Source organism: Streptomyces sp. NPDC020917, from assembly GCF_044333795.1.
Classification (GTDB): Bacteria; Actinomycetota; Actinomycetes; order Streptomycetales; family Streptomycetaceae; genus Actinacidiphila.
In genome coordinates this window covers 215,947-259,174 of record NZ_JBIRRR010000013.1, presented here as the reverse complement: position 1 = coordinate 259,174, position 43,228 = coordinate 215,947, and the positions used below count along the sequence as shown (strand labels likewise).

33 protein-coding genes are annotated in these 43,228 nt (G+C 73.3%); 13 read left to right on the top strand and 20 right to left on the bottom strand.

Going from position 1 to position 43,228, the window contains the following annotated elements; all coding sequences use genetic code 11:
* A partial coding sequence (locus tag ACH4TG_RS26325) for a type I polyketide synthase (protein WP_398244975.1) occupies positions 1-1,727 on the bottom strand: 1,727 nt, incomplete at its 3' end.
* Positions 1,728-2,082: 355 nt separating this feature from the next.
* On the opposite strand from ACH4TG_RS26325, the gene ACH4TG_RS26320 reads away from it, so the two are divergent.
* The 4 genes from ACH4TG_RS26320 (at position 2,083) to ACH4TG_RS26305 (ending at position 7,126) form a co-directional block, all read left to right on the top strand.
* The gene (locus ACH4TG_RS26320; RefSeq protein WP_398244974.1) at positions 2,083-3,501 is read left to right on the top strand and encodes an NAD(P)/FAD-dependent oxidoreductase; all 1,419 of its coding nucleotides are present in this window, start codon (positions 2,083-2,085) and stop codon (positions 3,499-3,501) included.
* 16 nt (positions 3,502-3,517) lie between these two features.
* Complete coding sequence (locus tag ACH4TG_RS26315; RefSeq protein WP_398244973.1) at positions 3,518-4,603, top strand: ketoacyl-ACP synthase III family protein; 1,086 nt, start codon at positions 3,518-3,520, stop codon at positions 4,601-4,603.
* Complete coding sequence (locus tag ACH4TG_RS26310) at positions 4,600-5,832, top strand: nucleotide disphospho-sugar-binding domain-containing protein (protein ID WP_398244972.1); 1,233 nt, start codon at positions 4,600-4,602, stop codon at positions 5,830-5,832. The genes ACH4TG_RS26315 and ACH4TG_RS26310 overlap by 4 nt, the downstream gene beginning before the upstream one ends.
* Positions 5,833-5,905: 73 nt before the next feature.
* Positions 5,906-7,126, top strand: coding sequence for a nucleotide disphospho-sugar-binding domain-containing protein (locus ACH4TG_RS26305; RefSeq protein ID WP_398244971.1), 1,221 nt, complete (start codon positions 5,906-5,908; stop codon positions 7,124-7,126).
* 86 nt (positions 7,127-7,212) lie between these two features.
* Here ACH4TG_RS26305 and ACH4TG_RS26300 read toward each other — a convergent pair whose 3' ends face one another.
* The 5 genes from ACH4TG_RS26300 to ACH4TG_RS26280 are packed head-to-tail and all read right to left on the bottom strand — an operon-like array spanning position 7,213 to position 12,314.
* Positions 7,213-8,307 (bottom strand): alpha/beta hydrolase, encoded by a 1,095-nt coding sequence (locus ACH4TG_RS26300; RefSeq protein WP_398244970.1) that lies wholly within the window; start codon positions 8,305-8,307, stop codon positions 7,213-7,215.
* The gene (locus ACH4TG_RS26295; RefSeq protein WP_398244969.1) at positions 8,304-9,170 is read right to left on the bottom strand and encodes a 2-oxo acid dehydrogenase subunit E2; all 867 of its coding nucleotides are present in this window, start codon (positions 9,168-9,170) and stop codon (positions 8,304-8,306) included. The genes ACH4TG_RS26300 and ACH4TG_RS26295 overlap by 4 nt, the downstream gene beginning before the upstream one ends.
* Entirely contained in the window at positions 9,167-9,394 is a 228-nt protein-coding gene (locus tag ACH4TG_RS26290) for a phosphopantetheine-binding protein (RefSeq protein ID WP_398244968.1), read from the bottom strand. Before ACH4TG_RS26290 ends, ACH4TG_RS26295 begins: the two co-directional genes overlap by 4 nt.
* A complete protein-coding gene (locus ACH4TG_RS26285; RefSeq protein ID WP_398244984.1) occupies positions 9,391-11,244 on the bottom strand; it encodes an HAD-IIIC family phosphatase in 1,854 nt (617 codons plus the stop codon). The genes ACH4TG_RS26290 and ACH4TG_RS26285 overlap by 4 nt, the downstream gene beginning before the upstream one ends.
* Positions 11,245-11,282: 38 nt before the next feature.
* Positions 11,283-12,314, bottom strand: coding sequence for a 3-oxoacyl-ACP synthase III family protein (locus tag ACH4TG_RS26280; protein ID WP_398244967.1), 1,032 nt, complete (start codon positions 12,312-12,314; stop codon positions 11,283-11,285).
* 313 nt (positions 12,315-12,627) lie between these two features.
* Between ACH4TG_RS26280 and ACH4TG_RS26275 the strand changes: the two genes are divergently transcribed.
* Positions 12,628-13,221: a hypothetical protein gene (locus tag ACH4TG_RS26275; RefSeq protein ID WP_398244966.1), complete on the top strand. Its 594-nt coding sequence runs from the start codon at positions 12,628-12,630 to the stop codon at positions 13,219-13,221.
* A gap of 117 nt (positions 13,222-13,338) precedes the next feature.
* Here the strand turns inward: ACH4TG_RS26275 and ACH4TG_RS26270 are convergent, their stop codons facing one another.
* Positions 13,339-14,634: a cation:proton antiporter gene (locus ACH4TG_RS26270; RefSeq protein ID WP_398244965.1), complete on the bottom strand. Its 1,296-nt coding sequence runs from the start codon at positions 14,632-14,634 to the stop codon at positions 13,339-13,341.
* A gap of 373 nt (positions 14,635-15,007) precedes the next feature.
* On the opposite strand from ACH4TG_RS26270, the gene ACH4TG_RS26265 reads away from it, so the two are divergent.
* The 3 genes from ACH4TG_RS26265 (at position 15,008) to ACH4TG_RS26255 (ending at position 18,405) form a co-directional block, all read left to right on the top strand.
* Entirely contained in the window at positions 15,008-15,811 is an 804-nt protein-coding gene (locus ACH4TG_RS26265) for a thioesterase II family protein (RefSeq protein ID WP_398244964.1), read from the top strand.
* Positions 15,808-16,581, top strand: coding sequence for a BTAD domain-containing putative transcriptional regulator (locus tag ACH4TG_RS26260; protein WP_398244963.1), 774 nt, complete (start codon positions 15,808-15,810; stop codon positions 16,579-16,581). Before ACH4TG_RS26265 ends, ACH4TG_RS26260 begins: the two co-directional genes overlap by 4 nt.
* A 123-nt stretch (positions 16,582-16,704) precedes the next feature.
* On the top strand, positions 16,705-18,405 hold the full coding sequence (locus ACH4TG_RS26255) for an MFS transporter (protein WP_398244962.1): 1,701 nt from the start codon (positions 16,705-16,707) through the stop codon (positions 18,403-18,405).
* Between the two features lie 343 nt (positions 18,406-18,748).
* Here ACH4TG_RS26255 and rffA read toward each other — a convergent pair whose 3' ends face one another.
* The 5 genes from rffA to rfbA all read right to left on the bottom strand — a co-directional run bounded on the left by rffA (position 18,749) and on the right by rfbA (position 24,588).
* Positions 18,749-19,903: a dTDP-4-amino-4,6-dideoxygalactose transaminase gene (rffA, locus tag ACH4TG_RS26250; RefSeq protein ID WP_398244961.1), complete on the bottom strand. Its 1,155-nt coding sequence runs from the start codon at positions 19,901-19,903 to the stop codon at positions 18,749-18,751.
* Positions 19,904-19,955: 52 nt separating this feature from the next.
* Complete coding sequence (locus ACH4TG_RS26245; RefSeq protein ID WP_398244960.1) at positions 19,956-21,167, bottom strand: nucleotide disphospho-sugar-binding domain-containing protein; 1,212 nt, start codon at positions 21,165-21,167, stop codon at positions 19,956-19,958.
* Between the two features lie 145 nt (positions 21,168-21,312).
* The gene (locus ACH4TG_RS26240) at positions 21,313-22,689 is read right to left on the bottom strand and encodes an NDP-hexose 2,3-dehydratase family protein (RefSeq protein ID WP_398244959.1); all 1,377 of its coding nucleotides are present in this window, start codon (positions 22,687-22,689) and stop codon (positions 21,313-21,315) included.
* Entirely contained in the window at positions 22,683-23,696 is a 1,014-nt protein-coding gene (gene rfbB, locus ACH4TG_RS26235) for a dTDP-glucose 4,6-dehydratase (protein ID WP_398244958.1), read from the bottom strand. Before rfbB ends, ACH4TG_RS26240 begins: the two co-directional genes overlap by 7 nt.
* A gap of 19 nt (positions 23,697-23,715) precedes the next feature.
* The gene (gene rfbA, locus ACH4TG_RS26230) at positions 23,716-24,588 is read right to left on the bottom strand and encodes a glucose-1-phosphate thymidylyltransferase RfbA (protein WP_398244957.1); all 873 of its coding nucleotides are present in this window, start codon (positions 24,586-24,588) and stop codon (positions 23,716-23,718) included.
* Positions 24,589-24,778: 190 nt separating this feature from the next.
* Here rfbA and ACH4TG_RS26225 point away from each other — a divergent pair, with 190 nt between their 5' ends.
* Genes ACH4TG_RS26225 through rfbH form a run of 3 tightly spaced genes read left to right on the top strand, consistent with a single transcriptional unit; the run spans position 24,779 to position 28,160 of the window.
* Positions 24,779-25,831, top strand: a complete 1,053-nt coding sequence (locus ACH4TG_RS26225) for a Gfo/Idh/MocA family protein (protein ID WP_398244955.1) — start codon at positions 24,779-24,781, stop codon at positions 25,829-25,831.
* Positions 25,828-26,853 (top strand): NAD-dependent epimerase/dehydratase family protein, encoded by a 1,026-nt coding sequence (locus ACH4TG_RS26220; RefSeq protein WP_398244954.1) that lies wholly within the window; start codon positions 25,828-25,830, stop codon positions 26,851-26,853. Before ACH4TG_RS26225 ends, ACH4TG_RS26220 begins: the two co-directional genes overlap by 4 nt.
* A 2-nt stretch (positions 26,854-26,855) precedes the next feature.
* On the top strand, positions 26,856-28,160 hold the full coding sequence (rfbH, locus tag ACH4TG_RS26215; RefSeq protein WP_398244953.1) for a lipopolysaccharide biosynthesis protein RfbH: 1,305 nt from the start codon (positions 26,856-26,858) through the stop codon (positions 28,158-28,160).
* A gap of 133 nt (positions 28,161-28,293) precedes the next feature.
* On the opposite strand, the gene ACH4TG_RS26210 is transcribed toward rfbH, so the two are convergent.
* The 6 genes from ACH4TG_RS26210 to ACH4TG_RS26185 all read right to left on the bottom strand — a co-directional run bounded on the left by ACH4TG_RS26210 (position 28,294) and on the right by ACH4TG_RS26185 (position 35,274).
* A complete protein-coding gene (locus tag ACH4TG_RS26210) occupies positions 28,294-28,653 on the bottom strand; it encodes a DUF6059 family protein (protein ID WP_398244952.1) in 360 nt (119 codons plus the stop codon).
* Positions 28,650-29,792, bottom strand: coding sequence for an acyl-CoA dehydrogenase family protein (locus ACH4TG_RS26205; RefSeq protein ID WP_398244951.1), 1,143 nt, complete (start codon positions 29,790-29,792; stop codon positions 28,650-28,652). The genes ACH4TG_RS26210 and ACH4TG_RS26205 overlap by 4 nt, the downstream gene beginning before the upstream one ends.
* Before the next feature lie 84 nt (positions 29,793-29,876).
* Complete coding sequence (locus ACH4TG_RS26200) at positions 29,877-30,191, bottom strand: acyl carrier protein (protein ID WP_398244950.1); 315 nt, start codon at positions 30,189-30,191, stop codon at positions 29,877-29,879.
* Positions 30,192-30,205: 14 nt separating this feature from the next.
* Complete coding sequence (locus ACH4TG_RS26195; protein WP_398244983.1) at positions 30,206-31,837, bottom strand: amino acid adenylation domain-containing protein; 1,632 nt, start codon at positions 31,835-31,837, stop codon at positions 30,206-30,208.
* Between the two features lie 519 nt (positions 31,838-32,356).
* Entirely contained in the window at positions 32,357-34,246 is a 1,890-nt protein-coding gene (locus ACH4TG_RS26190) for a 3-hydroxyacyl-CoA dehydrogenase family protein (RefSeq protein ID WP_398244949.1), read from the bottom strand.
* Positions 34,243-35,274, bottom strand: a complete 1,032-nt coding sequence (locus ACH4TG_RS26185) for a 3-oxoacyl-ACP synthase III family protein (RefSeq protein WP_398244982.1) — start codon at positions 35,272-35,274, stop codon at positions 34,243-34,245. The genes ACH4TG_RS26190 and ACH4TG_RS26185 overlap by 4 nt, the downstream gene beginning before the upstream one ends.
* Before the next feature lie 353 nt (positions 35,275-35,627).
* On the opposite strand from ACH4TG_RS26185, the gene ACH4TG_RS26180 reads away from it, so the two are divergent.
* Together ACH4TG_RS26180 and ACH4TG_RS26175 are read left to right on the top strand one after the other, a co-directional pair.
* Positions 35,628-38,729, top strand: a complete 3,102-nt coding sequence (locus tag ACH4TG_RS26180) for an AAA family ATPase (protein ID WP_398244948.1) — start codon at positions 35,628-35,630, stop codon at positions 38,727-38,729.
* A 290-nt stretch (positions 38,730-39,019) separates the two neighbouring features.
* Positions 39,020-40,069, top strand: coding sequence for a 3-oxoacyl-[acyl-carrier-protein] synthase III C-terminal domain-containing protein (locus ACH4TG_RS26175; RefSeq protein ID WP_398244947.1), 1,050 nt, complete (start codon positions 39,020-39,022; stop codon positions 40,067-40,069).
* On the opposite strand, the gene ACH4TG_RS26170 is transcribed toward ACH4TG_RS26175, so the two are convergent.
* Together ACH4TG_RS26170 and ccrA are read right to left on the bottom strand one after the other, a co-directional pair.
* The gene (locus tag ACH4TG_RS26170; RefSeq protein WP_398244946.1) at positions 40,066-40,920 is read right to left on the bottom strand and encodes a LuxR C-terminal-related transcriptional regulator; all 855 of its coding nucleotides are present in this window, start codon (positions 40,918-40,920) and stop codon (positions 40,066-40,068) included. The two genes, ACH4TG_RS26175 and ACH4TG_RS26170, sit on opposite strands and share 4 nt — an antisense overlap.
* 666 nt (positions 40,921-41,586) lie before the next feature.
* Positions 41,587-42,948: a crotonyl-CoA carboxylase/reductase gene (gene ccrA / locus ACH4TG_RS26165; protein WP_398244945.1), complete on the bottom strand. Its 1,362-nt coding sequence runs from the start codon at positions 42,946-42,948 to the stop codon at positions 41,587-41,589.
* Positions 42,949-43,228 lie beyond the last annotated feature (280 nt).

Here is a 43,228-nt window from a genome sequence, read left to right as displayed (position 1 = left end):
CAGGCTTGGTCGAAGGCTGCTGCGAACACGGGTGAGGTGGTGTACAACTCGTGTCCCATGCCGGGGTATTGCGAGCCTTGCCCGGTGTAGCAGAACGCGACTTTTCCGCTGGTGGCGGCTCGTGTGCGGACCAGGTCCGGGTGGGCTTCCCCGGTGGCGAGTGCGGTCAGTGCTTGGAGTCGTGAGGCGGGTTCACCGCCGGTGATGGCGGCGCGGTGCTCGAAGTGCGTGCGGGTCGTGGCCAGGGCTCGTGCGACAGCGGCGACGTCCAGTTCGGGGTGAGCCTCCAGGTGGTCTCGCAGGCGAGCGGCCTGCCCGCGCAGGGCCTCGGGCGTCCGCCCGGACAGCACCCACGGCACCAACCCGCCACCGTCGGGGGCGGCAGCAGCGACCGCCGGCCCGGCATCCCCGCCGCTGAGTTCCTCCCCGGCGTCCTCCGCCGCCGGCCACTCCTCCAGGACGACATGCACGTTCGTGCCGCCCATGCCGAAGGCGCTGACGCCGGCGAGCAGCGGCCGCTGCGGGTCCGGCCAGTCGCCGTGCGCCGTGCGCACCCGCAGGTTGAGGCCGTCGAGGTCGATGCGGGGGTTGGGGGTCACGAAGTTGCGGCTGGGCGGCAACTGGCGGTGGCGCAGGCTGAGCGCGGTCTTGAGCAGGCCGGCGACGCCCGCGGCGCCCTCCAGATGGCCGATGTTGGTCTTCACCGAGCCGACCAGCAGCGGGGTGCCGGCAGGCCGGGCAGCCCCGTAGAAGCCGCCGAGCGCCGTCGCCTCGATCGGGTCGCCGACCGCGGTGCCGGTGCCGTGCAGTTCGACGTACTGGACGTCGCCGGGCCGCACGCCCGCCTGGGCGCAGGCGCGTTCGAGGACGTCGGACTGGGCCTCGGTGCTGGGGACGGTGAGTCCGGGCGTGGCACCGTCGTTGTTGACGGCGCTGCCACGGATCACGCAGTAGACGGAGTCGCCGTCGGCGACCGCGGCGGCGAGCGGCTTGAGGACGAGGACGGCGGCGCCCTCGCCGGGCACGTAGCCGTTGGCACGGGTGTCGAAGGTGTAGCACTCGCCGTCCGGGGACAGGCCGCCGAACGCGGCGGCCTCGGCGGACCGGTCGGCGGAGAAGTTGAGGTTCACGCCGCCGACCAGCGCGAGCGTCGACTCGCCCGCCCGCATGCTCTGGCACGCCAGGTGCACGGCGAGCAGCGACGACGACTGGGCCGCGTCGACCGTCAGGCTCGGCCCGTGCAGGCCCAGGGCGTACGAGACGCGGTTGGCGATGACGCCGCGGTTGGTGCCCGGCAGGGTGTGGTGGCCGGCCGAGCCGGGGCCGCGGGCGTGCAGCAGGTTCGCGTAGTCGCTCCAGATGGAGCCGACGAACACGCCGGTGCGGCTGCCGTGCAGCTCGGCCGGCACGATTGCGGCGTCCTCCAGCGCGGCCCAACTCAGCTCCAGCATGAGCCGCTGCTGGGGGTCCATCTCGACCGCCTCGCGCGGCGAGATGCCGAAGAAGGCCGGGTCGAACCCGGCCACGTCGTCGAGGAAGCCGGCCCGCCGGACACCGTCGCCGGCCCGGTCGGGCCGCTCGGTGACCCCGCTCGCACCCTGCGCGAGCAGCTGCCAGAAGGCTTCCGGACCGTCCGCCGCGGGAAGCCGGCAGGCCACGCCGACCACCGCGAACGACGCAGGGGAAACTTGGGTGTCGGAGACCGCGGAGTCGAACTCGCTCGGCATTTTCTTCGTGACCCTTCCTGTCCCGTACTGTCCCGTTCTGTCCCGCTCCCGTGTGCCGCGATGTGCCGGACTGCCCGGGAGCGCACCGTTCCGGGCGGGCGCAGACCTCGCCTGATGCCGCTCAGACTCACCCCGGTCACTAACCGCAGCCTTGGAGCCGTCTAAAGCCCCCCGGTTGCGGCCGGAACCCCTGCGACCAGCGGCGTTACGCACGCTGTAGGGCGCCTTAAGAGGCCGCCGTGACAGTGGGCGACGCACGGCGGAGGGCCGTGCAAAGGAACCTGACCGCGGCCAGGGAGCAGCGCGCGCCAGCGCGGACTTGGTAGTCGGTACGAGCCCAGCGAAGGGGCCCCTCATGAACCCTGATTACGACGTCGTGGTCATCGGCGGCGGTCCCGCCGGATCGACCGTGGCCACCTATCTCGCCAAGGCCGGCATGTCGGTCGCGGTGTGCGAGAGCGAGCTCTTCCCGCGCGAGCACGTCGGCGAGTCGATGGTCCCGGCCGTCACTCCGGTGCTGGTGGAGATGGGCGTGATGGACGCGGTCGACGCCGCGGGCTTCCCGAAGAAGTACGGCGCCGCCTGGACCTCCGCGGAGTCGCGGAACGTGCCGCACAACGGCTTCACCGGTCTCGACCACGACTTCCGCGCCGCGGAGGTGATGTTCGTCGAGCGCGACCAGCCGGGCGTGGACCGGGACTACACGTACCACGTGGACCGGGCGAAGTTCGACCTGATCCTGCTCAAGCACGCGCAGGCGCAGGGCGCCTCGTTGTTCAGCGGGGTGCGGGTGCTCGGCGTCGACTTCGACTCCGACCCGGACATGGTCACCGTCAACTGCCGTATGGGACCGAAGCAGTTCGGGCTGACCGCGCGGATGGTCGTGGACGCCTCCGGGCGGCAGACCACGCTCGGCCGGCAGATGCGGCTGAAGGTCCCGGACCCGGTCTTCAACCAGTACGCGGTGCACACCTGGTTCGAGCACCTGGACCGTTCGAAGATCGCCGTCGAGCCGGACAAGACCGACTACATCTACGTGCACTTCCTGCCCGTCGAGGACAGCTGGGTGTGGCAGATCCCGATCAGCGACACCATCACCAGCATCGGCGTGGTCACCCAGAAGCGCCGCTTCCAGGAGGCCGGTTCGGACCGCGAGACGTTCTTCTGGGACATGGTCGGCAGCCGCGAGGACGTGGAGGCGGCGCTGCGCGCGTCCACCCAGCTCCGGCCGTTCAAGACCGAGGGCGACTACAGCTACACGATGTCGGAGATCTGCGGTGACCGCTTCGTGCTGATCGGCGACGCCGCCCGCTTCGTCGACCCGATCTTCTCCAGCGGCACCAGCGTGGCCCTCAACAGCGCGCGCCTGGCCGCCAAGGACATCATCGCCGCCCACGAGGCCGGCGACTTCTCCAAGAAGCGCTTCGAGACCTTCGAGGGCAAGATCCGCACCGCGATGAAGAACTGGTACGAGTTCATCTCCATCTACTACCGGCTGAACATCCTGTTCACCGCGTTCGTCCAGGACCCGCGCTACCGGCTGCACGTGCTGAAGATGCTGCAGGGCGACTTCTACGACGGCGACGCCGCGCCGACCCTGGACGCCATGCGCGAGATGGTCACGACGGTGGAGAACGACCCCGAGCACCTCTGGCACCCCTACCTCGGCAGCCTGCGGGCCACCCCGGACCGGGTCGCGGCCCCCGCGAAGGACGACGGCCCCGCCGCGGACGACGCCCCGGCCGAGCCGGTCGGCGCCGCCGAGACCCACTGATCGGCGGGAGGCCGACATGAAGACGCAGAACCTGTACATCCGCTCCCTCGGCGTCTCCCTGCCGTCCGAACGGGTCACCCTCGCCGAGGCGTTCGAGGCCGGCTACTGCCGTCCCGTGGAGTTCCCCGGCAGCGACCTGGTGGGCGTGCCGGTCGCCCCCGGCACCCCCGGCGTGGCGATGGCCGCCGAAGCCGGGCGCCAGGCGCTGGACCTGGCCGGGATCGCGCCCGAGCGGCTCGACCTGGTCATCCACGCCACGATGTTCCGCGAAGGACCGGAGGAGTGGGCGCCGGTCGGCTACGTCCAGCGCGAGCTGGGCTGCACCCACATCCCCGGCTTCGAGGTCAACCAGGGCTGCAACGGCACCATGGCCGGCATGGAACTCGCCGCCGGCTGGCTGGCGTTGGACCCCGAGCACGCGCACGCCCTGGTGACCACCGGCCTGCAGGCCGACTCGCCGCGGCTGGACCGGTGGCACAGCCCCGGCTTCGGCATGGCGCTCGGCGACGGCGGCTCCGCGGTGCTGCTCGGCAAGGACGAGGGCATCGTCCGCGTCGACTCGATGAACTCCATGACCTACCCGGACCTGGAAGGCATGCACCGCGGCAACCTGCCGCTCGCCGACCAGAGCGTCCCGTCCCTGCGCAAGGTCGACGTGCCGGCCCTGGCACGGGACTTCGCGATCGCCCGGCGCTACAACCAGTTCGACTTCCACCGCATCTTCACGATGATGTACACCGAGATCACCGCGCGTTCGCTGAAGGACGCCGGCGCCACCATCGAGGATGTCGAGCGGGTGATCTTCACCAACGCCGGCGCCGAGATCATCCAGGCCGACCTGCTGCAGCCGCTCGACCTGCCGCTGTCCAAGGCCACCTGGGACTTCGGCCGGACCATCGGCCACGTCGGCGCGAGCGACCAGGTCCTCTCCCTGGACCACCTGCTGCGCAGCGGGCAGCTCGCCGCCGGCGACCGGGTCATGCTGGTCGGCGGCACCCAGGGCTACAACGTGTCGTGCGCCGTGCTGACGGTGACCGAGGCGGGCGCGGCCCTGCGCGACGGCACGCCCGCCGCGGGCCCCGCGGAGGGGAGCGCCTCGTGAAGGTCCTCCTCGTCCCCTGGTCCCAGCCCACGTTCTACTACCAGATGGTGCCGCTGGCCTGGGCGTTCCGGGCGGCCGGCGCCGACATCCGGGTCGCCGGGCAGCCGCAGGTCGCGGCCGCCGTCAAGAACTCCGGCCTGACCGTCACGCAGGTCGGCGACGGCTACGACTACCTGCCCGCCTTCCAGCGGATCGCCGACGACATCGCCCGCCACAACCGCGCGCACCCCGACCGCAGGACCAGCCTGGAGCAGAAGGCGGCGCCCAGCCCGGAGATGCGGCGCAAGGTGCTGGAGCAGAAGTTCGAGCCGTTCGTGGAGACCGCGGTGGCCATGGCCGGAGAGCTCGTCGAGCTGGCCGCGTCCTGGGGCCCGGACCTGGTGGTCACCAACCCGTTCGTGCTGGCCGCGCCGCTGGCCGCGCACGCCGCGGGCGCCCGCCTGGTCCACCACCTCACCGGGCCCGCGGTGGAACGGCAGATGGGCTTCTTCCCCGGCAGCGGCGCGGCGCCCGAGCTGTGGACGAGCAAGCTGGTGGAGCTGTACGGGCGGCACGGTGTGCCGGTCCGCCCGGAGTACGCGGCGGCCACCGTCGACCCCTGCCCGGAGAGCCTGCAGTACCCCGGGACGCCGGACCGGCTGCCGATCCGCTTCGTGCCGTACAACGGCCCCGGCGACGCTCCGCTGTGGCTGTCCCGGCCGCCCGCGCGGCGCCGGGTGTGCGTGACGTGGGGGACCACCACCACGCAACTCGGCGGCGAAGGCACCTTCCTCGTGCCGGACATCCTCACCGCGCTCGCCGATCTCGACGTCGAGGTGGTGCTGGCGATCAAGGGCTCGGACCGGGCCCTGCTCGGCGACATCCCGGCGAACGTCCGCGTCGTGGAGGAGCTGCCGCTGCACCTGCTGCTGCCCAGCTGCGACGCCGTCGTCCACCAGGGCGGCACCGGCACCATGCTGACCGCCGCGTCGTACGGCGTCCCGCAGGTCCTCATCGCCGGCATGCTCGACCAGGTCGCGACCGCCACCCGGCTGTCCGCGCACGGCGCCGGGCTCTCTGTCGACCCCGAGGGATTCAGCGGAACGGCGCTCGCCGAGGCGGTCACCCGGGCCCTGGAGGACCCCGCCGTGCGCGGCTCGGCCCGCGCCCTGCGGCGGGAGATCCAGGAGCAGCCGTCGCCCGCCGAGGTCGCGGAACGGCTCGGCGCCCCGGCGCCGGTGCCCGCCTGACCGGTCGCCGTCGAGGAGTCCGAGAGATCCGAGAGATCCAAGAAGTCCGAGGAGTCCCAGGAGGAGGAAGAACGTGCGCGTCCTGATCACCCCGATGGCCTGGCCCACGCACTACTACCAGATGGTGGGCCTGGCCTGGGCGCTGCGCGCCGCCGGACACGACGTCCGGGTGGCCGGGCAGCCGCCGCTGGCCGACGCCGTCACCGGCACCGGCATCATCGCGGTGACGGCGGGCGGCGGCTACGACATCATCGCCGGCATCGCCGACGCCGTGCGGGTACGCGACGAGCTGGCCCGGGACCTGAACGTCACGGGGCCGGGCCAGTTCCCGCCGGAGGTACTGCGGCGGCTGCTCGACCTGCGGATGGTGCCGCACGTGCGGACCGCCCAGGACATGGCGGAGGACCTGGTGTCCTTCGCCGTGGCCTGGCGGCCCGACCTCGTGGTCACCGACCCGCTGGTGTACGCCGCCCCGCTTGCCGCGGCCGCGGTCGGCGCCCCCGTGGTCCGCCACCTGTGGGGCCCCGACATGTCCCGCAAGGTGGGACTGCCCGGCAACGGCGTCAGCGTCGAGCAGGACCACCGGGCGGCCTGGCCGCAGGAGATGGCCGAGCTCTACGCCCGCTACGGCGTCGAGCCGCCCGCCGACCTCGCCGTCCGCACCCTGGACACGTGTCCGGAGTCCCTGCAACTGCCGGGCGTCCCGAACCGCGTGGCGATGCGCTACACCTCGTACAACGGCGCGGCGGTGGCGCCGGCATGGCTGCTGGAACCGGCCGAGCGGCCACGGATCTGCGTCACCTGGGGCTCGCTGACCACCACCATGAAGGGCGAGGAGGCGTTCCTCGTGCCGCAGATCGTCCGGGCGCTGGCCGGTCTCGACGTCGAGTTGATCCTCGCGCTGCGGGCCGCCGACCGGGCACGGCTGGGCGAACTGCCGTCGCACATGCGGGCGTTGGAGGGTATGCCGCTGGACCTGATCCTGCCGACCTGCTCGGCGATCATGCACCAGTCCGGTGCGGGCAGCACCCTGACCGCGGCCCTGCACGGCGTCCCGCAGATCACCGTCCCGCAGATCGCCGACCAGGGCCTGGTCAGCGAGCGGCTCTCCGGCACCGGCGCCGGCATCGCGCTGGACGGCGACCGGCTGGAGGAAGAGACCGTACGGCGTGCGGTGACCGAGGTGCTGGACACCCCCGGTCCCGCGGAGGCGGCCCGCCGGCTGCGCGCGGAGATGCTGGACCAGCCCGCGCCGTCGGCGATCGTCGCTGATCTGGAGGCGCTCGCCGGCTGACCCCCGCCGGCAGCGCCTCCGCGACAGCTGTGGCCCCGACTCCCAGGAGTCGGGGCCACAGCCGTCGTGCGGGGCGGTGGGCGCGGTCAGCGGCGGGCACCGGCCAGCCGCCGGCGCAGGCCCAGGCCGCGCAGCGCGAGGCCCAGCAGCGCCGGCTGGGCGCCGCGCACCCCGCGCGAGCGCAGCAGCGCCCGCGTCGTCCACAACTGCACCTCGGCCACGTGGTGCGGGGCGCCGTGCACGTCGTCGAACTCGGCCACCTCCAGCCGGCGTACGCCCTCGCGCAGCAGCCGCAGGTCCGCGGACGGGATGATCTCGTCCCGCGAACTCGCCACGTACGAGACCGGGATGTCCAGCGAGGCGAGCTGGTCGCGGGTCAGCGCCCAGCCCTCCAGCGCGCCGTCAGCGATCGCGTCCGGGGTCGTGCCGGTCATGTGCGCGAGGGTGTCCGCGGTGACCCGCGGTATCGCGCGCCGCCAGTCCGGGTCGGTGAAGAACTCCCCGATCGGGGCGCCGACGGTGACGACCCCGCGGATCCGCGGGTCGTCCACCGCGCACCGCAGCGCCAGGTGGCCGCTGAAGCTCAGCGCGGTCGCGTGGGTGCGGCTGACGTCCGCCCGGTCGGCGACCGCGTCCAGCAGCCCGGACACCATCCGCCAGCTCTCCGCGTCGTACCGCAGCCCGTTCTCGCCCGCGCCGGGCAACTCGGCGATCAGGCCCGCCATACCGAGCCGGCGCAGGTGCGCGAGCATCGGCGCCCACTGCTCCTTGACCGAGACGATGCCGCCCATCACCAGCAGCAGCGGCTTGGGGTCGGTCGACGACAGGCCGCCGGCCCAGCAGCGGACCCGGCCCTCCTTCAACTCGACCTCCAGCGGCTCGATGTCCAGGCCCTGGTCGGTGCGCCAGCGGTCCATCGCCGCCACGCAGCGCTCCAGCGCCTCGGCGCGGGCCGGACCGTCGACGTAGGGGAATCGGGCCATCGCGTAGTGCTTGACGGCCGCGAGGTCGTCGCCCTGCCGCTCCAGAGCGCGCGCGGCACCGCTCCACTCGCCGACCCACGAACCGGGCCCGCTGCCCTCGTCGTGGCTGATCCGGTCCAGCAACTGCGAGTAGTCCGCGATGCGTTGCCCGCGGGCGTGCACCGCCACGTACTCCTTCAGCTCCGTCAGGTCGTTCATGCCGCATCTCCCGTCGTGAAGCTCTCCAGCGCGTCCTTGATCTCCGCCAGCACGTCGGCGGCCTCCGCACCGTCGATGACCCGGTGGTCGAAGGTCAGGCTCAGCCGCATCACCGGTGCCACGGCGAGAGCGCCGTCCCTGACCACCGGGCGGTCCGCGGTCCTGCCGAGGCCCAGCGTGATCGTGGTGCCGCCGACGGAGAAGAAGCCGTCGACGGGGCGGTGGCCGAGCGAGGTCACCGCGAAGGTGCCGACCGTCACATGGCGCCGGGCCAGCGGCCGTACGCCCAGCCGGAACGCCAACTGGCCGAGCGGCCACGGCAGTCGCTGCAGCATCCGGGCGGGGGCGAACTCCGGCATGGTCTCCGGGTCGCCGGTCCTGAAGCGGTCCACCCCGGCCTGGACGGCGTCCAGGCCGGCCTGCTGGAGGTCCGGCAGCACCGCGGAGCGCACCACGCGCCGGCCGCCCACCGTCATGTCGAAGGTGATCTTGCCGTTCGCCGACGGGTAGCGGGCCACCACCGGCCGGATGCGGCCGCGGATCGCCGCGTTGGCCTCCGGGTGCGCGGCGAGGACCCGGGCGGCGGCGTGCAGGACGTAGGAGATCGTCGAGTAGCGCGTGCCGTGCGCGCGGGCCTCGGCGCGGTGCTCCCGCACCGGCGTCATGTCCACCTCGGTGTCGAGGAAGACCGGCGCGATCGTGCGGATCTCCTCCAGGAAGCGCAGGGTGGGCCGGCGCTCCGGTGCGACGGGCGTGACGCCGGCGGCACCGGCCGGCCGGCCGGAGCTGGCGCTGTGCGGGCCCGACGCCCCCGTGGCGGTGCCGTCGGTGCCGGCCGCGGCGTGCTGCGTCTCGGTGCTCATGCCGCCACCGCCAGCGTGTAGATGTCCCGCAGGGTCGCGGCCTCCAGCACCTGGGCGAACGGCAGGGTGCGTCCGGTGCGCTGCTCCAGCAGCGTCAGCAGGCTGAGCAGGTGCACCGAGTCCCAGCCGTCGACCTCGTCCAGGGTCCGGCCGATGTCCTCCTCGGCCACCGGCAGGCCCATGGCGTCGCGCAGCAGGGCGATGAAGTCCTCGGTCGTGTTCACGGGCGCTCTCCCAGGAGATCGGTCAGGGTGATGTGGGAAGGGGGATCGGGGATCCGCGCCAGGTCGTGGCGGAAGGCCGTCGCCCCGGCGTCCTGGGACAGCGGGGCGAAGCCGTTGCGCGGATAGAAGTCGGCGACCTTGCCGTTCTTCGCGGTCGGCCGGTACCGGCCGACGACCTGCCGGGCCCCGGTGGACCTGGCGTGCCGCAGCACGGCGGCGAGCGTTGCCTGCTCGATGCCGCGGGAGAACACCCGGCAGCTCAGCAGGAAGTTGTCCAGGTGCAGGTCGGCGCCCGCCCGGTGTGCGAACACCGCGCCGACCAGGCCGTTGTCGCCGAACCTGTCGGCGCTGTGCACCGCGAGCACCAGCGTGTCCGGGTCCTCGGCGAGCTCCTGCACCTTGCCGGGCTGGAGCCGTTCGGTGGTGAGGTTGAACTGTGAGGTGCGCAGGGTCAGTTGGGAGATCCGGGCGAGCTGCTCCGGCCCGGCCGGGGCCAGCCGCACCTGGACGTCGAGCTGCCCGAGGTACTCCTCCAGCGAGGCGAAGCTGTCCAGGAAGTCCTTGCGGACCAGTTCCTCCCGGTACTTCACCACCCGGCTGCGGTCCTCCGCGGTGAGCACCCGGGTGTCGAACCAGCCGTCCCGCAGCAGCCGTTCGACGTGCAGCGCGGGCTCTGAGCCGACCTGCACGACCGCGACGCCCGGCAGCTCGCCCCGGACCAGGCCGCACTCGAAGGGGCTGTCGTCGACGAACACGAACGAGTCCACGCCCAGGTTGAGCGCGGCCGCCAGCTCGGTCAGGTTGTCGTGCTTGGGGCGCCAGTTGGCCACGATCCGCACGAAGTCGTCCTCGGCCAGGGGCATGTCGGTGCGCGCGCGGAACGCGCCGGCCACCGTCTCCGCGTCGTTCTTGCTCACGATCGCCAGCAGCACGCCCTGGCTACCCAGTTGCACGACGACCCGCTGGAACGCCGCGAACGCCTCACCGCGGTAGCCGCCGCCCACCTCGACGCCCTCGGCGCCGACCTCGCCCAGCACGCCGCCCCACAGGGTGTCGTCCAGGTCGAGTGCCAGCACCTTCTTCGTCGACCCGGTGACCTGGCGGGCCAGATGGCCGACCTCGCGGGCGTAGCGCGACAGCAGCCCGGGGGACAGGTGCGCCTTGGCGTAGGTGTCCAGCCGCGGGTCCTCCGCCGCGACGCCCTCGGCGAGCAGCGGGCCGAGGTCCAGCACGACGACCGACGGGTGCTCCTCGGCGAGCCGCAGCAGCGCCGCGTTGGCCTCGTGCCACAGCGCGCCGAGCCGCGCGCGGGAGCGGTGGTCGACCAGCTGTGCGGTGAAACGCCGGGTCAGCGGCAGGGTGTTGAGCACCAGGGTGCCGCGTGCCCGGCCGCCGAACCGCGCCGCGAGACCGGACACCAGCGCCAGCTTCTCCCGCAGGGCCTTCTCCACGTCGGCCGGCCGCCACGGCGCCGCCACCTCGTCGAAGACCACCGCGGGGTCCAGGACGCACAGGACCAGGTCCGGGTCCGCCGTGTACAGGGCGCTGTCCGGGTCGGCGAGGTCGGCGACCCAGCTGTCGAAGTCGGCCACGGTGACCCGGCCGAGCAGTCCGTGCCGGGCCAGTTGCCCGGTCAGCGGGGCGATGAGGGGCGCGAGCGTGCCGTGCCCGGTGACCGCGACGGTCACCGACGGCGTCGCCGGGTGCAGCCGCAGCACCTCGTCCGGGTCGGTGCGGCTCAACAGCCGTCCCGCGGCGGCGAGTTCCTCGTCATCGAGATCGGCCAGCAGCGGCCGGACCTCTGGGTAGCGGGCGGCCAGCAGCCCGCCGCGGTGCAGCGCGGCGATCATCGCGGGGGTGCCGTCCGCGGTGGCCGCCGTTCGGCCCCTCACGGCTTCTCCAGCGCGAAGGCCGCCTTGATCCACTTGCTGGACTCCACCGCGACCGCGGCGGCGCGGTCGCCCGCGGCCATCCGCGGCAGCGCGGCCTCGATCTGGAAGAACGGCAGCGCGTTGCCGGTGTTGCCGATGTCCGCCACCAGCGACACCTCCTGCGCCTGCGGTGCGGAGAGGCCCTCGGTGATCCGCGCGGTCATCCGCCCGGAGAGCTGCGGCGGCAGCAGGTACTCCACCTCGTCGTTCTTCCAGTCCAGGACGGCCAGCAGCTCCTCGTACGCCTCGGCCGCCAGCAGCGGCACCGACGTCTCGATGGCCTTGTAGTCCTCCACCACCGGCGGCCGGTCCGCGTCCCGGTCCGCGCGCCCGAACCACTCGACGACCTGGCCGGGCGGCCGGCCGCGGCCCACGAGCTCCACGAAGACGTGCCGCAGCACCGCGGACCCGGGCCCCGGCTCGGTGCTCAGCACCACCGCGCCGGCGCCGTCGCCGAACAGCACGCCGTTGATCTGCTCCGCGGGCGCCAGCGAGGACACATCCATCGTGACGTCGAAGTGCTTGGCGCAGGTCTCACCGCCCAGCACCAGCGCGGTGCGGCGGGTGCCGGAACGCAGCATCTGGCAGGCGACGTCGAGCGCCTGCATGGCGCCGGTGCACCCGGACTGGAGCTGGTACGACGGGACCCCGTCGATGTTGAGCCGGTCGGCGATCACGTTGACGGTGGCGGGCATCAGCAGGTCCGGCGAGGACGTGCCCATCACCACCACGTCGACGTCCTCCGGCCCGATGCCGGCCGCCTCCAGAGCGCGGCGGCCCGCGGTCTCGCCGAGGTCCGCCAGCGTGTACCGGATCTCGCCGGTGTCCAGGTCGACGGCGAAGTGGCGCCGGCGGGTGCCGACGAACGCGTCGATCCACTGCTCCCACGCCGAGGGCATGCCGAAGCGTTCGGTCAGCGTGGCGTTGTCGACGGCCGGTCCCGGGAGAGCGGTTCCGGCCGAACGGACATGGATGTCGGGGGCGTCCATTCCAGGGCCTTCCATTGGCGGCGGTTGACGTCGGGTCTGCGGCATCGAGGGCTTGGCGGCCGTGGGGGCCCGCGGGAGCCGTGAGAGCTCCGCGGGCCGTGACGGCCGTGGTGACGCCGGCGGCCGCACGGCGTTCGGGGCGCGGATCGTCGTCATGCTGGGCCGCCGGGCTAAAGCAGGGCTTGCGCCCGTCCGCAGCGCGCCCGTGCCCGCGTGCGCCGGCGCCGAACTCCCGCTAGCGCAGGCTTAGTCCGGCTTCAGGGCACTGCCGAGCATGGAGGGGACATCCGCCCAGCGATCTGGAGATGAGACGGTGACGACCGGTCTGGAAGACAACCCGCAGCAGACGACCGACGAGATCGACCAGCGGGCGCGCGACGTCGGCGCCGACGCGCAGCGCGAGCAGGAGGACCCCAGCCCGCTCGACCCCCGCGCCCTGGCCCTGGCCGCCGCCGCGGCGGCGGGCGTCTACACCCCCGGCGGCGGCGAGCAGGAGCAGGCCGCGGCGCTCGACCGGTGCGTCATCGTCACCGGGCTGACCGAGAAGATCGAGAAGCTCGTGGTGCACGACGGCGGCACGCCCGGCACGGGCACCTCCGTGGAGTACACCGACGCCTTCTTCGACGCTGACGGCAACCGCGTGGCCACCGTCCAGGGCAGCTCCATCGTGCTCACCATGACCCCGCACATGTGGCAGTACCACCAGAGCCGCGCGCAGCTCGACGACGGCGTCTTCGAGGCGCAGGGCGTGCTGGACTGCACCGCCATGCTGCGCGGCGGCACCCAGCTGTTCCGGCTCACCGGGACCGAGGGCCGCTACGCGGGCAAGGTGGGCTTCATGACCCTCGCCATCGAGGACCCCACCCAGAAGCCGCCGCACTACGCGACGTCGTTCGTGCTCTGCTGACCGTCCGCGTCCCCGCCCACGTACCGGCACCCGTGACCGCTCTCCGCGCCTGAACCCCGTCCCCGCCCGAGCCCCGCGGCCGCATGGCCGCGGGGCTCGGGCGCGCGTGCCGCGGGCTCACGCCCGGACGGCCACCGACCGGTCCATCCCGACCTCCTCCGACGTGCTGAACCGCCGGTCGAGCAGGGTGTACAGCGGGCCGGTGGTGGCGGTGGCCACCAGGGCCATGACCACCAGCGCCAGGAACATCTCCGGGGTCAGGATGCCGGCCGTGAACCCCGCCTGGAGCACGACCAGTTCGGTCAGCCCGCGGGTGTTCATCAGCACTCCGATCTGCAGGCCCACCAGGCGGGACTCGCCGCCGAGCCGGCAGCCGAGGTAGCTGCCGAACAGCTTCGCGCAGATCCCGAGCACCGTGGCCAGCACGGTCGCCGTCCACGGCATCGCGCCGAGCTGCTTGGCGAACACCATGACGCCGGTGACCACGAAGAAGATCGGCACCAGGGCGGTGCCGACCCGGGTGATCCGGCCGATCACCTGCCCCCACGGCGCGCGCGCCTCGTCGGCCGGCAGCGCCGCGCCGACCAGCAGCGCGCCGATCACCTCGCTCAGCCCCCAGCGCTGCAGCAGCCACGAGGCGGTCAGGCCGACCACGGCGAGCGCGACGGCGGCGACCCACGGGACGCGGCCGACCAGCAGCGAGGCCACCCGGGTGCGCAGCGCCCGCAGCAGCACCAGCGCGCCGGCCACACCGATCAGCAGCGACTTCCCGCGGTCGAGGCAGCCGCTGGTGTTGCCGGCGGCCAGGCTGATCGCCAGCGAGAGCAGCAGCCAGCCGATCCCGTCGATGACGGCCGCGGACGCCATCGACAGCCGCCCGGCCCGTGTGTACGTCAGGGAGCGGTCGGACAGGATCCTGGCCAGCACCGGGATCGCGGTGATGGACAGGGACACGCCGATCATGAGGATGAAGGAGGCAGTGGACGCGTCGCCGCGCAGCGCGGCGTCACCACGCCACAGCACCCAGCCGGCCAGCCCGACGCCGGCCGCGAGCGGTGGGACCAGCGCGCCGAAGGTCACCCAGCCCAGCGTGCGGCGGGTGGCCCAGGCGCCGCCGGTCCGCATCTCACGCACCGCTCCCATGATGAACAGGACCAGGCCGATGTGGGCGAGCTGGCGGACGGCGGCGAAGATGTCGGTGGGCAGCAGGTCGTCGAGCAGCCGGTGGCCGCCGATGCCGACCACCACGGGGCCGACCACCAGCCCCGCGGCCACCTCGCCCACCACGCGCGGCTGGCCGGTCACCCGGGCCAGCAGCCGTCCCACCAGGACGATGAGGTAGATCGCGAGCAGCACCAGGACGAAGTGCCCGGTGCGCGTCGCGGAATCAAGGACGTGGAACAACGCATTCATGGACATCGATTCCGCCGGCCGCACGCCCTAGTTGCGCACCGGCATAGTGAGAGTTCGGTTCGTACCCTGGACGGATCAGCCGGAGAATAGGGAGCGGAAGGCCGCCGGAATAACCCCTATAAGGCTTCGGGAAAGGGGTATTGGCCGCCGGGAAGGGGCTGTGGCCCGACGTCCCCGGAATGCTTAGGGGTTGTTAGGGGGGCACGGCCCTGTGGCAGTCTTCAGGGCGAGTGAGCACCCCCGGGAATGCGTGGAACGCCCGGCCGCACCAGCGGCGGGGCGGACCGCATCACGATCATGGTGGCCGGTCGACGGCCAGCCGTGCCGGTGCCCGGCGAGGAACTCAGGGGTCGGACGGGGAAGGGATGAGCGAATGGCATCGTCTTCGGGCGGGGAGGACCAGTGGCTGCGGGTCTTCCATCCGCGCCCGGACCGGGAATTGCGCCTGGTGTGTTTTCCGCACGCCGGTGGATCGGCCACCTATTACTTTCCGCTGTCGCAGTCGCTCGATCCGCGGTTCGAGGTGGCGGCCGTGCAGTATCCGGGCCGCCAGGACCGCAGGCGCGAGCCGCTGGTGGACAGCGTGCCCGAACTCGCCGACCGGATCGCCGACGTCCTGGAGGGGCTGCACGGCGAGCGGTTCGCGTTCTTCGGCCACAGCATGGGCGCGGTGCTGTCCTTCGAGGTGGCCTGCCGGCTGCGCGAGCGCGGCGCCACCGGGCCGCTGCGGCTGATCGTCTCCGGGCGGCGCGCGCCGTCGCGGTTCCGCGAGGGATGGGTGCACCTGCGTGACGACGCCGGTCTGGTCGCGGAGCTGAAGAAGGTCGGGGGGACCGACGAGCGGCTGCTCGCCGACCCCGAACTGCTGGCCACCGTGCTGCCGGTGACCCGCAACGACTACCGGGCGGTGGAGACCTACCGGTTCGCCGGCGGTCCCCGGCTGGACTGCCCGGTCACCGCGCTGGTCGGCGACACCGACCCGCAGACCACCGTCGACGACGCCGCCGCCTGGGCCGAACACACCACGGGACCCTTCGACCTGAAGGTCTTCCCCGGCGGCCACTTCTACCTGGACGCGCAGCGCGCGCGGGTCGGCGGCGCCGTCGCCGCGGCCCTGGGCGAGGCGTGCCGCGGACGCGCCGGCCTGCAGCCGGTGCCCGAACGGAGGGCGTCGTGAGATACGAGATCCTCGGCCCGCTCCGCGTCGTCGACGGCGACACCTCCTCGTCGATCAGCGCCAGGAAGATCGAGATCGCGCTGGCGGTGCTGCTGATCCGCGCCGACCAGGTGGTGACCCACGACCAGTTGATGACCGAGATCTGGGGCGACCGGCCGCCGCGCCGGGCCACCGCCGGACTGCACGTCTACATCTCGCAGTTGCGCAAGTTCCTCTACCGGCCGGGGCAGTTGGAGAACCCGGTGGTCACCCGGCAGTCCGGCTACCTGCTGCGCACCGGCAGCGACGAGCTCGACGTGCGGATCTTCCTCGACCTGGTCAAGCAGGGCCGGGCGGACGTCCGCGAGCAGCGCTACGAGCAGGCCGTGCACGGCTTCGAGTCGGCCCTTTCGCTGTGGCGCGGGCCGGTGCTCGGCGACCTGCGCGACGGGCCGGTGCTCACCGGGTACGCGACCTGGCTGACCGAGGCCAGGCTCGAGTGCCTGGAGATGCTCGCCGACGTCTGCCTGCGGCTCGGTCGGCACCGCGAACTCGTCGGCCGGCTCTACTCGTTGACCGCCGAGAACCCGTTGTGCGAGACGTTCTACCGCCAGTTGATGGTGGCGCTGTACCGCTCGGAGCGGCAGGCCGACGCGCTGATGGTCTACCAGACCGCGCGCCGCACCCTGCAGGACGAGCTGGGGCTCGAACCCGGCCGGGCGCTGCGCGAGGTCCAGCAGGCCATCCTGTCCGACGACAACCGGCAGCTCGGCGTGCTCGCGCCGTCGTAGCGCGGCGGCTCGGGCGCGCTCCGGCGAGGTGCGCCGCAGTCCAAGGTCGGCGCGGGGGCACCCGATATTCGACGGTTGTCAACCCGGGTTGACAACCGTCGAATACCTAATTAGGCTGGGGCAATGACACTCACTCAGATGAGGCTGGCGACGATTGGCGCCGTCTTGTCGATGATCCTGGGCATCGTCGATTCGAATATCGTGGCGACGGCTGCCTGGCCCATCACGAAGAGCCTCGATCCGGTGCACGGTCTCGACCTTCTCCCGTGGCTGATCACCGCTTATGCACTCGCTGCCACGGTGACGCAGCCGATGTACGGAAAATTGACCGATGTCTACGGACCGAAGAAGGTCTACCTCTTCTCGCTCGCCACCTTCCTGGTCGGTTCCGCGTTGTGCGGCATCGCCCAGAACATGCAGGAACTGATCGCGTTCCGTGCCCTGCAGGGAATCGGCGGCGGCGGTCTGATGAGCGTCACCCTGGTCGTCGTGCTGAGCATCTGGCCGCCGAAGACCACCAGCAGCGGCGGGTCCACCGGCGGCGGCGGGGCCGGCATGGGCGGCGTGATGACCGGCGTGTGCATCGTCGTCGGCCCACTGGCCGGCGGATTCCTCACCGAGCACTTCTCCTGGCGCTGGATCTTCTACGTGAACCTGCCGCTGGGACTGATCGCGCTCGCCCTGGGCACGCTGTGCCTGAAGCTCCCGGTCTCCAGCGACCGGCACCCGATCGACTACACCGGCGCCCTGCTCATCGCGGCGGCCACCAGCGCCCTGCTGCTGGTCACCGAATGGGGCGGCACCGAGCACGCCTGGGGCTCGCCGGTGATCGTGCTGCTGATCCTCGGCGGCGCCGTGCTGCTGGTGGCCTTCCTGCTGCGCCAGGGCCTGTGGCCGAGGATCGCGGCGAAGGAGCCGCTGTTCCCGCTCTCGCTGTTCCGCAACCCGGTGTTCCGGCTGGCCAGCCCGCAGCAGTTCATCTCCGGCATGGTCACCATGGGCTCGGTCGTCTATGTCGCCCTGTACCTGCAGGCGGCCCAGGGCGTGAAGCCGACGCTCGCCGGCGTCCACCTGCTGCCGATGGCCTTCGGCATGATCATCTCCGCGGTGGTGGCCGGCCGGCTGATCCGCAGGCCCGGCCGGTTCCGGCTGGTCATGGTGATCGGCACGGTCATGGTGATGGCGGCCTTCGCCCTGCTCAGCCGGTTGCACCCGGACACCTCCGTGTGGGTGGCCAACCTCGACCTGCTGCTGCTCGGCGCCGGCCTCGGCATGGTGCTCGGGATGGCGCTGCTCGCGGTCCAGGTCTCCGTGCCCAGGGAGCAGCTCGGCGTGGCGATCACCTCGGTGCGCTTCAGCCAGACCCTCGGCGGTGCGGTCGGCAGCGCGGTCTTCGGCACCATCCTGGCCCGGGAGTTCGCCTCCCGGGTGCCCGACGACCTCAAGGGCGGCAGCGGCGGCCGGTCCGGCATCGCGCTGCTGCAGACCCTCACCGGGCAGGCCCGGCAGACGGTCGTCGACGCCCTGGTCGGCGCGACCGACCGGGTCTTCGTCAGCGGCGCGGGGATCGCCGCGCTGGCCGTGCTCATCACGCTGTTCTTCAGGGAGCCGCGCCCCGCGACGGCTCCCGGCGCGGAGCAGCCGGCCGGCCCGCAGGCGGCGCCGGCCGGGCCGGCGGGAACCGGCGACGGTGCGCAGGAAGCGGCGGCCGAGGCCGCACCGGCTGCCGAGGCGCCCGCCCGCAGGCTCCGCCGTCCCGCTCCGCGCCCCAACCCGGCGGGCGGCGGCCTGGAGGCGGGCGGTCTGGAGCCGCCGGTCTCCTGACGGCCGGCGGCCCCGCACGTCGGAGGGCCCGTCACCGGACATCCGGTGGCGGGCCCTCCGTGGGTTTCGGTCCGCCGGACTGGGCCCGTGGGTCCGGGTCCGCGGGTCCGGGTCCGTGGGTTTGCGTCCGCCGGTGTGGGTCCGGAGGTCCGGGCTCGCGGGTCCGGGTTCGCGGGTCTGGGTCCGCGAGTCCGGGCTCGCCGCCCCGGTCCGGGTCCGGGATCCGGTCCGGGACCGGCCTGGAGAGGGACCGGTCCGGGGACCTGCCGGGCAGGCAGAAGCGCCTGCCGGGCGGGTCTCCCCGCCGGGCAGGCGCCTTGCCGGGACCGCCGGGTCCGGCCGGTCAGACGCGGAAGGACGTCACCCCGTCCAGCACGCGCTCCACGTCGTGATCGCTCAGGTCCGTGTAGACCGGCAGCCGCAGGAGCTGGTCGGCGACCCGCTCGGTCAGAGGGCAGCCGCCCTCGACGGTCCGCCCGTACCTGCGGCCGGCCGGTGCGCTGTGCAGCGGCAGGTAGTGGAAGGCGGTCTTCACGCCGCGCCCGGCGAGGTGCGCCATCAGCGCGGTCCGCCGTTCGAGGTCCGGCAGCAGCAGGTAGTACAGGTGCGCGGGGTGCGCGCACTCGGCCGGGACGGTGGGCTGCACCACGCCGTTCTCCCGTGCCCAGCCGGCCAGTTGCTCCTGGTAGACGTCCCACACCTGGAGCCTGCGGGCCTGGATCGCGGCGAAGTTCTCCAGCTGCGCCACCAGGCAGGCAGCCAGCACGTCCGACGGCAGGAAGCTCGAACCGAGGTCCATCCACTGGTACTTGTCGATCTCGCCGCGGAAGAACTGCCGGCGGTTGGTGCCCTTCTCGCGGATGATCTCGGCGCGCTTGAGGTAGCCGGCGTCGTTGAACAGCAGCGCGCCGCCCTCCCCGCAGTGCGCGTTCTTCGTGGCGTGGAAGCTCTGCGTGGCCATCACGCCGATCGAGCCGAGCGGGCGCCCGCGGTAGGAGGCGCCGAGACCGTGCGAGTTGTCCTCGATCACCGGCAGGCCGTGCCGGCCGGCGATCGCCATGACGGTGTCCATCTCGCAGGCCACGCCGCCGTAGTGCACCACCACGATGGCCTTGGTGCGGGGCGTGATGGCCGCCTCGATCTGCAGCTCGTCCATGTTCAGCGTGTCCGGGCGGACGTCCACGAAGACCGGCACGGCGCCGCGCAGCGCGTACGCGTTGGCGGTCGAGGGGAAGGTGAACGACGGCATCACCACCTCGTCGCCCGGCTCCAGGTCCAGCAGCAGCGCGCTCATGTCCAGCGCGTGCGAGCAGGACGTCGTCAGCAGGGCCGAGGAGGCGCCGACCATCGTGGTGAGGAGTTCGGTCGCCCGGCTGGTGTACCGGCCGTCGCCCTCCAGCGACCGCTCGGCGAGAGCGGCCGCGATCAGCCCGGCCTCCTCGCCGGTCATGTGCGGCCGGTTGAAGGCGATGACGCTCTCGGTCGTCGTCATGGTCATGGTCGGATCCTTCTGTCGCGGTGGTCGGGGCGGTCCCGGCTCGGGCGGCCGGTCACATCAGTTCCTGAAGGGTCGCCAGCACCTCGAAGGGCGAGGGCTGGGCGGTGTTCTCCTCGGCCAGCCGCCCGGCGGCCAGCCGCCGGGCCGGGTCGTGCAGCAGCGGGGCGACGGTCGCCGCGATCCGCTCGCCGTCCGTCTCGGAAGAGGGCAGTGCCACCCCCGCGCCGGTGGCCGCCAGGCACTCGGCGTTGAAGACCAGACCGGCCTCCTGCGGGACGATCACCTGGGGCACGCCCAGGCACGCGGCGGTGAGCATGGTGCCGGCGCCGCCGTGGTTGACCGCGGCGTCGCAGCCCGCCAGAACCGCGTGCAGCGGCAGGTCGGTCACCAGCCGCACGCCGTCCGGCACCGGTCCGATCCGCTCCCGGTCGGCCGGCCGCACCAGCGCCACGACCTCGGCGTCCAGCGCCGCCAGCGCGCCGACCAGGGTGCCCACCGGGTGCCGATCGCCCTGCCCGGCCGCCGCGGTGTTGGTCGTCATCCACGACACGCACACCCGCGGCCGCCCGGCGCGCCGCAGCAGCCAGCCGGGCACCTGCCCGGAGCCGTTGTACGGCCGGTACGCGGTGCGCACCTGGGCCCGCACCGGAGCGGGCTGCAGGCTCGGCGGGCAGGGGTCGACGGTGCACAGGCCGTGCTCGGCCCTCGGCTGGGCGCCGAACCGCGCGAACAGCTTCAGCAGGTCCTGCGGCCAGCGCTCGGGCGGCGCCCCGAAGCCGGGGAACTTCGCCAGCGAGGGCGGCTGCGGACCCCACAGGTGGTGCACCAGGGGGATCCCGGCCACGTCGGCGGCCAGCGCGGCCGCGTAGGTGAGCGGATCGCTGACCACCAGGTCGGGCCGCCAGTCCCGGGTGAAGGCCACCAGGTCGTCGGCCATGTCCTCGGCGGTCCGCACGTGCGGGGCGCCGCGCATCTCGCTGTAGCGGCGCTGGACTTCGGGCGGCAGCGAGGCCCAGGTCGCGGAGCCCGAGAGCAGCCGGCCGGTCTCCCGGCGGACCGTCTCGGTGGCCTCGGTCAGCCCGGCCAGCATGTCGTAGCCGCCGCCGACGGCGACCGCCGTCATGCCGGAGCGGACCACCGGGTCCGTCACCGGCGGCTGGCCGGCCACGACCACGTCGTGTCCTGCCAGCCGGAAGGCCCAGGCCAGCGGCGCCATCGGGTAGTAGTGACTGGGCGCTGCGGCGGGGACGAAGAGGACGCGCATCGATGCTCCGTTGCTGCTCGGCGGGTGCGGGCGGGTGCGGGCGGCGCGGGGCCCCGCCCGTGCCGGGCACGGACAGCGGTCCGTCCCCGCCGTAGCGGCGGGGACGGACACGCGCGGGGGAGGGCGGGCCGCGCGGCCCGCCGGCTCAGGTGACCGGCACCGGGCCGAAGACCCGCTGCAGGCAGACCATCAGGGTGCGGGCGTCGACGTTGACGTAGAAGCTGTGCCGGGCCAGGCCCTCCAGCTCGGTCAGCGGGATCCACCGCAGGTCGGGGGTGTCGGCGGGCCCGCCGTCCGGGCCTGCCTCGACCACCAGGTAGCGGTTGCGGGCGTGGTAGAACCGCCCGCCCTCCTCCGACATCACCGTGTCGAACAGCACCCGCTCGGCGGGCGCAGCCAGCAGTTCGTCCAGCAGCGGCGGCCGGGCGGCCGCCGGCAGCAGGTCGTAGTTCTCCGGCGTGCCCTGCGCGGTCGGGCCCAGCTCCAGCACGTCCGCGCAGCCCACCTCGACGCGGGTGCTCACCAGCACCTGTGGCACGCCGTCGACCCGCCGGACCAGGAAGGCCGACACGCCCCTGTACCGCGGCCTGACCATCGGCTGCGTCCACGCGGCGACCTCGCGGCCCCGGGAACGGAAGTCGATCGCCATCACGTCGAAGAACCCGCCGCTGTCGTGGGTGATGCGGTCGGCCTCGCGCCGCCAGCCGGCCACGTCGCGCAGTGCGACGCGCTCGGTCAGCAACTCGTGCCGGGTACGGGCCTCGGTGATCCAGCTCAGCACCTCGGTGTCGGCCGGCCGGAAGCCGTCCGTGCTGCCGCCGTCGAGGTCCTGGAAGGGGAACGGCAGGCAGGCCAGCACCGTTCGGGCGTCCATGTTGATCAGGTCCACCTCGCCGAGCAGCCGGTGCACCTGGCCGAGCGGCATCCAGCGGAACCCGTCGAGCACCTCGACGTCCCCGGTCACCTCGACGACCATGTTGCGGTTGCGCTTGCGGTAGAACCAGCTGCCCTGCTCGGACTGCCGGACGTCGGCGAGCACCCGGTGGCGCTCGGCGTTGCGGAAGTAGTCCACGTAGGGCACCGGGCTGCCCTTGTGCACCCGCGTGTAGTTGCTGCGGGTGGCCTGCACGGTCGGGGAGAGCTGGGGTCCCGCGCAGTTCCCCGGCTCGGTCTTGGCCTGCATCAGGAAGTGCAGGACCCCGTCGAACTCCTTGGCCAGGATGCCGAGGATGCCCACCTCGGGCTGGTTGATGATCGGCTGCGACCAGGACTCCACCGCCGCGCCCGGGCGGTGCGCCCGGATGCCGCCGATGGTGAAGAAGCGCCCGGTGTCGTGCACCAGGTCGCCGCTGCCCGGGTCGAAGCTCCACGACCGCAACTCCCCGAACGGGATGACCCGCCCGGCCGAGTCGTCGTCCGCGCAGCTCTGCTTCCACCACGCCCAGAAGTCCTCCAGCGGCGCGTGCGCCGTCTCCACCGCCGCCGCGGACCGTGCGATCCGCGCGGACACCGGGGTCAGCACGACGCCCCCGCGAGCGCTCCGGCCGCCGCCCGGTCGGCCGCGCGCAGCGGCTCCCACCAGTCGCGGTGCTCGGCATACCAGCGGACGGTGTCCGCGAGGCCCGACGCGAACCCGACCTGCGGCGCGTACCCGAGCTGCTCGCGGATCTTGCCGCAGTCCACCGAGTACCGCAGGTCGTGCGCCTTGCGATCGGTCACCGTGCGGACCATCTCCGGCCCGGCGCCGAGCAGTTCGAGCAGCCGCGCCACCAGGTCGCGGTTGGCCAGCTCGGTGCCGCCGCCGATGTTGTAGACCTCGCCGGGTTCGCCCCCGGCGGCGACCAGCGCCAGAGCCCGGCAGTGGTCCTCCACGTGCAGCCAGTCCCGGACGTTGGTCCCGTCGCCGTACAGCGGCACCGGCCGGCCGTCCAGCAGGTTCGACACGAACAGCGGGATCGCCTTCTCCGGGTGCTGGTACGGCCCGTAGTTGTTCGAGCAGCGCGTCACACACACCGGCAGGCCGTGCGTGCGGTGGAAGGCGAGCGCCATCAGGTCGGACGACGCCTTGGACGCCGCATAGGGGGAGTTGGGGCGCAGCGGATGGTCCTCCGGCCACGAGCCGCGGGCGATCGACCCGTACACCTCGTCGGTCGACACGTGCACGAACCGGCCGACACCGTGGTCGACGGCCGCTTGCAGCAGCGTGTGGGTGCCCAGCACGTTGGTGCGCACGAACTCCGCGGCGCCGGCGATCGAGCGGTCCACATGGGACTCCGCGGCGAAGTGCACCACCAGGTCGGTGCCCTCCATGAGAGCACCGACCGCCGCCGCGTCGCAGATGTCCCCGCGCACCACCCGCAGCCGCGGATGGCCGGCCGCCGGGGCCAGGTTGGCCTCGTTGCCCGCGTAGGTGAACCTGTCGAGCACCACCATCTCGGCGCCGTCGAACTCGGGACAGTCGCCGGCCGCCCACCGCCGCACGAAGTGCGAGCCGATGAAACCGGCGCCCCCCGTCACCAGGATCCGCACGAGCTTCTCCTTGTCGTTCTCATGTCTCTCCCATCGCGATGGCCCGCAGGTAGGCGCCGTAGTCCGAGGAGCCGATCTCGACGCCCAGCCGGTGGCAGGACTCCGCGTCGATGAATCCCATGCGGTAGGCGATCTCCTCGACGCACGCGATACGCGTTCCCTGCCGCTGCTCGAGCACCTGTACGTACTGGCTGGCCTGCAGCAGCGAGTCGTGGGTTCCGGTGTCCAGCCAGGCGAAACCGCGGCCGAGATTCACCAGCCGGGCCTTGCCGCGTTCCAGATAGACCCGGTTGACGTCGGTGATCTCCAGTTCGCCGCGGGCCGAGGGCTGGATGTTCTTGGCGATGTCCACCACGTCGTTGTCGTAGAGGTACAGGCCGGTGACGGCCAGGTTCGACCGCGGCCTGACCGGCTTCTCCGCCAGCGCGACCAGCCGGCCGTCGGCATCGACCTCGCCGACGCCGTACCGCTCCGGGTCCTTGACCGCGTAGCCGAACAGCACGCAGCCGTCGATCTGCTGCGCGTTGCGGCGCAGCAGCGGGGAGAAGCTCGGCCCGTGGAAGATGTTGTCGCCCAGGATCAGCGCCACCGGGTCGTTCCCGATGTGCTCCGACCCGATGGTGAACGCCTCGGCGATGCCGTTGGGCGCCGGCTGCTCGGCATAGTCGATCGCCATGCCGAGCCGTGAACCGTCGCCCAGGAGCTCCCTGAAGAGTTCGAGGCTGGCCGGCGTGGAAATCACCAGGACTTCCCGAATTCCGGCCAGCATGAGAACCGACAGCGGGTAATACACCATTGGTTTGTCGTATACCGGAAGCAACTGCTTGGACACCGCCCGGGTCAACGGGTGAAGCCGAGTGCCGCTTCCTCCGGCAAGCAGGATGCCTTTCATTGCCGCGAACTTACCGGCGGTCGCCCGGTCGGTCGAGTATCACGCGGACCAATAGGGGGCGCGAAGAATCCGGCCGCTCCGAATAGGGGGTGCCCGCAGTCGGTAGGGGGTTGAATGGCCGGTCGCGCAAGGCGTTGACTTCATTGTGCCGACAATTCTTATTCCCCGTGACAAGTGGAGACGAGGACCGATGACCGTCGCTGCCCCGGACCACCACGCCGGCGGCACCTCGCAGAACGGCGCGATCCGCATCGGGGTGCTGGGCACCTCCGACTTCGCCCGCCGCCGCATGATGGCCGCCATCCGGGGTCACCCCGGCACCGAACTCACCGCCGTCGCCAGCCGCGACGCCGACCGCGCCGCGCGCACCGCAGCCGACCTCGGGTGCGCCGCCGTCGCCGGGTACCAGGAACTCCTGGACCGCGACGACGTCGACGCCGTGTACCTGCCGCTGCCCAACAGCCTGCACCACCCGTGGGCGCTCGCCGCCCTCCGCGGCGGCAAGCACGTGCTCGCGGAGAAGCCGCTGACCACCTCAGCGGCCGACACCGCGGAACTGGCGGCGGCCGCCGCGGACGCCGGCGTGGTGCTGCGGGAGAACTTCTGCTTCCTGCAGCACGGCCAGCACCGCGCCGTCCGCGCCATGGTGCGCGAAGGCCGGATCGGCCGGCTGCGCCGCTTCGGCGGTGCGTTCTGCTTCCCGCCGCTGCCCGCCACCGACGTCCGCTACCGCCCGGAACTCGGCGGCGGCGCCCTGCTCGACGTGGGCGTCTACCCCATCCGGGCCGCCCAGTTCTTCCTCGGCGACGACCTCACCGTCGTCGGCGCCGTGCTCCGCCACGACCCGGTGACCGGCGTGGACCTCGCCGGCAGCGCCCTGCTGCGTGCCGCCGGCGGCGAGATCGTCACCGCCGACTTCGGGTTCGAGCACGCCTACGGGTCCGGCTACCGACTCTGGGGCAGCCGCGGGCGGATCAGCCTCGACCGCGCCTTCACCCCGCCCCCCGACCACACCCCGGTGCTGCGCCTCGACGGCCCGGACGGAACGGGTACCGCCGAGCTGCCCGCCGAGGACCAGTACGCCGGTACCGTCGCCGCGTTCGCCGCCGCGGTACGCCGCGCCCGGATCACCGGGAGCGACCCCGACCACGAGACCTGGGCGCGTGCCGCGGTGCGCACCGCGGAACTCGTCGAGGCCGTCCAGCGGTGCGCCCAGCGGATCACCGTGGAGGACCGCGGATGATCACCGCCCAGCGCACCACGGCCCGAGCCACCGACGGCAGACCCGTCCCGATCCCGCCCGGCCTGTCGGTGCTGGTCCTCGGCGGCACCGGATTCCTCGGCCGGCACATCTGCTCCGCCTTCGGCGCGGTCGGCGCCACCGTCGCCCGGGTCGCCCGCGGCGCGTCCACCGGCGCCCCCGACGGCCTGTTCACCCGGCTCGACCTGGTGGACGCACCCGCCGAGCGGATCGCCGACATCCTCCTGGCCACGCGTGCCGACGTCGTCGTCAACTCCGTCGGCGCGGTCTGGGGCATGAGCGAGGACCAGATGTACGAGGGCAACACCGAACTGGTCCGCCGGCTCGTCGCCGCCATCGCCGCCGTGCCGCACGAACCGCGGCTGGTCCACCTCGGCTCGCTGCACGAGTACGGCCCGGTGCCGCGCGGCACCCGGATCAGCGAGGACGTCACCCCCGCACCCGACACCCCTTACGGGCGGTCCAAACTCCTCGGTGCGCGGGCCGTCCTGGACGCCGCGGCCGAGGGCACGCTGCACGGCACCGTGCTGCGGATCGCCAACGTCGCGGGACCGGGCACCCCGCCCGACAGCCTGCTGGGCATCCTCGCCCGCCGGCTGCACGAGCGGGCCCGCACCGCCGCCTCCGGGGAACTCCCCGCCGAGCTGCGGCTCGCGCCGCTCACCGCGTGGCGCGACTTTATCGACGTGCGCGACGTGGCCGACGCGGTCGTCGCCGCCTCGGTCGCCGACGTCTGCGGCCAGGTCGTCAACATCGGCAGCGGCGAGGCGGTGGAGGTGCGCGAACTGGTCCGCCGGCTCATCGACCTCAGCGGCCTGACCCTGTCCGTGGTCGAGGACCAGAACCGCGACGAGCAGCGGGGCGACCTGCAGTGGCAGCGGTGCGACATCAGCCGCGCGCGCCACCTGCTCGGCTGGCGGCCGCGGCTGACCCTGGAGCACTCGCTGCGCGACCTTTTGCTGGAAACCGGAGTCGGCGTGCTGACTCGCTCAGGAGGGGCTTGAGGATGGATGACGTCAAAGCGCTGATTCTCGAAGGGGTCAGGAAGTACCACCAGGAGCACGAAGGGGTAAGGGAGTTCGTCCCCGGGGTCACCGAGATCTGGCCGTCGGGGGCGGTCCTCGACGAGGAGGACCGGATGGCGCTGGTGGAGGCCGCTCTGGAACTGAGGATCGCCGCCGGTCGCAGCTCCCGGAAGTTCGAGTCCGCGTTCGCCCGCAAGCTCAAGCGCCGCAAGGTGCACCTGACCAACTCCGGCTCGTCCGCCAACCTGCTCGCCGTCTCCGCGCTGACCTCGCCGGCCCTGGAGGACCGCAGGCTCCGGCCCGGCGACGAGGTGATCACGGTCGCCGCGGGCTTCCCCACCACCGTCAACCCGATCCTGCAGAACGGCCTGGTGCCGGTCTTCGTCGACGTGGAACTGCGCACGTACAACACCACCGCGGAACGCGTCGCCCGGGCGATCGGCCCCAGGACCCGCGCGATCATCATCGCGCACGCCCTCGGCAACCCCTTCGAGGTCGCCGAGGTCGCCCAACTCGCCGAGGAACACGATCTGTTCCTCATCGAGGACAACTGCGACGCGGTCGGCTCCACCTACGACGGCCGGCTCACCGGCACCTTCGGGGATCTGGCCACCGTCAGCTTCTACCCGGCGCACCACCTCACGATGGGCGAGGGCGGCTGCGTGCTCACCTCGAACCTCGCGCTGGCCCGCGTCGTGGAGTCGCTGCGCGACTGGGGCCGCGACTGCTGGTGCGAGCCCGGGGAGAGCAACAAGTGCCTCAAGCGGTTCGACTTCCAGATGGGCGAACTCCCGGCCGGCTACGACCACAAGTACATCTTCTCGCACATCGGCTACAACCTGAAGGCGACCGACCTGCAGGCCGCGCTCGGCCTCACCCAGCTCGCCCGGCTCGACGAGTTCGTCGCCGCCCGGCGCGCCAACTGGCGCCGGCTGCGGGAGGGCCTGGACGGGCTGCCGTGGCTGCTGCTGCCGGAGGCGACGCCCCGCAGCGACCCGAGCTGGTTCGGCTTCGCCATCACCGTCGACCCGCGGGCGCCGTTCCGCCGCGCGGAACTGAGCGACTTCCTGGAGTCCCGGCGGATCGGCACCCGGCGGCTGTTCGCCGGGAACCTCACGCGCCAGCCGGCCTTCACCGGCCAGGACTACCGGGTGTCCGGCGACCTGACCAACAGCGACATCATCACCGGACAGACTCTTTGGGTGGGCGTCTACCCGGCGCTCACCGCCGAGATGCTCGACTACGTGACCGCCTCGATCACCGAGTTCGTCGGGACCTACCGGTAAACGCAGGAGCCGGGATCCGCGGCGGACGCGGATCCCGGCTCCTGCGTTGGCCCGGGCGCGGGAGGTCTGGTGGCAGGGCACTTGCCCGGTCGGGCAACCCCGGTGCGGGCACTGCCGGTTCGTGCGGCCCGGCTCAGGCGCGCCCGCCGGAGAGCGGCGGGTTGCCCGGGTACTCGTCGTCGACAGCCCACAACTGCCGTTGCAGCGCCCGCTCCACCTCGCTCAGCGGGATGTCGGGACGCAGCCGCTCCGGGTGGTACAGGGCGGGACCCGCGGGGTCGCGGAGCGGCGCCCGCAGCGGACGCGCGGCCTGCTCCGGTTCCGCCGGGGACGGCTCGTTGGGGAAGGGCCCGGGCGGCGGGAACCACAGATAGCCGAAGTTGACGAGCGTCAGGCCCACCGGACGCAGCACATAGGTCATGGCCAGCCGCCAGGCGCGCCGGCCCAGGCGCCGGGCCCGGGCCGGCCCGCGGCCGGAGCGCGCGGCGCTCACAGCCCCGCCTTCCTGGTCAGGATCTCCCGTTGCATCTCGGTCGTTCCCGAGAAGATCGCGGCGGGCACCGCGTCCCGCAGGTTGCGCTCGATGCCGCCGTCCACCAGGTAGCCGGCCGCGCCGAAGACGTGCACGGCGTCCAGGCTGTTGGCCACCGCCGCCTCGGAGACCGCGCTCTTGGCGACGGCAGCGGCGGCCACCTGCTCCTCGCGGTCCTCGTCGAGCAGCCAGCACGCCCGGTACAGCAGCCAGCGGGCGCCGTCGAGCCGCTGCCGCATCGCCGCCATCCGGTGCGAGACCGCCTGGAACTCGCCGATCGGGCGGCCGAACTGGCGTCGCTCGCCGGCACGCACGACGCAGCGGCGCAACTGCTCCTCCATGACGCCCAGGTAGAGCGCCGGCAGGACGGCGCGCTCCCAGCCCATCGAGTGCTGGAAGATCATGCTGCCCTGCCCCTCGGCGCCCAGCAGGTAACGGGCCGGGACGCGGCAGCCGGTGAACTCCACCCGGCCGGCGGCGCATCCGTGCAGCCCCATCTTCGCCATCGGGCCGCTGACCGTGATCCCCGGCAGGTCGCGGGGCACCGCGAACGCGCTGATCCCGAAGAAGCCGAGCGCGGGGTCGGTCGTCGCGTAGGTGACGAACACGTCCGCGAGAGGCGCGTTGCTGGCGAACGACTTGACACCGTCGAGGACGTAGACGTCCCCGTCGGGCCGTGCCGTGGTGGCCAGCGTGCCGACGTCGGAGCCTGCGCCGTCCTCGGTCATCGCGTTGGCCGCGATCAGCCGGGCCGAACTCAGGCCGGGCAGCAGCTCCTTGCGGACGTCGTCGGAGCCGAACGCGTCGATCGGCACGGCGCAGGCGAGCAGGTGCGCGGCCACGCCGAAGACCAGACCGGTGTCCGCGCACCCCGCCCCGAACGCCTCCAGGCGCAGCGCCGTGTCGAGTGCGCCGAGCCCGCCGCCGCCGAACGTCTCGGGTAGGCAGAGCCCGGCCGCACCGAGACGCGCGGCGGCCTGCCACGCGTCCCGGTCCGCGTACTCCCGCGGGGAGGCGGCGGCCTCGCCGAACCGCTCGCGGGCCGCTTCCAGCAGAGCGGCGCAGGCCGCGCGCTGGCCGTCGGTGAGGTCGAAGTCCATGCCTGAAGTTCCGTCCCTTGAATCTGTCAGAACCGTGGGGGTGGGGGCCGGCCGGGCAGGGGCCGGCCCGGCCGGATCGGCGGATCAGTCGGCCACCGCGGCGGCCGCGCCCGCCGGAGCGGCCGCCGCGGGCTCCGCCGGGGACAGTTCGAGCACCAGGGCGACGATGTGGTTCACATCCCTGAAGTTGGGGCCGCTCATCTTGCCGAACGGCACCACCACGCCGAGCTCCGCGCGCAGGAAGTTCAGCAGCATCGCGACCTTCAGGGAGTCCAGCACCCCCCACTCCAGCAGCGGCGTGGTGTCCTCCAGCTCCCCGTTTGGGTCGCCGGCGAGGAAACTCTCCCGGATGAACGCGGTGAGCTTGGCTCTGACGTCGGTCTCGCTGGGCTGCGTCATGTCGGTTCTGCCTCTCAACTGGCCGCGGCGTGCGCGGGCGCACCGGCCGGACGGCCGGCGACGGGAGTGGATGTGGGGGCGGGCGGGCCGGCGACCGGCCGGCGCGCGGTGCCGGCGGCGGTCAGCCGCTCGGCCAGCGCGGTCCGGTCGACCTTGCCGTTGGGGGTACGGGGCAGCTCGGTGACGAAGTCCACCGAGTCCGCGATCATGTAAGGGGGGAGCCGCGCGGCGCAGTGCCGCTTCAACGCCAGCACGCCGGCGCCGGACGTCCCGGAAGCGGGCACCACGAACGCGGCCAGCCGGCCGTCGAGGCCCGAGCCCGCGACGACCACCGCGGCGTTCTCCACCGACGGGTGGCTGGTCAACGCGGCCTCGACCTCGCCCAGTTCGATGCGGTGGCCGCGAACCTTCACCATGTGGTCGAAGCGGCCCACGTAGTCGAAGGAGCCGTCGTGTCGGACCTGCACGACGTCGCCGGTCGGGTACGGGCCGCGCTGCGGCTCGCGCCCCCAGTAGCCCAGCATCACGGTGGGCCCGTCGACGTACAGCTCGCCCTCCTCGCCCGGCCGGGCCCGGCCCTCGTCGTTGACCGCCCACACGGTGTCGCCGCAGGAAGCGGCGCCGATCGGCACCGGGCGCTCGCGCTCCAGGTCCGCCGGGGTGACCTCGTGGAACGTGCAGACGTTGGTCTCGGTGGGGCCGTACAGGTTCAGCAGCCGCGCGCCGGTCCAGCCGGCGAGCTGGCGCACCCCCGTGATCGGGAACGGCTCGCCCGCGAACAGCACGGCGCGCAACGCGGGCGGCGCGGGCCGCTCCAGCAGCCCGCCGCCGCGCATCATCAGCATCAGCGCCGACGGCACGGAGTACCAGACGGTGATCGCGTGCTCGTGCAGGAACTCCACCAACTGGACGGGCGCGTACGCGAGTTCCGAGCCGATCAGATGTACGGAGGCGCCGGAGGCGAAGGCCGCGTACAGGTCCAGCACGGACAGGTCGAAGGTGAACGGCGCGTGGCTGGAGAAACGGTCCTCGGGTCCCGCGGACAGTTCCGCGACGGCCCAGTCGACGAAGGCGCGGGCGTTGCGGTGGCTGATGCAGACGCCCTTGGGCACGCCGGTCGAGCCGGAGGTGTAGAGGATGTAGGCGAGGTCGTCCGGGGCGACGGCCGCGTCGGCGGGACGCGTCCGCGACGCGGTCGCGCGCGTGCCGTCGTCAGGCTCGTCGAGTGCCAGGAACCCCGTGCCCGGCGGCACTTCCGCCACGACGCCGGCGCGCCGGGCGTCCGGCGCGCACACCACGCGGGCCGCGCAGTCACGGGTGACCATGGCCATCCGGCCGACCGGCGTCGAGCCGTCCACCGGCACGTAGGCGGCGCCCAGCCGCAACACCGCCTGCATCGCGGCGACCGCCGCGCAGGACTTCGCGGCCCACACGACCACCCGGTCGCCCGGCCCGACGCCCCGTCCGGCCAGTTCCCGCGCGAACGCCTCGGCCCGCACGTCGAGTTCTGCGTACGTCATCACACCGTCGGCGGCGTCCACCGCCGGACGTTCCCCGTACCGGGCCGCGGACGCCGTCACCAGGCGGTGCAGCCCCTCGAATCGGTCTTCCGGCGCGGCACCGTGCTCAGGCTCCTCGCGCGGCATGCTCGACGGCTGCCCCATGACGGGTCCTCCTCCGGGACTCCCGCCGCCCGTCCGGTGTCGCGGCGGGGAAGTTCCCCTGTTCGGATCTGGTTTCCGTCATCGTCCGCGCGCCGGCTAAAGCCCCTCTTGCCTGCGGCTCACCCCCTGATCCCCGCCCCGCCCACCCGGCTCACCCGCCTGACCTCGGAGGCGGCCCGGGGGTGATCGGCGGCCGCGCGCCCCGGCCGTGACGCGGGGAGCCGGGTGGCGGGCCGAGCGCGGGGCGGAAGCGGCCCGCACGGCGAACGGGCAGGACGGGCGGTCCTGGACGGCGGGCAGGGCCCGGCCACGGGGCGCGTGGCCGGGCCGCGGTGCTCGCGGTGCGGGGATCGCCGGTCCCGGTACGGGAGAGGCAACGGCGGCCGTGGGGGGATCGCCGGTGTCGGCGCCCGCCGGCGCGTCGGTGGCCGTGACCCGGACGGGTCGGTGGCGGCCGCTGGTGACACCGGTCGCGGTGCGGGGTGTGCGCCGCGCGGGCGGTCAGTAGCGGTGGAAGCCGCAGCCGGTCTTGCGGCCGAGCAGACCGGCGGACACCAGGTCGTGGAGCGGGGCGGCGGGGAGGAGGGAGGGGTCGGGGTGGGCGTGGTGGAGGCTGTGCTGGATCTGGAGCGAGACGTCGAGGCCGATCGCGTCGAGCAGGGCCAGCGGGCCCATCGGGTAGTCGCAGCCCGCGGTCATCGCGGTGTCGAGTTCGGCCGCGGTGGTGTGGCGCTCCGCGAGCAGCCGCACCGCGCCGTTCAGGTACGGGAAGAGCAACGCGTTGACGAGGAAGCCCGGCCGGTCGGCGATGCCGACGGGCCGTTTGCGGAGCCGGCCGCACACCGCGAGTGCGGTGGCGGTGACGTCGGGCGCGGTCAGCGCGGTGGTGACCACCTCCACCAGCCGCATGACGGGCGCCGGATTGAAGAAGTGCAGGCCGACGACGTCCTGCGGGCGTGCCGTCGCGGTGGCGCACTCGACCACCGGCAGGCTCGACGTCGTCGTGGCCAGCACCGCGCCTGCCCGGCACACCGCGTCCAGCCGCGCGAACACCGCCCGCTTGACGTCGATGTCCTCGGCGACCGCCTCGACGACCAGGTCGCACCCGGCCACCGCCGCCATCTCGCCGCCGGCGGTCAGCCGGTCCAGCGCGGCCCGAGCGTCCGCCTCGCCGATCTTGCGGCGGGTCACCGCGCGGTCCAGCGACGCGGCGATCCGGTCGAGCGCCGCCTTGCCCCGCACCTCGTCGCGGGCCACGAGCGTGGTGGGGCAGCCGGCCTTCGCGAAGACCTCGGCGATGCCGGTGGCCATCGTGCCTGAGCCGATCACGCCGACCGTCGCCACCGTGCGGGGCGCGGCCGCGGAACCGCCCGGCCGCGGCTGGTCCGCCTCGGCGGTCGGACCGCCGGCACCGTCCCCGTAACGGTGGAAGCCGCGGCCGGACTTCACGCCGAGCAGCCCCGCGGACACCAGGTGCGCCAGCACCGGCGCCGGCACGTACCGCGCCTCGCCGGTCAGTTCGTGCAGGCCGCGCAGCGTGTCGAGGGCGCTGTCGAGACCGATCAGGTCGAGGTGGGCGAGTGGGCCGCGCGGCAGCCCGCAGCCGAGCACCATGGCCGCGTCGATGTCGCGGGCGTCGGCGTAACCGCGGTCGAGCATCGCCGCCGCGCCGTTGAGATAGGACAGCAGCAGCCCGCCGGCGAGATAGCCGGGCCGGTCGGCGGACCTGACCGGTGTGGCGCCCAGCGCGGTGACCAGGTCCTCGGCGGCGGTGACGATCGCGGCCTCGGTCACCGCGCCCGGCACCACCTCGACGGCGCCGCCGGCCGGCGTGTGGCCGATCGGGTGCAGGCCGACGGTGCGCGGCAGCAGTCCGGCCGCTGCCGCGACGGCGCCGACCGACAGGCTGGTCGTGGTGGCGAACACCGTGCCGGCACCGGCGTGCCGGGCCGCCTCGCGCAGCATCGCGGCCTTCAGCGGCAGGCGTTCGGGCAGCGCCTCCAGCACCAGATCGGCCTCGGCGAGCGCGTCCAGGCGGGTCCCGTAGCCGATCGCCGCCGGGTCCGGCGTGCCCGGTGCCCCCGCCGTCCCGCCGGGCCGCTGGCCATCGGCTGCCGGATGCTCCGTGCGGGCCCGGCCCGCGGCCAGGCGCGCGTCGTCCGCCTCCACCGCGGCGACCGCGACGCCGGCCGCAGCCAGCGCCCGCGCGAACGCCGAGCCGACCGTGCCGAGGCCGATGACCGCGGCGGTACGGAACGGCAGGCCCTCCCTGACCTGGACCGCGGCGGTGGCGCGCCGGCCGGCGGCGGAGGCCGCGGGGGCGCTCGATGGAGCCGGGGCGGCCGAACCGGCGGGAGCCGCGGAGTTCCGGAGAGTGGGTGCCGTCGTCACGCCGCCGCGTCCTTCCCGGACGGGCGGGCCGCGCCGGAACCCCAGCGCAGCGCCACCGAGCCGATGGACATGCCGCCGCCGAATCCGGACAGCACGAGGAGGTCGCCGTCGGCGAACGCCCCCGACCTGCACGCCGTGTCCAGCGCCAGCGGGATCGAGCCCGCGCTGGTGTTGCCGTGCTCGGCGACGTGGAGGTGGGTGCGGGCCCGGGGCAGCCCGACGGTCGGCAGGATGTCCGCGAGCAGCACGCCGTTGGCCTGGTGCGGCACGAAGTGGTCGACCTGTTCGGGCCGCAGCCCGCTGCTCGCGAGCAACGCGCCGACGCTGCATGGGAGTTCCGCGGCGACGAAGTCACGCACCGCCCGCCCGTCCATCCGGAAGTGGTGCTGCCCGAGCGCGACGGTCTTCTCCGAGGCCGGCAGCCTGCTGCCGCCCGCCTCGACGTGGATCAGCTCGCGCCGGTCGCCGTGGCTGGCCAGGTGGGAGCCGAGCAGCCCGGCGCCCTCCGGGACCGGACCGAGCACCACCGCGCCCGCGCCGTCGCCGAACAGCACCGCCGTGCGGCGGTCCGCGCGGTCGACGATCCGCGAGTAGACGTCGGCACCGATCACCAGGCCGCAGCCGCGCACCGCGCCGTCCGGGCCGGGGAGCAGCCGGGCCGCGGTCACCAGGGCGAAGACGAAGCCGCTGCACACGGAGTTGATGTCGAACGCGGCGGCACGCCTCGCGCCGATCCGGTCCTGGACCAGGCAGGCGGTGGCCGGCTGCGGGTGGTCGGGGGTGGAGGTCGCGACCACCACCCACGCGAGCTCGTCCGCGGTGATCCCCGCGGCGTCCAGCGCCGCCCGGGCCGCCTCGACGGCGAGGTCGGAGGTGGCCTCGGACTCGGCGGCGTAACGGCGTTCCCTGATCCCGGTCTTGCGCAGGATCCACTCCTCGGTGACCCCGGCGCGCTCGGCCACCACCCGGTTGGACACCGTCTCGGCGGGCAGGTACGAACCGGTTCCCAGTATTCCTATGCCTTTGATGACGGGCTCCTGACCATGACGACGGCGGGCGCGGAACGGGCCAAGCTCCTCGCCATCGTGAGGTGCGGCGCGGTACGCCGGTAACCCTTGCCCGACCCCTAAGCGCCCCTAGGCAACCGCCGGCCGGTGTACCCCACCTGCGTTCTCCGTCGCACTGGCGCGGCCCCGCCCACCTGCGCGGGGCCAGGGGCCCGGCGCCCCTGCGAGCAGGGGGAGGCAGGGCGTCCGCGTGCGGTGGGCCGCTCTCAAAATTGCTGCCCGGCAACTTGTGGCCATGGGTTGGCTGTCGGTATCCCGCCGGGGCGGCGGCATCGTATGGGCATTCGCCGGGGAAGCGAACGGAAGGCGGGGACATGTCACTTGTGCAACGGGACAGTGCGTGGGCGCGGCTGGAAGCCGCGCTGGACGCCTGCCGCCGCGGGACCACCGGAGTGGTCCTGGTGGAGGGTGCGGTCGGCTGCGGAAAGACGGAGCTGCTGACCGTCCTCTCCGACGAGGCCGAACGCGGGGGTGCCAACGTCCTGCGCGCGGGGGGCACACCGTCGTCGCGGGACCAACCCTACGCGGTGGTACGGCGGTTGGTCGCCGACCTGCCGGACGGCCTGCTGCCGGCCGAACCGCCGCCGGTCCTGGCGACGCCGGGCGGGCACCGCGCCCGGCCCGCCCGGTCCGGGCCCGAACTGCCGCGATCCGGTGCGGTGCTGCCGGGGGGAGTGCGGTTCCCCGGGCAGCGGTCCGCGCCGGAGGCGGCTGCGGGGTTACCGTATCCCGAGCCGGACAGCCTCGGCCCCGGCACCTCGGCCCCGTCGTTCACCGGCGAGCCCCATGTGGCCGCTGCCGGCGGTACGTTCACCGGCGAACCCCAACCCCCCGACGGGGAGGCCGCGTTCGCCGCGCCGGGCGACCCGGGCGGCTACCTCGCCGCTCCGTTCACCGCCGAGGAGTTCGGCTGGGCGCTGCGCGCCCTGGCCGAACAGGCTCCGCTCGTGGTGTGCGTGGACGATCTGCGGTACGTCGACGCCCGCTCGCTCGGCTACCTGCTGCACGCCGTCCGCACCCTGCGCGGCACCGCGCTGCTCCTCGTGCTGGCCGACGTCCCGCAGGAGAGGGCCGAAGAGGCCCCGGCCCGCACCGAGTTGCTCCGCCACCCCAGCTACGCGCGGATCGCCATCGGGCGGCTCGACGAGTCGGGCACCGCGGCTGTGCTCAGCCGGCACGCCGGCCGGCCCGCCACCCCGGAGCTGACCGCGCGGCTGCAGCACACCACCGGCGGCAACCCGCTGCTGCTGCGCGCGCTGCTCACCGAACCCCCCGCGCCGGAGCCCGAACACGGCGGCCCGTTCACCGAGGCCGTGCTGACCTGCCTGCACCGCGGTGGCACCAGATTCCGCCGGCTGGCCACCGTGCTCGCGGTGCTGGACGCCGAGGCCACCGTGGAGAACGTCGCCCGCGTGGCGCGCCTGACGCCGTCGGCGACCGCCCGCACCATGGACGTCCTGGACAGGGCCGGGCTCACCCGAGCCGGGCGGCTGCGCCACCCGGCCATCACCGCCGCCGTCCTGGACGCCACGCCCGGCCGCGAACGCGGCGAACTCCACAGCCGCGCCGCCCAGGTGCTGCAGGAGGGAGGCGGCCACGCCGACGTCGTGGCCCGGCATCTGCTCGCCGCTGCGGGGGACGACGGTCTGCGCAGCGAACCGCCGGTCGGCGACTGGCCGTTGTCGGTGCTGTGCGAGGCGGCCAAGCACGCGCTGGTCTCCGCGGACGACTGCGTGCACGCCGCCGCGTGCCTGCAACTCGCCCGCACCCTGTGCACGGACGAGCACGCCGGGCTGGACGTGGACCTGCGCCGTGCGGGCGTCGTGTGGCGGCTGCACCCGGGCGCCGCGGAAGCCCACCTGCGCGCCCCGCTCGCCGCGTTGCGCGATGGCGCGCTCAGCCCGGCCAGGACCGGGCGGCTGGCCAGGCTGCTGGTGGCGCAGGGCAGGATGGAGGAGGCCGCCGAGGCGCTCGGCCATCTCACCGGACTGGGTGCCGCCCCCCGGGAAGACCCCTTGCGCGAGCTGTTCGCGCTGCCTCCCGCGCCCCGCCCGGCCGAAGCACCGGCCGCCCCCGCCGCGGCAGCCCCAGCCGTCCCCGGCACGGCAGCTCCCGGCGGGACCACCCCGGGCGCCGCCACCCGGGCAGCGGCCGACGAGATGCGGGACGGCCGGGAACTGCCCGCCAGGAGCGCGGCCGCGCTGCGCGCCGCGGCCGCCCTGTGGACCCACCCCGGTGCCGAGGGCGACGAGCAGGCCGTCGAACGCCTCCTGAAGGGAACGCCGTTGGCGCACAACACCTTCGAGCCGATCGTGCAGGCCGTGCGCACGCTGGTGCATCTCGACCGGCCGGACCGCGCCGCGCTCTGGTGCCGGCGGCTGTCGGCGGCAGCCGGCGACTCCGCCCCCGCCTGGCGGGCCGTCTTCGGTGCCGTCCACGCCGAGGGCCTGCTCCGGCTCGGCGACCTCGCCGGCGCGGAGCGGGAGGCGGCGGCCGCCGCCGACACGATCGCCGACCGCGGCGGGCTGTTCCTCTTCGCCCCGGTCGCCGCGCTCGCCACCGCGCTCACCGGTATGGGCCGCTACGAGGAGGCCACCCGACGCCTGCAGACCCCCGCACCCGACGAACTGTTCTCCAGCGTGCACGCCCTGACCTATCTGCGCGCCCGCGGCCACTACTACATGGCCACCCACCGCTACCGCGCCGCGCTCGGCGAGTTCCTCGACGTCGGCCGGCTCGCCCACCGGTGGAGCCTGGACCGGCCGCGCCAGAATCCCTGGCGCACCGACGCCGCCGAGGCGCTGCTGCAACTCGGCGAGCGACGGCGGGCCGAGCGGTTCGTGGTGGAGCAGCTCGGGATGCCGGACGCCCGCGGCCCGCGGGTCCGCGGGGTGTCGCTGCGGCTGCGCGCCGCGACCGCCGAACTGCAACAGCGGCCCAAGCTGCTGACCGCCGCGGTCGACGAACTGCGCCGCTGCGGCGACCGGATCGAACTCGCCCGCGCCCTCTCGGACCTGGGCCGCGCGCTGCGGCTGACCGGAGAGGACAGCCGCGCCGGCATCGTGACGCGGCGGGCCTGGCAACTCGCCGCGGAATGCCGGGCGGTGCCGCTGTGCGAGCAGATCTCGCCCGGGCAGTCCGGCCGCGGCAGGCAGGACGAGGAGCCGCCCGCCGGGCCGCAGCGCCCTGAACCGGCGCCCGCGCGCACCGAGCAACTCAGCGAGGCGGAACGGAGGGTGGCGGCGCTGGCCGGTTACGGATACACCAATCGTGAGATATCCGCCAGGCTCTACATCACCGTGAGTACTGTTGAGCAACATCTGACCCGTGCGTACCGTAAGCTGAAGATCACACGGCGTCAGGACCTGCCGATGGAGCTGCAGCTCGACCTCGTGGAGGACGCCTTCCAGAGATGACCGCGGACGCCGGGACGGCGCAGTCACCCGCTCGCGTGCCGTCCCGCGCCCGAAACGGTAGGCGCAGCCATCCCATGGCGAGCGACACGACATCCCCGAGCCGAGTGCGGACCCGTCGCACCCGCTGCCGACATCCCAGCGCCCGAACCACGCAAGCCTGGCTTTAGAGACGTGGGCGAGCCTGTCGGGGGCAGGAGGGAGTGGGCCGCATGCACTCTGCTGCCGACCGACCCCTGCCCGAAGGAGGCCACAGCTTGGACCGGCGTGCCGAGGAGCACAGAAGCCCGGACATGAGGACGCCCCAGCAGTTCTTCGTTGCAGGGACCGGCATCGCGCTACCGGGCAGGCCGGTGTCCAACGGCACGGTGGCCGACCTGCTGGGCCTCGCCGGCGACTGGATCGAGCGCTCCGTCGGCACACGCAGCCGCCACTTCTGCTGGGACCCGGCGACCGGGAACCTCACCCACAGCCTGGCCGACCTGTGCGCGGAGGCGGGAAGCGCCGCCCTGGACGCGGCCGGACTGGCCGGCGGCGGCCTGGACTTCCTGGTGCTGAGCACCGCCACCCCCGACACCCTGCTGCCGACCACCGCCACCGTGGTCGCCGACCGGCTCGGCCTGCGCGACCTGCCTGCCTACCAGTTGCAGGCCGGCAGTTCCGGGCCGGTGCAGGCGCTCGACGTGGCCGGGGCGCTGCTCGCCGGCGGCCTGCGCGCCGGGCTGGTGATCGGCGGCGACGTCACCGACCGCTTCCTCGACGTCAGCCGTCCGGCCGCCCTGCTGAGCCGGGAGGAGCTGTACGCCTCCGCGCTGTTCGGGGACGCCGCCGGCGCCGCGGCGGTGACCGCCCGGCCGGAGGGCGCCGCGCTGACCGTGCACACCCGGCTGCACCGCTTCATGGGCCTGGGCCGGGCGCCCGGCCTGATCATCGACTGGAGCGGTGCGGTGCGCACCGAACCCGGCCGACGGATGCTCTACGAGGACCACGACGCGGTGCGGGAACACGTGCCGGGCCTGGCCGCCGGGCTGCTCGACGATCTGCTGGCCGGGACCGGCTGGCGGCGCGACGACATCGCCTACGTGCTGCCACCCGAACTGTCCGGCCGGATGACCGCCCGGATCTGCGACCGGCTCGGGCTGGACCGCAGCCGCCAGCTGTCCGGCGTCACCGAGCACGGCAACACCGGCAACGCCGCCGCACTGCTCCAACTGCACCGGCTGGCCGCGGAGTCCACCGTCGGTGAGCGCGCGCTCGCGCTCACCGTCGAGCCCGGCAAATGGGTCGTCGGGGGACTGGCCCTGGAGCGGACCGCCGGCGCACCGCCGGCGGCAGCGCCCTAGGAACCGTCGGGCCGGCTGCCGGGCATCGCGGCGTCTCCGACCCCCGCGGTCGGAGCGTCGAGAAGCCCGTGCAGCATGACGTTGACCCCGGCCTGGAAGCGGCTGGTGGACTGCATCTCCTCCATGATCCTGGCGATGTGGCGCCGGCACGTGCGCACCGACATCCCGAGCCTGCGCGCCACCATCTCGTCCTTGTGGCCCTGGGCCATCAGACGCACGATGGCCCGCTTGAGGTCGTCCGCGATGGCCGCGTCCTCCTCGACGTCGGGGACGAACGGGACGGCGCCGGTCCACAGGTAGTCGTAGACCTTGCACAGGAACGCGACCAGCGTCGGCTCCCGCACCACCACCGCCCCGCCCGGTTCGTCGTCGAGCTGCTGCTCCGGGAGGAACACCACCTCGCGGTCGTAGATGATCATCCGGTCGATCAGCTCGTCGGTGGTGCTGACGTCGGCGCCCGCCGCCGTCACCGCCCGCACATAAGCGGTGGTGGCGATGTCGCTGCGGACCGTGTGCTGGTAGAGGTGCTTCAGGTGCACCCCGCGATGGAGGCGTTCCAGCGCGAGCGGGCGTGCCTCCTCCAGCGCGCCGGCCCGGCGGGTGCCGCCCGGCTGCGCGGTGAGCATCTCGGTGCGGCACCGCGCGCCGTACTCGTCCAGTGTCGCCTGGAGGGTGGCGCGGTCGCTGATCACGTCGAACGCCTCGGCCTTGTTGCGCTGGCGGCGGCTCTCGAAGTACGCGGGCAGCAGAGCGAGCACGCCGCTGCGCGCGGCGCTCACCTGCTGCTGCAGGTCGCGGATCTCGTGCTCCACCGGACCCACCAGATCGGCCGCGGCGGCGTTCGGGCTCACCGGCGTCAGGAGGTCCGGCCGACCGGGGACCGGGCGCAGCAGTCGAAGTCTCAGAAGCGTCCGCTCGGCCTCGCCGACCGCCTCCTCCGAGAGGCCAAGGGCTTGAGTGACCTCTGACCTGACGAAGCGTCCGAGAAGGACAGCATGCTCGTAAGCGGAGGCACTCCGATCGTCAAGCTGGGCTGTTCCGAGCATGCGTATGGAGTTCTCCAGCGGCACCTGATCACTCCCCCTGAGGTGACTAGTTGCCAGGCAACCTTACGCCACGCCCCTTGCCTGGGGAATCTGCGAATGTTCGGCGAGGATTCTGCGTATCGCACCACGTACCAGAAATGCGCCGGACCAAGCGACGTCAACATGGGGGTACGTAATGGACAGCGCGCGCGTTCGAAGAGCCCTTGTCCTGCTGGTCGGAGCCGCTGGGCTCTGGGCCACCGGGGCTGTCGGGGCCGTCAACGCCTCCGCCGCGGATCACGGCACGGTCGTCGGGCTCCGACTATCCGTGCATGTTGCAAGCACCACTGTGGACCTCGATGCGGTGCCGGACGACGACCGCTGGGAGAGCACCCCGCTCTAGCAGGGTGACCCGGGCCGCACAGACGGCACATACCACGGGACCGGAGGGCCGCAGCGGCCCTCCGGTCCTCTTCGTCGGGCCCTGCCCGCCTACTCCCGGAAGCGGTTGATGGCGGGCAGGTGGCGCTCGCGCAGTTCGGGGTCCGTGACGCCCAGGCCCTCGTGGGGGGCCAGCGCGAGGACGCCGACCTTGCCCTGGTGGAGGTTGCGGTGGACGTCGTGGGCGGCCTGGCCGGTCTCGGCGAGGGTGTAGGTGCGGGAGAGCGTCGGGTGGATCTTGCCCTTGGCGACCAGGCGGTTGGCCTCCCACGCCTCGCGGTAGTTGGCGAAGTGCGAGCCGACGATGCGCTTGAGGCTCATCCACAGGTAGCGGTTGTCGTACTCGTGGGTGTAGCCGGAGGTGGAGGCGCAGGTGACGATGGTGCCGCCCTTGCGGGTCACGTAGACCGAGGCGCCGAAGGTCTCCCGGCCGGGGTGCTCGAAGACGATGTCCACGTCCTCGCCGCCGGTCAACTCCCGGATGTGGGCGCCGAACCGCTTCCACTCCCGCGGGTCCTGGGTGTGCTCGTCCTTCCAGAACCGGTAGTCCTCGGCGGTGCGGTCGATGATCGCCTCGGCGCCGACGGCACGGCAGATGTCGGCCTTCTGGGGGCTCGAGACGACGCAGATGGGGATCGCGCCGCCCGCGAGGGCGAGTTGGGTGGCGTAGGAGCCGAGTCCGCCGCTGGCGCCCCAGATCAGGACGTTGTCGCCCTGCTTCATCGCGGCGCCGTTGCGGGAGACGAGCTGGCGGTAGGCGGTGGAGTTGACCAGGCCGGGGGCGGCGGCCTCCTCCCACGTCAGGTGCTCGGGCTTGGGCATCAGCTGGTTGGACTTGACCAGGGCGATCTCCGCCAGGCCGCCGAAGTTGGTCTCGAAGCCCCAGATCCGCTGCTCGGGGTCGAGCATGGTGTCGTCGTGGCCGTCGGCCGACTCCAGCTCCACGCTCAGGCAGTGCGCCACCACCCGGTCGCCGGCGTGCCACTTGTTGACCCCGGGGCCGGTGCGCAGCACCACGCCCGCCAGGTCGGAGCCGATGACGTGGTACGGCAGGTCGTGCCGCTTCGCCAGCGGCGACAGCCGGCCGTACCGCTCCAGGAACGCGAACGTCGGCAGTGGCTCGAAGATCGCACTCCACACCGTGTTGTAGTTGACCGAGCTGGCCATGACCGCCACCAGCGCCTCGCCGGGGCCGAGTTCGGGCACCGCCACGTCCTCCACGTGGAGCGACTTGCGGCAGTCCCGCTCGACCGGCGGGATGCCGGCGAACATGTCCGCCTCGTCCTTGTGCACGGTCACCGCGCGGTACGACTCCGGCAGCGGCAGGGCCGCGAAGTCCCCCGCGCTCACTACGGATCGGCCGGCGGCGGTCGACGCGGTCGACGCGATGATGGCGTCGAGGATCTCTTTCACGGTGCCTCCAGTCGCTTGACCTGACGGTCCACTGAAACGCACACCGGCCGCCGCCGCTCCCCTTCCGACCAGGCGGTGGGGTACACCCGCATCGAGTAGGGGCTGCCGCACCGTCCCCAGGCATCAGCCCGTGGTGATATCCGCCGGGATTCCGGCCGGCCGGCGGAGGGACGCTCCACCGGCTCGTGCGTCAGCCCGTGGTGTGGGTGGTCGGTCGTCCTGCTCGCCGGCTGGGCGGGGTGCCTCGTTCCTCAGCCCCCCACTCCGCCGGCTCGTGCGT

Excerpts from the sequence above, each read along its gene's own strand:
- ACH4TG_RS26265 (WP_398244964.1), top strand. The coding sequence starts at position 15,008 with ATGGCATCGTCTTCGGGCGGGGAGGACCAGTGGCTGCGGGTCTTCCAT.
- ACH4TG_RS26295 (WP_398244969.1), bottom strand. The coding sequence starts at position 9,170 with ATGAGCACCGAGACGCAGCACGCCGCGGCCGGCACCGACGGCACCGCC.
- ACH4TG_RS26320 (WP_398244974.1), top strand. The coding sequence starts at position 2,083 with ATGAACCCTGATTACGACGTCGTGGTCATCGGCGGCGGTCCCGCCGGA.
- ACH4TG_RS26195 (WP_398244983.1), bottom strand. The coding sequence starts at position 31,837 with ATGCCGCGCGAGGAGCCTGAGCACGGTGCCGCGCCGGAAGACCGATTC.
- ACH4TG_RS26175 (WP_398244947.1), top strand. The coding sequence starts at position 39,020 with ATGAGGACGCCCCAGCAGTTCTTCGTTGCAGGGACCGGCATCGCGCTA.
- rfbH (WP_398244953.1), top strand. The coding sequence starts at position 26,856 with ATGGATGACGTCAAAGCGCTGATTCTCGAAGGGGTCAGGAAGTACCAC.
- ACH4TG_RS26285 (WP_398244984.1), bottom strand. The coding sequence starts at position 11,244 with ATGATCGCCGCGCTGCACCGCGGCGGGCTGCTGGCCGCCCGCTACCCA.
- ACH4TG_RS26280 (WP_398244967.1), bottom strand. The coding sequence starts at position 12,314 with ATGGACGCCCCCGACATCCATGTCCGTTCGGCCGGAACCGCTCTCCCG.
- ACH4TG_RS26255 (WP_398244962.1), top strand. The coding sequence starts at position 16,705 with ATGACACTCACTCAGATGAGGCTGGCGACGATTGGCGCCGTCTTGTCG.
- rfbA (WP_398244957.1), bottom strand. The coding sequence starts at position 24,588 with ATGAAAGGCATCCTGCTTGCCGGAGGAAGCGGCACTCGGCTTCACCCG.
- ACH4TG_RS26245 (WP_398244960.1), bottom strand. The coding sequence starts at position 21,167 with ATGCGCGTCCTCTTCGTCCCCGCCGCAGCGCCCAGTCACTACTACCCG.
- ACH4TG_RS26315 (WP_398244973.1), top strand. The coding sequence starts at position 3,518 with ATGAAGACGCAGAACCTGTACATCCGCTCCCTCGGCGTCTCCCTGCCG.
- ACH4TG_RS26200 (WP_398244950.1), bottom strand. The coding sequence starts at position 30,191 with ATGACGCAGCCCAGCGAGACCGACGTCAGAGCCAAGCTCACCGCGTTC.
- ACH4TG_RS26300 (WP_398244970.1), bottom strand. The coding sequence starts at position 8,307 with ATGAACGACCTGACGGAGCTGAAGGAGTACGTGGCGGTGCACGCCCGC.
- ACH4TG_RS26270 (WP_398244965.1), bottom strand. The coding sequence starts at position 14,634 with ATGAATGCGTTGTTCCACGTCCTTGATTCCGCGACGCGCACCGGGCAC.
- ACH4TG_RS26225 (WP_398244955.1), top strand. The coding sequence starts at position 24,779 with ATGACCGTCGCTGCCCCGGACCACCACGCCGGCGGCACCTCGCAGAAC.
- ACH4TG_RS26180 (WP_398244948.1), top strand. The coding sequence starts at position 35,628 with ATGTCACTTGTGCAACGGGACAGTGCGTGGGCGCGGCTGGAAGCCGCG.
- rffA (WP_398244961.1), bottom strand. The coding sequence starts at position 19,903 with ATGACCATGACGACGACCGAGAGCGTCATCGCCTTCAACCGGCCGCAC.
- ACH4TG_RS26205 (WP_398244951.1), bottom strand. The coding sequence starts at position 29,792 with ATGGACTTCGACCTCACCGACGGCCAGCGCGCGGCCTGCGCCGCTCTG.
- ACH4TG_RS26220 (WP_398244954.1), top strand. The coding sequence starts at position 25,828 with ATGATCACCGCCCAGCGCACCACGGCCCGAGCCACCGACGGCAGACCC.